The following is a 57,671-nucleotide window of genomic DNA, read 5'->3' as shown; positions in this document are numbered from 1 at the left end:
CAATCATTATCAAACAGACATCTGCTCTTTCTATAGCTGCAAGTGATCTGATCATACTGTATTTTTCGACACTCTCATCTATTCTACTTTTTTTACGAAGGCCTGCTGTATCGATTAGCAGATAATGACCCTGTTCACAAAACAGTTCAGAATCTATGGCATCTCTGGTCGTTCCTGGAATGTCAGAAACTATAGAACGGTCTTCGCCTAATAAACGATTAACAAGCGAAGACTTACCTGCATTTGGTTTGCCAATTACTGCTACTTTTATTAAATCACTGTCTTCATCTCCGTTTTCTTCATCTGGGAAAAATTCATAGGCGGCATCAAGCAGGTCGCCAAGACCCAGTCTGTGAACAGCTGAGATAGGGTAAATATCTCCAAGCCCAAGATTATAAAATTCATAAGCATCGGCTGGCATATCACCAACATGGTCTGCTTTGTTAACTGCAACCAGCACTGGTTTTGTTGATTTGCGCAGCATTTCGGCAATATCTGCATCATCCGCAGTCATGCCTGTTTTCAGATCAACAAGAAATATAATTATGTCAGCCATTTCTATAGCCAATTCAGCCTGTCTGCGCATTTCTCTTAATATCAAGTCGTCAGCCTTAGGTTCAATACCACCTGTATCTACCAGCGAAAACTTACGTCCCCGCCACTCACCTTCAGCATATATTCTATCCCTTGTAATACCTGGCATATCATCAACAATAGATACACGCTCACCTATAAGACCGTTAAAAAAAGTTGATTTCCCTACATTAGGTCTACCTACAACAGCAATAACAGGTTTACTCATATACATCAGCCTCCTTCCTGCAGTAATTTTCATCAAATGAAAATTCACATCTAAATATCTATAAAGCCATTTCTGACAATCCGTACAATAATCCTTCTGCCTGTTCTGGAACTGCAATCACACAGCATCCCAGTTCATTTGCCAAGGTCTCTAAACTGATATCATCAAGAAAAATATCTTCATCAGCTTTAAGCATACAATCAGGTATAATTGTTACAATATCATAATCAGGTTTTGCTTGCTCTTCAACAAATGATTTAAGCTGATTGATCAAATCCTGACCTGTTATCAATCCGGCAACAGTTACTGTATCCCCAAAAAAATCGTTAATAATGGTTTTTAGTTTTACATCAATACCTGTATAATCGGCCAATCTATTGACAAAAGGGTCGATTATCGAACTGGCAGCTGTACCTGTTGCAATCACAGCCATACGTTCGTTTTTTCTGATTTTAGAAAATCCAGGCTTATTACATTCTTTTTCAGCCGGTAATGCCATACGGTATTTATTTTCAGGAAGCTGCCTACCTGGTTCTGATAAATAAGCCTCCAAGGTATCAATAAACAATGCAGCCATGCCAACACCATTTTCCAGCTGAGGATATTCTTCATATTCCGAATTCGGCGGGAAAGGTATGCCGGCCTTCAGATAAAATTCATCACCGGCATAAATCTTACGACTACCGGTATCAGATAACATTTTTTGTTGCCATTGTCTTACAGTCTCAATAACAGCAAAAGCTTCCTGCTTAGAAAACGGTCTCATCGGATATAATTTATTTTCTTCCCGGTACCTTGTAATACCTACAGGTACCATAGCAATGCTTAAAACTGAATCGCCAAGAGAAGCAAGATCCTGCAGGCTTTTTTCCAAAACAATACCGTCATTTAATTCTGGACATAATACAATCTGGCAATTTAGTTTTATTCCCGCTGATGATAATTTTTTTAGTCTTTCCATCAGCTTGCCAGCATGGCGGTTATTCATCATTTTCTGCCTGATTAAAGGATCTGTTGCATGAACAGATATATTCATAGGAGAAAATCTATATGAAATAAGCCGTTCCAGTTCCAAATCACTGATATTAGTCAAAGTAACATAGTTACCATGCAAAAACGACATACGCATATCATCATCCTTGAAGTATAAAGACTTGCGCATACCTGAAGGCAACTGATCAATAAAACAAAAAACGCAGCGATTGTGGCACTTAGTACAATCAGTCAACAGTGGATTATCAAAAATCAGACCTAAATCTTCATCTTCATCTTTTTCAAGATCAAATTCTATTAAATCGCCATCTGCTTTTCTAAACAATAAAATCAGGTTTTCATTTAATTGTCTAACCTGATAATCAAAAATGTCCAGCACCGGCTGACCGTCTATACTCAACAAGCGGTCTCCAGGCTGGATTCCCAGCTCATATGCCAGACTGTCAGTCACAATCTGACTGATTATCTGTCCTTGGGGTTCAGACATATTGACTCCTCGAGAAAAAAAGCAGCGAGCATGATAGAATCATCCCCGCTGCGTCAACGATCCTTTGACATTTGACAAACTGTCAGATCCAACTTATGCTTCGGACGTCTTGACAATTTCTCTGCCTTTGTAATAACCACAGGTTTTACATACTTTGTGTCCAAGTTTCTTTGTATGACACTGCGGGCATTCTACCAGTCCTGGCACACTCAGTTTCCAGTTTGATCTGTGACGCGCTGTTCTGGCCTTGGACCATTTACGTTTAGGATTAGCCATTCCTCTACACCTCCATTATGTCCGCAGAACACCCTCGTCGTCCTGCAGCAGTTTACTTAATTTGCCAAACGGTGATGTATCATCTGCGTTATCACTAACACATCCGCAATCACCTTCATTTAAATTCCTGCCGCATTTCGGGCAAAACCCGGAACAATTCTCTTTACATAAAACCTGCAAAGGAATATTCAACAGCAGATTGTCTCTGATGGCCTGATCAATAATGATCGAATGGCCAGCATAGCCATAATATTCATCTGATTCCGGGTTCTCATCAATATTTGCAACCAGTCGATACTGTTCATCAACATCTACAATTATTTCACTCAAAGCAGGTTCCAGACAACGGTCACATGTACCACGTAAAACAGCCTTAAGCCTACCTTCAAGTTTGAATACTCCGTAATCAGTGCATTTCAGAGAGCCATCAAAAAAAACTTGTTCAAGATTTTGATTAATTGTATCCTGGACAATTAATTTAACACTCTCTGCATCCAACTTTACCGGCATTGATTCTCCCGGCATTCTGGACAGTGAAAGCACATCTATTTTCATATAATACCTCCACAGACGCGAACAATATTATCTATCAGAATGATCAATCTGTCAACTGTTCAACACCTTATTTTTTAGATTTCGTGCAAATGTCATAATATGATCAATCCTCTTTTGACTTTAGCTCTCTGATAAACATATTTAAACGTGTATTTACAGGTTCCTGCTGATTAAAATCAATGCTGTATCCAAGATGAACATAACCACCGCTTTGATCAATCTTATTGTCAACCAGACTTGTATAAATACCTACATCAAGATCTCCATAAGGAGTTTCCATTCTTGTTATGTGTCTAGCACCTGCACTAAAAGTAAGTTTCATCCCATGGCTACCATGACGAAGCAAAGTAACAATGCCATCATCTCCAACCCGCATGGTGGTTCTTGTTCCCTCCATGCCGGTTGCTTCACTTTCATCATAAACAATATACCAGGCACCTTCCTGATGAAACATAGTGCCTTCAGTCGTCAATTTTACTGAATCAGGGACTTCTTGTCCGCTCCATTGTTGTCCTTCTATTGTAATCAGAACATTTGGCTTCATATAAGCTGCTACCCCTCGATCTCTATCTTAATAATTTTCAATTTCCACATGACCTGCTGCCTTTATTCTTTTTTGCAAAAAATTGCTTCCGAGCTGTTGAAAATGGCTGCTGCTGTCACTGCTGAAATATTGATGCCAGCCCTCTGTTTTCTGCTTATTTAAAAGATTGTTCTGTTTCAAATGAACCTGCACTTGTTCAGCAACAGATTTACCGGCATTTATGAGATCAACCTGAGACCCCATCACAGAGCGAATTGCATTTGTCAAAAGTGGATAATGTGTACAGCCCAGAACAAGTGTATCTATTCTATCTTTTATCAATGGTTCCAGATATACACCGGCTATTGATTTAACAATGTCATTATCCCACCAGCCTTCTTCAGCAAGACCTACAAACAAAGGACAAGCCTGCTGACTAATATGAAGGGGTCTACCGCTGACTCTAGCCAGAGCCTGAGCATATACTCCACTTTGCACAGTACCTCTTGTACCAATCACACCTATACGATGATTCTTGGTACGGGTAATAGCAGCCTGGGCACCTGGAGTAATAACTTCTATAACCGGAACACCAGCAATTTTCTGAACTTCGTCATAAGCCTGGGCGCTAGCTGTATTACAGGCAATCACAATCATTTTCACACCCTGATCAAGTAGAAAACGTGTATTCTGTTTAGAATAATGCCTGACTGTATCTGCTGATTTACTACCATAAGGAGTTCTTCCACTATCCCCAAAATAAACTGTGTTTTCGTTTGGCAAAAGAGATATTATTTCTTTTAATACTGTAAGGCCGCCTAACCCCGAATCAAAAATGCCAATTGCTTTTTCAGAATTAGGATCAATTATTTCCTTTTCAGAATTTTCGTTTATCGTTAATTCTGTCATATCAACTCCCGGCGCTGTACTGCCTTAAATTCCTCGACAGCTAATTCACACAAGCGTGTTACCAATTCTTCTATTGTATAACCGGATTTAGCAAAAGCCTGAGGAAATATGCTGATTGGAGTAAATCCCGGCAATGTGTTTATCTCATTGATAAATATCTTTCCCTCGCCGGTCAGAAAAAAGTCCACTCTGGAAAGCCCGCTACAGCCAAGCGATTTATATGCATCAACTGCATAGTCTCGAATTCTTTGTTCCTGATCATCATTTAAAGGAGCTGGTAATAATATTTTTGCTCCTTCAGCACTAAAATATTTTGTTTCATAATCATAATAATCTATATCTTCTGCAGTAGCAACTTCGCCGATAACAGCAGTCTGAGGATCATCATTACCCATAATTGCAACTTCTATTTCTCTTGCCTTAACGAATTCCTCTATCAGCACAATATTATCATAATCAGCCACTTCAGCAAGTGCAGATGCAATTAAGTCAACGTTATCTACTCTTTTAGTTCCAACTGAAGATCCACCTTGATTAGGCTTTAAAAAACAGGGAAACCCTATTTGTTTTTTTATCCGTTCAATAACAGCATCAATATTATTTTCTATTTCACTGCGCCTGGCAATCATATATTTGCATTGTGGAATTTCAGCCTGTTCAAAAATCATTTTACTGTGACGTTTGTCCATGCCTGCTGCTGAAGCCAGAACATTACAACCCACATAAGGTATAGAACAAAGCTGCAGCAAACCCTGTAAAGAACCATCCTCACAATTTATGCCGTGAACGGCAGGATAAATACAGTCAGGCTTTTCCCCTACCAAATTTATCAACCATTTTTCTGGAGACAAAGGAATATCATTGTCTTTGCTTGCGCAGGCACTCAAATACTGTTTTCTGGCAAATTTTTCCCATGATCCATCAAGGATTGCTTCATCACTTCCAGAATATGGCAGCCATTCTCCTTTTTGTGTAATACCTAGAGTAATAATGCGCTTTCCTGCTTTTCTGAGACCGGATATTATATTAAATGCTGATCTTCTCGATATCAGATGCTCGGTAGAAACACCACCGAAAATTACCATCACAGTTTTTACTGACATTGTATTCACCTCTTATTGCAACATATATCCTAACAAGTTTATATCAAGCAAATTGAAGGGTCAAGATTTTTAATCATTGAACCCTTTTTTCTGAGTATTTTATTTTTTACAGGGATGGTTTATCCATTGTTCAACTTGTCAATCGATTTGTTATCTGTAATAATGGCGGCATTACTATTAACGAGCTGAGGTTTTTTATGCCCATAAAACAGGAATGGAAAGTTGCAGACAACTGCGATAATTACAAATTATCAGGAATAATAAGACTTCATAATCCTGCTCTCACAGGAGCAGTTATTTTCAAAGCATTAAAAAACAAAGATATCCGCATTAATAATATAAAATGCAAAGATGATCTGCGCTTGCAAAGTGGCGATAAAATCACCTGCTATTGGCCTGACAATATAAAAGATGATCTGAATATTTCTGATTACTCTGTCGAAGGAATAGAAGGAAAAAGTTTTTGTAAGAACAATCAGTATTTTGAATTAATATATGAAGATAATAATCTGCTGGTTTTATCAAAAAAAGCTGGTTTGCAAGTTCATAAAAATGAAAATGAAATTTCAGAAGAAATTACATTAATAGATCTTGTTCACTCAATATGGTCAGATCAAAATATAAAATTATGTCATCGTTTAGATAGAAATACAGCAGGTTTGATTTTACTGGCCAAAAACAACTCAAGTTATGAGCTTATAAGTGAACTAATAAAAAATCGTCTGATAAACAAAAAATACAGATGTCTTGTAAAAGGTATTCCGGAAAAGAAAACAGATGTACTAAAAGCCTGGCTGCAAAAAGATTCTCGTGAAAATCATGTGTACATAAATGACAAACCAGGCAAAAATGCTAAACAGATTATTACCGGCTACAAGGTTTTAAAATCATGGCCTAATGCCAAAAACAAGCAAAAATCATTTTCAGAACTGGAAATAGAACTGATAACAGGCAGAACGCATCAAATAAGAGCACATATGTCTTATATCGGACATCCATTGCTTGGTGATGGGAAATATGGAAAAAACAGTTATAATAAGTATTTTAAGGATATCAATGGCAATTTTTTGAAAAGACAGCAGCTGACTGCCTATAGTTTGTCATTGCCGTCATACGATATAATTGCAGCAAGTTCAGATAAGTTAAATTTAAGAAAAGACCTCCTGACAGAGGCTGCCGGAAGGTCTTTTGAAATAAACGTAGAATATGATCTTGATTTTTCTCAGATATAATGCCGGTCTAATAAGTTAGTATTAAACAATACAATCATAAGCCAGTTCAAACATCAGTATGCCTTGCCCCAAATAATTTCATGGCTGGCTTCTTTGCCGCAACAAACACATTGATCTGATATTTTTGTCTGCTCAAGAGGCATACATCTTGAAGTAGCTCCGAGTTCTTCCTTGACTTTGAGTTCACAGTCAAGTGATCCGCACCACATAGAGCGAACAAAACCAGGTTTTTCAGCAAGCAGCTTAGATAAAGTCTGCCAGTCCGTCGCAGAATAAATGCGGCTGTTCATGCTGTCAAGAGCACGTTGATACAAAGTATTATGAACTTCATCAAGCAAATTTTGAACATTCTCCAATAAATTATCAAGTGATAATACAATTTTTTCACCTGTGTCACGGCGCACCGCAACACATTGATTATTTTCCAGATCACGTGGACCAAGCTCAAGACGCAAAGGCACACCTTTCATCTCGTATTCACTGAATTTCCAGCCTGGCATTTTATCAGAATCATCAAGTTTTACTCTGAACTGAGAAGAAAGTAATGATTTGATTTCAGAGGCCTTTTCGCTTACACCTGGTTTATGAGCAGCAATAGGAACAATTACAACCTGTAAAGGTGCTATTCTAGGTGGGAGAACAAGCCCACTATCATCACCATGAACCATGATAATAGCACCGATAGAACGAGTTGAAAGCCCCCATGATGTCTGATGAACATATTGCAGCTGATTATTTTTATCACTGTACTGGATATCAAAGGCTTTAGCAAAACCATCGCCAAAATAATGAGACGTAGCTGACTGCAAAGCTTTGCCATCATGCATCATAGCCTCAACAGTATAAGTTTCCTCTGCACCTGCAAATTTCTCTTTATCAGTTTTCTGTCCTTTTACGACAGGAACAGCCAGATAATCGCGATAAAAATCAGCATATACATTCAACATTTTTATTGTCTCTTCAACAGCTTCCTGAGCAGTGGCATGAGCAGTATGTCCTTCCTGCCAGTAAAACTCTGTAGATCTTAAAAATGGGCGTGTTGTTTTTTCCCAGCGAACTACTGAAACCCACTGATTATAAAGCTTCGGCAAATCTCTCCATGATTGAATAACCTGTGCATAATGATCACAAAACAATGTTTCAGAAGTAGGTCTGATACAAAGGCGTTCCGCTAATTTTTCACTTCCGCCATGAGTAACCCAGGCCACCTCCGGAGCAAAACCTTCCACATGATCTTTTTCTTTCTGCAAAAGGCTCTCGGGAATAAACATAGGCATGGCAACATTCTCGTGATCAGTATCCTTAAACATCTGATCGAGATTTTTTTGAATATTTTCCCAGATAGCAAATCCATACGGTCGCAGAATCATACAGCCTTTGACAGCAGAATAATCTATCAATTCTGCTTTTAATACCACATCTGTATACCACTGGGTAAAATCCTGATCCATTGCCGTAATGGCTTTTACTACCTTCTCTTTACCTGCCATATTATAAAACTCCTAACTTGCTTGTCTCAAAATGATAATTAGATTTTAAATCCTACAACCTTTGCCGTTTCCTGTGCAATAGCCAACTCTTCATTAGTGGGCACAACCAAAACCTTTACATGTGATTCATCAGTAGATATTTCTGCTTCACGACCCTTTACGGCTGAGTTTTTATAAGGATCAATTTGAATTCCCATGTAATCAAGACCTTCACAGGCACCAAGTCTGATATCCGTTGTATTCTCTCCTATGCCGGCAGTAAAGATAACAGCATCAACACCGCCCATAGCAGCTGAGTAAGCACCAATAAATTTACGGCATTGGTATTTGAACATATCAAGAGCCAGGGAAGCTTTTTTATTGCCTTCACCAGCGGCTGCATAAAGATCTCTAAAATCACTGCTTACACCTGAAATTCCCATAACACCTGATTTTTTATTCATCAAATCATCAATGCCCTTAGCATCAAGATTTTCCTTATTCATCAGGAAAGTTACTATTGCCGGATCAATATCACCTGATCTTGTTCCCATGCATATACCTGCCAAGGGAGTCAGCCCCATAGAAGTATCTACACATTTACCATTCTTTACCGCAGCAATAGAAGAACCATTGCCCAGATGACAGGTAATAAGTTTTAATTTTTCTATTGGTTTTTGCAACATTTCGGCAGCACGCTTTGCAACATAACCATGAGAAGTACCGTGGAATCCATATTTTCTAACACCATGCTTTTCATACATTTCATAAGGCAGGGCATACATATAGGATTTTGCAGGCATGCTCTGATGGAAAGCAGTATCAAATACAGCTACCTGAGGCACACTAGGCATCGCTTCTTCACAGGCTTCAATACCTGTCATATTAGGCGGATTATGCAAAGGAGCCAGATCATAACATGCTTTAATAGCTTTTTTAACTTCAGGAGTGATCAGTGCGGAAGAAGAAAAATTCTCACCACCGTGAACTACCCGGTGTCCTACAGCATCTATTTCATCCATACTGGAGATAACTCCATTATCTTCTGAAGTCAAAACTTTCAGAACAGATTCAACGGCAACTTTATGGTCGGGCATATCAACATTTAAGGTAACCGGATCTTTGTCTATTCCTATATGTTTAATAAATGCATTTTGCAAACCGATGCGTTCAGCACCGCCTTTAGCAATAACCTGACCTGAACTAACTTTTAGAAGCTGATATTTCAAAGAAGAACTACCGGCATTTATAACCAATACATTCATTCCTTATACCCCCTGTGCCTGAACAGCAGTAATTGCAGCAACACCAACTATATCTTCAGCACTGCAGCCTCGAGATAAATCATTTACAGGACGTGCAATCCCTTGTGTAACCGGGCCATAAGCTTCTGCTTTTGCAAGTCTTTGAACTAACTTGTATCCTATATTGCCAGCATTCAAATCAGGGAAAATAAGTACATTTGCTTTACCTGCGACAGCACTGTCAGGAGCCTTGCTCTGACCTATTTCTGGAACAATTGCAGCATCAAGCTGGAGCTCACCGTCGAGATTAAGATCAGGAGCCTTTTCTTTTGCCAGTTTTGTTGCTTCTATGACTTTTTTTGTTAAATGGCTGTTTGCACTGCCATAGCTTGAATAAGAAAGCATAGCAACATTTGGTTCAAGACCTGTCAGATTATTGAAGCTTTTAGCAGATGAAAGAGCTATTTCTGATAATTGTGCTGCATCAGGATCTTCCATAAGACCACAGTCAGAAAACAGAAAAGTTCCGTTTGAACCATATTCACAATCAGGTACAACCATTATAAAGAAAGAAGAAACCAGTTTTGTACCGGGAGCGGTTTTTAATATCTGCAAAGCAGGGCGTAAAGTATTTGAAGTGCTGTTCACAGCACCGGCAACCATACCGTCTGCCTTATTTTGTTTTACCATCATTACACCAAAAAACAAAGGATCAAGCATCGTTTGTTTAGCTTTCTCGATAGTCATACCCTTTGCTTTTCTCATTTCATAAAAAGCCTCAGAAAATATCTCATAATATTCGCTGGAAGCAGGGTCTACAACAGTAGCACCTGAAACATCCCATTGTGGAGCAACTGCCTGAATTTTCTCCCTATCACCAATCAGAACCACATTAGCAATGCCTCTGTCAATAATTTTGGCACAGGCCTCAACCGTCCTCGGATCATAACTCTCGGGAAGGACAATAGTTTTTTTGTCATTGCGGGCTTTTTCGATGATTGAATCAATGAATCCCATTGTACAAAACCTCTCTTCATTAAATCTTTAAATGTAATCATTTATGAACGCAAATTTCCCGCTGTCTGTTGACTCGCGGGAAACCAGGTTCATTTTCAACGCCCATTAGTATATACAATATTATCAGGATATTCAACTGTTTTCACATGTTTTATCAAAACATATCCTCTTATAATGACGCCGCTGAGATAATAACATATATATAATGCTCCACACCATTATATTTTATCACTGTTAGAAAATTTAATCATCTAAAAGCCAGTAAACTCCAGATATTATCTGATGACCAAACTCTGATTATTCCCTGATCATCCTGACGGAAAACAGCATTAAGTGCATCTGATCTCTGATTTGTCGCAATATGCCAGCTGAGACGATTAATTGCACGGTTATACAAAGTTGTATCTTCAGTTATTCTGGCTATTCTGGCTATCATGGCATATCCCCTGATAACTTCTTCCGTAGATCCGGCATGGCCTTGTATAACATTGTAGCTTTCATAAACAGCAAAACCATTTAGCATTTTGTCAGTTATCCAACGCAAAGTTCTTGGATCCTGCTCCCCTACTCTGCATAGATTCAATAAAATCTGCAGACTTGCTTCCACATTAACTTCAGGTTGATCGCCAGCATAATTTAGATAAGTTTGATGGTCAGGCCAAACGGCAAGTGCATACAAAGGCATCTCCTCACTTATTAGGGATCCTTTTATAATCTCCAGCCAATAATCATAAACACTTTGCCATGAATCATCAATCTGTATCAGATTTCTAATTGCAGCAATATCTACACTTGCAAGCATTATAAGATCATATTCTGCTGTTTTCTCAGGAACCGGTGATACAACAGGTCTTGGGGTCGGTGTTGCAGCAGGATCAGGGGCAGGAGCGGCTGTAGGAATGGCAACTTTAAGATTTGCCGATGGGCCGCTTTTATTGTCAAATACAGAAAGCAAATATTCCGAAGTTATTATTATCTTACTCCAGAGTTCTGTCTGGGGATCCTTGCTATAAATTGAAAGTAATAAGTCCGCATAAGACAGACTTGCTTCCCAGGATATTTCTGATTTTGTTATTTCCTTTGCATCATTTACCTGTATATATTTAACAACTTTACCGGAATCTACAAATTTTTTCTCAAAATTATCAAGCCAGGTAACTATGTCTTTTAATCTATTTTGCTCAACAAGATACTTGGCATACAAAATCTGGTCAGAAGCAAGTAATATTTCTGATGATTTGGCTGGTTCGGATTCACTTCTGATCGGAAGCTGATACCACTCACTAATACCATAGTCAGTATTATTTAGATTTAAAAGTCTTTGCTCCAGTTTTGCAGCCGTATCACCTTCAAGCAACATTTGCTCAACATCTCCGGCAAATGAAGTTTCAAGGAATTCTACCGAACCTGGAATACTGATTTCTATTTCCGGCAAATCTGTTTTTTCAAAAAAATCGAAACGCCTGAGGATAAGTATCGCAGCAATTACGATTATAATAAGAGCCAGACCAGACAGGAGCAGAATTTTTATTTTCTGTTTCTTTTTTGCCATAATATCTACTTTCCATTCTTACGCACAAGTTATGCATACTTGTTTAGTTTACTTTGTTATTATCATAACTATTGTATTATACTTTAATAAATGTATTTTAACGCAAAACAGAAAGACAAACAAAATCCTGAATATGTTAATCATTGAATAAAAGAAAACAAAAGAGGATATTAAATGAAAACAATTGGTATTGTAGCTGAATATAACCCTTTCCACTCGGGACATCTTTGGCAGATAAAGGAAGCAAGAAAAAAACTGGGCGAAGATTGCGCTGTAATTGTTGTAATGAGCGGCTCTTTTACTCAAAGAGGAGAGCCTGGGATAATGGACAAATGGGATCGGGCAAAAGCAGCTTTAGCTTGCGGTGTTAATCTGATTATAGAACTTCCTTTTGTTTTTGCCGCCAACAGTGCTGGAAGGTTTGCTGATGGAAGCATAAAAACGCTTGTATCGACAGGTATTGTTCAGAATATAGTTTTTGGTAGTGAATGCGGTGATATTGATTTACTTAATCAAATTGCCGATATAATCGGCAATGAAACTTCGGAATATCAAATTGAAATAAAAAAAGCTCTTGATAAGGGTTATTCCTGGCCTGCGGCTCGCCAAGCGGCTGTGAGCAGTCTTGTGGGAGCCCAAAAAGCTGAAACTCTCAATCAATCAAATAATATTCTGGCTATAGAATACCTGCGAGTTTTAAATAGCTTAAAAAATCAGCGAAAACCTAAAGCCTTTACAATTGTAAGGCATGGGCAGGATTATAAAGACACACTATTGCCAAAGGAAGGTATTTTAGCCAGTGCAAGCTCAATTCGAAAAACAATTGGTGAAACTTTGGGCTTTACGTGTAGCAGTCCTCAAAGAAAACAACCTGATTTTGCTGATCTGATTGAAAAACTAAGTCTGCATATGCCAGCAGAATCGCTAGCTGTTATGATGGATTCATTTTCAGCCGGACGAGCCCCTTTGATGCTGGATGATTTAGCTCCTCAAATAATCACAATGCTTAGAACTATGCCTGAAAACCATCTATCTGCAATTGCTTTTATGCAAGAAGGACTTGACAGGCGTTTAGCAGAAGCAGCTAAACGACCTAACTATAAATATGGAGGAAGATCTGACTTAAACCTACTCTCGGAAATTCAAAACAAAGATATGTCTTTAGATCAAGGAAGATTATCCAATCTTCTGAAACAAGCAGATACAAAAAGATTCCCACGAACAAGGATACAAAGAGCTTTGCTTGCTGTACTGATGCAGACTTATCAAGATGATTCAATCTTTACAGATTCAGAGCCACAATATTTGAGAATTTTGGCATTCGACAAGAAAGGACGCCACCTGCTTAAACTAATGCGAAAATATGCCGATTTGCCTATAATAACCAGAGCTTCAGATTTTATTGAATTTGGAAAAGAAAGCAAAATTTATCAACAAGCAGCCAAAGATTTGCAGGCAAGTGATTTATGGGCATTGGCCGCAAACCAGCGTTGTGGAGTTGATTTTGACACCGAGGTTATAATGGGCTAAAATAGCACAGATTAATCAGAGAAAGGAAGCTGTATGCAAATGGAACAGAATGTATTTGATACATTAAAAGAGCGCGGATATCTAGCTCAGGTTACGCATGAAGAAGAAGTACGTGAATTACTTGGGAAACCAGGTGCTACTTTCTATATTGGTTTTGATCCAACAGCAGATAGTCTGCACGTGGGTCATTTTGTCCAAATGATGGTTATGGCACATATGCAGAAAGCAGGGCATAAACCTATAGCTTTATTTGGTGGCGGAACAGGAATGATAGGAGATCCTTCAGGACGCAGCGACCTTCGTCAGGTTTTGACTGTAGAAACTATAAGGCATAATGTAAATAGATTTAAGGAACAAATGCAAATACTTATAGATTTCGAAGAAGATGCTGCTATTATGGTCGACAACGCCGACTGGCTTTTAGGATTGAATTATATTGAATTCATAAGAGAAATAGGTTCACAGTTTTCGGTAAACAGAATGCTTACGGCAGAATGCTATAAGCAAAGACTGGAAAAAGGTCTTACATTTTTGGAGTTTAACTATATGCTTTTACAAGCATATGATTTCCTCATGCTCTACCGTAAGCATAACTGTCAGCTTCAGCTGGGCGGTGACGATCAGTGGTCAAATATACTTGCAGGGGTCGACCTGGTCAGGCGTAAAGATCAGGGAAGTTCATTCGGAATGACTTTTAAACTTTTAGCAACCAGTGCAGGTGCTAAAATGGGCAAAACTGCATCAGGGGCTATTTGGCTGGATGCTGAAAAAACATCGCCTTTTGATTTTTATCAATACTGGCGAAATATAGATGATGCAGATGTTATCAACTGTATGAAACTTCTAACCTTCATTCCAATGCCGGAAATAGAAAAATATGCTTTGCTCAAAGATGCAGAAATAAATGAAGCCAAAAAGGTTCTTGCCTTTGAAGTAACTAAAATAGTACACGGTAATGAAATTGCTGAAAAAGTGCAAAAACAAGCCCAGGATATTTTTGAGAATAGCGGCAAATCAGAAAATATGCCTTGTACCGAGATCAGTATTGAAGAATTGGGGAAAGGGCTGTCATTGCTTGATGTTTTGCTAAATGCCGGATTAATCCCATCAAAAGGGGAAGGCAGAAGACTAATTAAGCAAGGTGGCATTTATCTCAATGATAAGGTTATATCTGATTTTGGTTTTACTTTGAAAAGTGAAGATTTCATAAACGCTGAGGCAATAATCAGAAAAGGTAAAAAAGTACATCATAAGCTTAAGCTGTCATAATTATATTTAATAAATCAAAAGCAAACATAAAAAACAAAACTGTCTCTTCTGCTAATTTGCAAGATGAGACAGTTTTTTAATATCTGATATAAAAACAAAAAAACTTATCAGGCTTTGCCTGCATTATTAAAGGCTTTAGCTAAACGTGACTTCTGACGTGCAACGGCATTCTTGTGCAGATAGCCCTTGCCGGCAGCTTTGTCAAGTTTCACCTGAGTTTCACGCACCAAAGCAGAAGCATTGTCAGCTGATGCATCGATAGCGGCATAAGTTTTCTTGATGGTAGTACGCAGATTACTCTTGTACATTTTATTTACAGCAGTTTTACGCTGAGAAACTCTCACGCGCTTCATGGCAGATTTGATATTCGGCATTGTTTTCACCTCCTGCACAGACAAATCACGTCTTAATTTTTGCACTGATGTATTCTATCATGGAAACACATGCTACGCAAGGTCTTAATGATATTATTTTTGTTTATATACTTCAATAATCATGCTATTATAGACACAGAATTAAATTTAAAAGAAAATCGGAGGTAATTACTAAATGCCCTTACAAAAGAATAAAGTCGGTGGACGAGAAACTCCAGAGAAGAGTAAATCGTCTGCTTTAGGTGGAGCGTCCAAATCCACAGGCAAAACCGCAGGTGGAAATAGAAAGGATGGCTCTTTGGTTGTCAAATCCCCAAAAAAAGCAGGCAACAATCAAAAAACGGCTTCAGCTAGAGCACCTCGCAACAGGCAAGCTAGAAGACCTGCTTCCGGCGGTTTACTAAAGGTTGTTCCTCTGGGAGGAATGCGTGAAATCGGCAAGAACATGACAGTTATTGAATATGATAACGACATGATAATAGTCGATTGTGGAATAGGTTTTCCTGAAGAAGATATGCCGGGAATTGACATTGTAATTCCTGATTTTTCGTATGTTATAAAAAACAAGGACAAATTACGTGGCATTTTTTTGACACATGGTCATGAAGATCATATAGGTGCTCTTCCTTGGCTGTGCAAAGAAATAAACGTGCCTATTTTCGGTAATAAGCTTACAATTGAGCTTGTACGTTTGAAGCTTGAAGATAGAGGATCAGGCGCAAAAAACGTTAAATTAAATGCGATCAGCGATGGAGATCGTGTTGACGCAGGAGTTTTTAATGTTGAGTTCATTCACACAAATCACAGTATAGCTGATGCTAATGCACTGTCTATACGTACTCCTGCCGGCATAATTTTTCATTCCGGGGATTTCAAAATTGATTATACTCCCATCCACGGTGGCCCCATGGATTTGGCTCGGATTGCTCAGATCGGTTCAGAAGGAGTTCTTCTGATGATTGCCGATAGTACCAATGTTGAAAGAAATGGATTTACTACGTCAGAGCGCAAAGTAGGTGAAAGCTTTGCCGATCTTTTTGCCAAAGCAGAAGGAAGAATATTTGTTGCAACATTCTCTTCCAATGTTTTTCGTTTGCAGCAAATTTTGACAGCGGCGGAAATGTATGGGCGAAAAGTAGCGTTATTGGGAAGAAGCATGTTGAATGTTTTCAATGCAGCTAATTCTTTGGGCTATATTCAGATGGATCCTGACACTTTAATTGACGTAAATCATATAGACAGATATGATGCCGATCAATTACTTTTCATCACTACAGGCAGTCAGGGAGAACCTATGTCTGCACTTACAAGAATGGCATTTTCTGAGCACAGACGTATAGAGATAATTCCGGGAGATACAGTTATCTTGTCTTCAAGTGCTATTCCAGGAAACGAGAAACCAATTTATCGTGTAATCAATGAATTGTTTAAGCGGGGGGCTCATGTTATATACGAGTCATTAAGCGAAATACATGTTTCTGGTCATGCCTACAAAGAAGAATTAAAGCTTTTGCACCAATTGGTTAAGCCAAAATATTTTGTTCCTGGACACGGGGAATATCGTCATCTTTATCAGCATGCTGAATTGGCTAATTCAATGGGCTCAGCCTGGGAAAATATCTTTTTGCTTAATAATGGTGATATTTTTGAATACAAACAGGGCAAAGCCAGAATAGGTGGATTTACAACTGCAGCAGGTATCCTGATTGATGGTTCCGGTATGGGTGATGTTGATAGTCTTGTGTTAAGAGACAGGCTTCTGCTTGCAGATGATGGTATTGTATCGGTTTTCATTGCAGTTAACCAGAAAACAGGTGATATTGTCGGTCAGCCGGATCTTCAGGCTAAAGGGTTTATCTATGAAAGTGAAAAAGAAAAAATCCTTAATGAATGCCGAAAAAAAATAAATCAATTTGCTAACAGAGCAAATCAGACTAATAAACCACTGGCAGCGATGATACAAAGCGGAGCTCTGCGCGACCAGTTGCGAGATCTTCTTTTTGAAAGAACAAGGCGCCGCCCTATGATACTTGTTTCTGTAATTGAAATCTGATACCTAAATACCGATCGATCCTTATTAGTGAAATAAGAATTTACAAAAACTTAAATTAAAATCCCCTTGAAATAACTTTGAAGGTTACTGCAAGGGGATTAATTATATTTACCTAACTATAGTGAAGAATTACAGTATCAGCCAATTGCTGCCAAAGCAGCTTCAGCAGCCGATGCTGCATCAGGAGTGTAAATATCGGCACCAACGCTTTTGGCAAAGGCTTCATTAACAGGAGCACCGCCTACCATAATTGTGAAACGATCTCTTACTCCTGCTTTTTCAGCAGCTTCAACAACATTTTTCATCTCTCCCATTGTAGTTGTAAGCAAGGCTGAGCAGCAAATAATTTGAGCATCTTTTTCTACAGCAACTTCAATAAATTTCTCAGCAGGTACATCTGTACCTATATCGGTAACATCAAAACCTTTTCCTTCCAACATCATAGTTACAAGGTTTTTGCCAATATCATGAAGATCACCTTTAACAGTACCAATAACTACTCTACCGCTGGCCTCAACACCATCTGATGCCAATAAAGGCTTAAGTATTTGTGTTCCTGCTTTCATTGCTCTGGCGGCAATAAGAACATCAGGTACATAAACCTCATTATTTTTGAATTTAACACCGATAACATTCATGCCTGATAAAAGACCTTCGTTAAGAATACTTTCAGCAGAGATGCCAGCATCAACAGCTTCCTGCACCATGACTTTTACATCTTTTGCCTTTCCTCTTTGTAGTGATTCAGAGATTTTTTCCAGAATTTCCATGTTTTCCTCCTCTTAAATTTCAAAATAATTTTATTTTTGCTTAACAAAAATCTTTTTCAAGGCAAGTTTTTCAAAAATTAAAATTTTATCTTATACTGCCGGTATTTTTTTTACGCCCTCGGGATTCTCTAAATTTTCCTGGAGTCAATCCCGTCATTTTCTTAAATACTTTTGAGAAATAACTCTGACCCTCAAAACCAACAAGGGATGAGATATCTACCAGGGGCACTTGTTCATTTAGAAGCAATTTTTTAGCAGCTTCAATCCTTACCAGATTGACATAAGCATTAAAATTCTCCCCCATTTCCTCCTTGAAAACCCTACTGAAATAAGCTGTGCTAAGAAAAACATGAGCTGCTGTTTCTTCCAGAGTTACCTTTCGCATATAGTTCTTTTTTACATAATCTACAGCTCTATATATAACATCAGCATGTTTTACATTGGTCAAATTAAAGACTTGATCTGTAAACCTAGCCATAATTCCCGATAACCAATAAGCAATTTCATCTATATTTCTGAAAGTGTTTATTTTATTCAAATACGTATAATTCAAGCCAAAAATCTGTTGTATATCAGCTCCACCTCTTATTGATGCACGAGATAATAATACTACAAGCTCAATAACTCTTGCTTTCATTACCTCTATGCTGCCACTGCTGGAGAAAAAAATATGTCCCAAAATTTCATTGAGGACTTCTTGAGAACCAGCCTTGTCACCGGTTTCAATCAATTCAAGCAATTTTGCTTCCTTATCAATAGGGTAAGAAAGTTTTTCATCTTCAGCATATGCATAAGATTTCAAAAAACTGATCTGATCCCAAAGCTCAGCCTGTAAATCTCCTGATTCTTTTTTCTGTTCAAGTGTATCGAAGCTTCTGTCAGATAAAGAGTTTGCAGTCATAAACAGAATTTCACTCATACTGTTTACTTTGTCAGGAGAAATGACTGGCACACTGTCCATTTTGCTTTTTAATTTTGCTGCCAGATAATCAGGAATACCATGCTTGCCAACATATTCGTCAACCATAAATTCATCAGGGTCAACCATATGTACCGGTCCGCCTAGAAGAGCGCCAACCACAGTATCATTACAAATCAGCGGGGATGCCCAATGTGTCAAACCAAGTGGACAGAAATAAACATATTGTCCGCCAAAACGTTCTGACTGATAACAACCATACAAGTGTGAATTGGAACAAACATTTGATTTTTCATCCGTCTGACCATGTTTTCTGGCACCTGGCAATACATTGGAAGCAAGTTCACAAATATTTGCCTGGTCACCAACCAGAGAGAGATGTATTGTTTCACCCATTGCATTGATTACGCGACATACAACACCACAGGCTTTGCTGTAGTTATCTGATGCTGCAAAAATCTTTTCAAGGTTCAGATCACAAATTGGATCATTATCGAGGTCATACATCTTCTATCAACACCTGCCTTGATGTCATTTTATATAAATATTGAACTTTTTTATGCAACTATTTTGCCTTGATTTGTATTTTTTTGACATTAAACAAAATACAGCCACATCTTTATTGGCTAAAACACAAATTTGTATCTTTTCTGAAGTTTAATTTTAATGTCCTCTTCTTACTTCAATAACATCTTTTACTGCTTTTATTCTACCAAGAAGACGATCGTACTGTTGCTGATTGCTAACTTCGACCGACATTAATAAAGTTGCCGTTACGTCTTTCATCGCAGTCATCTGCCCGGAAAGAATAGAAACCTTTTCTTCTGCTATTGCATTTGAGATATCTCCAAGCAAGTGCCTCCGGTCTCTAGCCAGAATTTTGAGTTCTACCTGATAACTGGTAGAATTGTCTTCCTGCGACCATGCTACATCTATTAATCTTGATGCTTTTTCAGCATCAGCCCCAGACCCGGCAGCAGCTTCCAGCAAATGCCTTATATTGGTGCAGTCTGTTCTATGAACTGCTACGCCTTTACCTCTCGTGACATATCCTATTATCGGATCTCCCGGTACAGGACTGCAGCAGCGGGACATTTTTACAAGGCAATTTTCAATGCCTTTAACAATTATGCCCTGATCATATCGATTATTTTTTTTGTTTTTGCCTGATCTAGGCAAAGTTTGTCCTTCTTCAGCAGCTTCGGCAGCGGCTGTAACAGGACTATATATGACCTGGCCGCTTGGTGATATTCTATAACCCAGCTTCAATCTTTCTTCTTCAGGAAGATTACGTATATATTCATCTCTAAGTCTGGGCACAATTTTGCCGGCTGAAAGACCACCATAACCAACAGCAGCTAAAATATCATCAAGAGTATTAAAAGTATATTTCTTGAAAACTGGTTCAAGCAACTCTTGTTTCAAAAGTTGTGATGGCTGAAAACCTGTTTTGCGGATTTCTCTTTCGACAATTTCCTTGCCTCGAATTACATTTTCCTCACGCATCTCTTTTTTGAACCACTGAGTTATTTTAGTTCTGGCGGAGGCGCTTTTTACTATTTTCAACCAGTCTCTGCTTGGACCATGTACTTTTTCAGATGTAAGTATTTCTATTATATCTCCATTTTTTAATTCATAAGTTAGTGGAACAATTCTGCCATTAACTTTGGCTCCATACATTCTATTGCCGATACCGCTATGAATATTATAGGCAAAATCAATTGGTACTGATCCGGCTGGAAGTGACCGAACATCACCTTTAGGAGTAAACACAAAAACCTCATCGGCAACTAAACCTGATTTTAGTGACTCCATAAACTCACCGGCATCGCGCATATCCTTCTGCCACTCAAGAAGCTGACGTAACCAGTTCAGTTTACCTTCAAACGGCTCATTTCTGGAATTGGCAGAACTATTCTCTTTATAACGCCAATGCGCAGCAATCCCGTATTCTGCAGTTCTATGCATGGCAAAAGTACGTATCTGAACCTCAAATGGTATACCTTTGGGTCCAATAACAGTAGTATGGAGCGACTGGTACATATTGGGTTTTGGCATAGCAATATAATCTTTAAAACGCCCCGGCATAGGTTTATATAGTTCATGAACCAGACCTAATACAGCATAACAATCAGAAACAGTATCGACCACTATACGCGTGGCGAAAAGATCATAAATCTGATCAAGACTTTTATCTTGTGTTTTCATTTTATGATATATACTGTAAAAATGTTTTGGACGGCCTTCTATTTCTGCTTTTATTCCAATCTCAGCAATTTTATTTTTTAACTGGAATATAATATCCTCCAGATAATGTTCTCTTTCAGATCTTTTTTGTGATATGGAGCCGACAAGCTCATAATATACTTCTCTGTCTATATAGCGTAGACATAAATCTTCAAGCTCCCACTTTACTTTATAAATACCAAGACGATGTGCAAGAGGAGCATATATATCAAGAGTTTCTCTTGCCTTTTCAAGTTGTTTTTCCGGCGTCATATGCTTTATGGTACGCATATTATGAAGGCGATCTGCCAGTTTTATAAGAACAACTCTTATATCACGAGCCATTGCCAAAAACATTTTTCTGAAATTTTCTGCCTGTATTTCTTCTTTTGAAGAATATGGTATACGGCTCAACTTAGTCACGCCGTCCACAAGCATAGCAACGTTTTCACCGAACTTTTCAGATATTTCATCTACCGTAATGCCGGTATCTTCTACTGTATCATGCAATAAAGCAGCAACCAAAGTGTCGCAATCAACTTCTAGCTCAATTAATATTTCTGCAGTTGCCAGAGGATGAATTATATATGGTTCTCCTGTAGCACGTCTTTGTGTTTCATGAGCTTTTTTGGAAAATAAAAAAGCATCTCGTATGCGTTCTGCATCATCTGAACCAGAATAATCGGTGTACGTATCAATAATTCTCTGCAAAACAGGTTCTGCTTCTTCCAGTATATGCTGATCAACAATATCACTATGTGTAACAGGACCTTCTCCATCCAGACTTGCTGTCTTACCTTCATTAACAGAAGCATCTGCAGATAATTCCAGATTGTCTGAATCTATATATTTTTCTTCCCTGTTCATTGTGCTTCCCCCTCTGCCTGCAATCGTCTGAAGGCAGGTGCGTGTTCAAGTTTTACCTTTGCAGATACTTCACGCAAAGCAAGTCTGCATCTTCCTTTTTCAAGCCAATCTATTTTTATCAATTTACTTTCCTCGAAAACCGATAACACTCTGATTAGTTTAAACGTATTTAAGCCGATCCTGTAACTGCATGATATTCTTTTTGCCAGAATTTTTAAATCTATTTCCAAAGCATTTTGTTTAAATCTTGATTTTATATATTGATAAACAGTTTTATAATCAGATTTTTCAGGCAAAAATGCTGAAAGAGGCTGATTAAATTTATTGGCCAAATCTTTTAATTCCCAGTTATTTCTATATAAAGAATCTACAATCCAAGGCCGATCAATAAAATCACAACCAATATCACTTTGTTTTATATCCCGTATCATAAGCTGCACATTTTTTCTGTTTTGCCATTCATTAATCTCCAGAGAATATAAAAGATCCACCTTATCGCCTAAATCAAAAAGTTCATCGGCATCACTCATACCAAAAGCAATAGCATCGATTTTTTTACCATTAGGACTTAAAACCGACATTTTAACATGTCTGCCATTTCCTACCAGATTCCATTGAGCAATTGTGAATCCTTCAGATATAAAAAGTGGCTGTCTGTTTAATTCGCCAAAAGGTTCCAGCAAGGAAATAGACTCTGCATTATCAATATTTAAATCCTGTTCAGATAATAACATATCTACTTCAATTGAAGGACGAGAAGGTGTACTGCTTGCAGTTGTTCTAGCGAATTCATTGATTGCTCGAGTGAAATTTCCCAGCTGTTGATATTTTATTTCCAGGCCGGCTGCTTTTTTATGTCCCCCAAAGGTTAAAATATATTCTTTTGCAGCTTCAAGAGCAGCCAGAATATCAAATTCACCATAAGTACGGCATGATCCTCGCAAATTATCACTATTGTCACCTGCAAGCATTATTACAGGCCGATAATAAAGATCAACAAGTCTCGAGCAAACTATTCCTATAACTCCAGGATGCCAGTTTTTGCACGCTAAAACAAGAACAGCAGTCTGGGGCAGATCCGCTGTACTTTCAATTTCAGCTATTGCCTGCTCCATAATTTCCTGCTCGAGTTGCTGTCTTTGACTGTTAAGATCATTTAGTTTTTTCGCTTTTAGTTTTGCTTGCTCCTGATCATCAGTTAAAAGAAGGCTTAATGCAGGTTCTATGTCCCCCATTCTGCCGGCAGCATTTAATCTTGGTGCAATGGTAAAACCAAGAGTGCCCGAATTTATCATATTTTTTTTCTGACACAATTCCATTAATGCACAAAGACCAGAAGGTATTTCCGGCAAGCCTTTATTTATTTGAGCAATACCTGCATTAACAAGTATTCTGTTTTCATCAATCAAAGGAACAACATCAGCTACTGTACCTAGGGCGGCAAGAGATAAGTCAGTAGACCATCTGATTTTTCCATTCATAAAAAAATCCAGTGCCTGCACCAGTTTTAAGGTAACACCCACACCTGCAAGGCCTTTAAACGGATAACTACAATTCGGTATCTTAGGATTCAGCAGAGCCAGAGCAGGTGGAAGCTCTGATCTGCACTCATGATGATCAGTCACAATTACGTCTATACCCTCATCGTTTAATTGTTTTATTTCATCTATGCTTGCTATACCACAATCTACTGTTATGACAAGTCCCGGATTTAATTCAATAATTTTATCTACACTGCCCTGAGACAAGCCATATCCATCCAGAAGTCGGTCAGGAACTACCCAATCACATTTCATTCCAGCTCTTTTAAGTGCGCGAATCAATAAAGCAGTTGAAGTCAGACCATCAACATCATAATCGCCATGAATCATGATCAACTCACCTGCCTCACCGTGTTCAATTATAGCCCGGCATGCTTTTTCCATATCTGCAAAAAGCAAAGGATCATGTAAGTCAGATAAGCTGGCATTGTAGAAGGAAGCTCTTTGTTCAGCAGTCAAATAGCCTCTTCTGATCAATATTTGATCAGAAAGCGACAAATCATTATTCTGTTCGGATATATATTCAGATAAATGATCGTACTCTTTTACTATCCAGTCTTTTTGCAAATACATATAAACTCCCCCTTCCTTCTTTTTTCTCTTATATAAATTATACCCATTATGTCAATGAACAAAAAGACTCGATTGCCGCTTAAGCGACATCGAGCCCTTTTCAAAAATCTGTTCAATTAGTAAGCATTAAACAAGCAGTTTTTTCACTATTTGATTAACCAACTTGCCATCAGCCTTTCCCTTGACTTCAGGCATAAGTACTTTCATAACTTTACCCATGTCACGAGCCGATTGAGCATCAGCCTTTTTAATTGCAGCCTCAACCAGTTCTGTTATTTCCTGCTCGGAAAGCTGTTTGGGAAGATAATTTTCAAGAATAGCCATTTCTGCTTTATTCTTGTCGAGAATATCTTCACGTCCACTATGTTCCAGCTCAGTTAAATTCTCAGCTCTTTTCTTATACTCTTTTGCTATAATGTCCAGAACACCTGTATCATCAAGTTCAATCTTCTGATCTTTCTCAATTTGCAAAACACCGGCTCTGACTATCTGCAAAAGCTCCTTGCGTAACATATCTTTATCACGCATGGCTTTCTTTAAGTCCTCGAACAGAGCATCTTTAACTTTCATGGATTAGCGTTTCCTCTTTCTTGCAGCTTCAGATTTCTTTTTGCGCTTTACGCTGGGCTTCTCATAATGTTCACGTTTACGAACCTCAGCAAGAACGCCGGACCGGGCACAAGAACGCTTAAAGCGTCTCAGAGCGCTGTCAAGGGTTTCATTTTCTTTTACTCTGACTTCTGACATCTATTTCACTCCCCTCACGGCGGTTTTCGCTTAGTCTGCCGAATACAATATCGTACTGCGACATCAAGGGATATTATACAGGCAAAAGCCTTTAGTAGTCAACTGCAAATCAAAACTGTTTTTACGGTAGTTGCTTACAGATGCAGTTTTTCCTGAATTTGCCTGTAGATATTTACGCTATAATAACTTCTCACCAAGATCACGTCCGCCCAAAAGATGAAAATGCAAATGGTCAATAGTCTGTCCGCCTTCTTTGCCACAATTATTAATTAATCTGAAGCCCTTTTGATCAACACCTGCTATTCTGGCTATTTCAGGGATAACATCAAGCACAGCTTTCAATATTTCAGCAGAATCGACATGTTCAGCTAATGACAATATGTCTGATGTGTGATTTTTGGGTACAATCAATAGATGTACAGGTGCAGCAGGATTTATATCGTGAAAAACAACAATCTTCTCATTTTCCAGAACTTTTTTTGAAGGAATTTCTCCCTTAATAATTTTACAGAAAATACAGTCAGTCATTTTTTCCCCTCCCTGTTATACATAATATTAAATACAAAAAAACTCAAATGCCATTCTTACAAAAGTTTTGCTTTCTGATGCTATCAGCAATTAACCTATCTTCTCAGATACAATTTTCTTTACAGCTTCCAATGCTTCTTCTATTTTAGATGCATCCCTGCCACCAGCTTGAGCCATATCCGGTCTGCCGCCGCCGCCACCGCCGGTAATTTTGGCAGCTTCTTTTATAATATTGCCTGCATGCAGACCTTTCTTTACTGCATCTTGAGTTGCCATAGCAACCCAGGCAACCTTTCCATCTGTTTCTGAAGCAAGAACAACCATGCCTGATCCAATTTTATCACGTATACTATCTGCAGCATTACGAAGCTGCTCTATATCGGCAATCTGCATTTTGGCCGCCACAAGTTTTGTACCATTAAAATTCAGTGCCTGGTCTATCAGATTTCCCGCAGCCTGAACAGCCTGTTTTGAGTGCTCTGCTTCAAGCTCTTTTTCCAGTTGACGTGTTTTTTCCAGGATATTTTCAATTTTTCTGGTAATATCAGCAGGTGAACATTTTAGAACTGCCGAGGTATCACTTACAAGTTCATTTTCCTGACGGCATAATCTGTACGCCTCGGGTCCGGTTACACCTTCTATTCTACGGACTCCGGCAGCAACACCACCTTCAGAAACAATTCTGAATTGACAAGCTTCGGTAGATTGATTTAAATGGGTTCCACCACAAAGCTCTCGACTATAAGAACCTACAGAAACAACACGCACAGAATCACCGTATTTTTCATCGAATAAAGCTAGAGCTCCGCTTTCCTTTGCCTCTTTAATTGACATTAGATTAGTTTTTACAGGCATATTTTGCAAAATAACCTCATTAACGCGATTTTCCACATATGTAATATCTTCAGCAGTCATAGCCTGATAATGATTAAAATCAAAACGTAAGCGCTGTGGCGAAACAGATGATCCTGCCTGAGTGACATGATCGCCAAGACGCTCTTTTAATGCTTTGTGTAAAATATGTGTTGTAGTATGGTTTCTGGCTGTATTTAGTCTTAACTGCTGATCAACTTCTAAAACAACTTTTTCCCCATGATGAACTATTCCACTTTCAACAACTGCCGTATGTATCCAGATATTTTCCGCAGTCTTAGTGGTATCTTCAACAGTCATTACGCCATTATCTGTTCTTATGATACCTGTATCGCCAACCTGACCACCTGAATTAGCATAAAATGGTGAGCGGTCAGTAATAACTCTAACAGCCTGTCCTGACTCTACCTGTTCTGCAAGCTCAAGTGTATCGTTTTCATTTTTACACACAAGAAGAGCTATTATCTGTGCTTCATCAGATGTCTTTTCATAACCTGTAAAAACTGTAGGTTTTGTCCTGTCAATGCTTTCTGGCAGAGTCTGCCCTCCCCAGGCAGATCCACCCTTATCCTTTAGAGCTTTTCTTGCCATAGTTTTTTGTTTATTCATTTCAGCATGAAAGCCTTCTTCATCAATTTTGAGACCTTGTTCAGCCGCGATTTCTCTGGTCAGATCCAAAGGGAAACCGTATGTATCATGAAGACGGAAAACATCCTCTCCTGAAAGTAAATTTTTGCCGGCACTTTTAGACTTATTAATATAATCCTCAAGCAGACTCATCCCCTGTTGTATTGTTTCGGCAAATCTTGTCTCCTCGGTTTCTATAATTTTTCTTATATAATCCTGTTTTTCTATCAATTCAGGATAGGCTGAACCTGACTCTTTAATCACAAGAGAACTTAAATTATGCAAAAATGGTTTCACAAGCCCCATCATACGTCCAAATCTTGCAGCTCTACGCAAGAGACGCCTTAATACATAACCTCTTCCCTCATTGGAGGGCAGTATCCCGTCACTTATCATCATTGTCGTACTGCGGATATGATCTGTTATAACTCTAATAGCAGTATCATCTTCTGCATTTTTACCATATTCACGCCCAGTCAAGCGACAAACTTCATCGAGAATTGATCTTATTGAGTCAACCTCAAATAGATTGTCAACGTTTTGCATAATACAGGCAAAACGCTCTAAACCTCCACCTGTATCAATATTTTTCTTTTCAAGCGGAGAATAGCTTCCATCATCTTCTTTATTAAACTGAGTGAAGACAAGATTCCAGAATTCAACATAGCGGTCGCAGTCACAACCAACCTGACATTCAGGTTCACCACATCCTTTATCCTCACCACGATCAAAAAATATTTCAGAGCAAGGACCGCATGGACCTGTACCGTGCTCCCAGAAATTATCCTCTTTTCCCATACGGAAAATTTTTGTCTCCGGCAAACCAACATCTTTATGCCATATGTCCCAAGCCTCGTCATCATCTTGATATACGGTTACATAAAGTCTATCTTCCGGCATCTGAAGAATCTCGGTACAAAATTCCCATGCCCAAGGTATAATTTCCTTTTTAAAGTAATCTCCAAAAGAGAAATTTCCAAGCATTTCAAAATATGTGCCATGTCGAGAAGTTTTACCTACGCGTTCAATATCTGGAGTTCTAATGCATTTTTGACAGGTTGTCACTCTAAGTGACGGAGGCGTTTCAGCACCTGTAAAATATGGTTTTAACGGAGTCATGCCAGCATTAATCAGTAAAATCGAAGGATCATTACGTGGTACCAGTGAAAAACTGGGTAATCTTAAGTGATCCTTGGATTCAAAAAAAGACAGATATTTTTCTCTTATTTCGTTTAAGCTCATTGCTTTCATTGTATTACCAACTCTCTTTTTGTTTTTTACGCTATCAATCGGATTTTACACCAAAATATCAGCTCAAACAAGGTGCAGCCGCTTTCTGTTTATGATAAAATAATCAAATCATTTATAAAAGAGGATCTAAAGATGAACAATAAAGATTTTTCATTGAGTGAGGCTTGCCAAAAATTAGGACTGCAAATACCTGAATTATATCTCCCTTCCGAGCAGACAGATATTTCTGTCTGGCCTGTCATTGCATGTGATCAGTATACTTCCCAACCGGAATACTGGCAGGAAACGGAAAGAATCACTGCAGGAAAGGCCTCATCATTATCTCTTATTTTGCCGGAAATTTATCTGGAAAATCCTGGAAACATATCCATAGATAGGCGAATAAATAAAATCAACAGCAATATGAAAGAGTACATCAATTCTGGAATACTTGAACTTCAGGAGAAGGGGTGTATTTTAATAGATAGAAGTACACCGCTTCATCCCAGCCGTAAGGGTCTTATTATATCGGTTGATCTCGAACAATATGATTACAAACCTGGCAACAAAGAACTTATTCGTGCCACCGAAGGAACGGTTTTAGAAAGAATCCCCCCAAGACAGGCAATCAGAAGGGACGCGCTGCTTGAGCTTCCTCATGTACAGCTTTTGATAGATGATCCTGATTTTTCTGTAATAGAACCACTCTGTTCTGATATTGCTTCTTCTGAGCCGCTTTATGATCTTGATCTCATGCAGGGAGGCGGACATTTGAAAGGCTGGTTTATTCCTGAAAATCACGCTTCATTAAAAAAGGCAATTTTAGCTATGCTGAATTTAAAAACACTTGAGCAAGATAATCTGCTTTTTGCTGTGGGAGATGGCAATCATTCTCTGGCAACTGCTCAGGCTCATTGGCATGAAATCAGGAATAATGTTTCACCAGATCATCCAGCTCGCTACGCTTTGGTTGAAATAATTAATATTCACGATAAGGGACTGGATTTCGAGCCAATACACCGGGCAGTATTTGATACTGAAGCATCTGAATTTGTAAAAATGGCTCAACAATGGGCAAATAATTTAAAACAGGATCTAGAAAAATCCAAGGCTAGTGAAACGGACAAATCATCTTATTCCATTCATGAACTGCCTTTATATACAGCTAATGATGATATAATTATTGATTTGCCAATTGCGGAAAACACCCTGGTAACAGCAATTGTTCAGAACATGCTGGATGATTTGCTTGCTGAATTAAAAAAGAAAGGGCAGAATGCCCGCATAGACTATATCCATGGAGTTGATTCAGTTAGAGAATTGGCTGATAAAGGAGCGATAGGATTTATTTTGCCACCTTTTGCAAAAGATGCTTTTTTTGCTACTATCTCAAAAGATGGGATTTTGCCAAGAAAAACTTTCTCTATGGGAGAAGCTTTTGAAAAAAGGTATTATTTCGAATGCAGAAGCATAAAATAAGGGCATAAAATGGAATCATCAGAGTTCAATTGCAAGCAGACAAAAGTATGCATAATAGGATCAGGCATCACAGGTTTATCTGCAGCCTGGGATTTGGTGCGTCAAGGAAAACAGGTTCTGGTTTTGGAGTCAACATTGCAGCCGGGAGGCATGCTTTCATCTTTTAATATTGGCAGAGATAAAATAGAGCATATATATCATCATCTATTTACTTCCGATGCCTGTGCATTGTCTTTAATCTCTGATTTAGGATTATCTGAATATATGAGATGGTACAGTGTCAAAGATGCTTTATTTGCCGGAGGTAGACTTTATCCTTTCTCCAGTCCTATAGATCTTTTAAAATTCAGCGAATTGCCGCTTTTTCAGAGAATTAAAACTGGTCTTACCGTTTTAAAAGCCGCCAGAATAAAGGATTGGCAGGAGCTTGAGAATATGACAGCCGCAGAGTGGTTGATAAAAAACTGTGGCGAAAAATCTTATGAGAGACTCTGGTCACCCTTGCTACGTGCCAAATTCGATACAGATGCAAAAGAAGTTTCAGCAGTTTGGATCTGGAATAAATTCAAATTACGTGGCAGCTCAAGAACCAGTCATGGGCAAACCGGCAAACTAGGATACATGCAAGGCAGCTTTGCAAGATTGACAGAAGCTTTAACCGCTGATATTGAGGCAGGATGCGGAAAAATATTATATGGATATACAGCGATGGGCATAGACAGACAAAAGGCTGAAACAGGTAAAAACAAATATAAAATATCCTGTATTCTGGAAGATTGTTCAGCAATAGATTTTGAAGCAGATGCAGTAATATCGACTATATCGACGAGGCAATTTGCAAATTTATCAATAGGTCTTAATCTTCCGGAAGATTATAGAGAAAAATTAAGGTCTGTTAGATACAAAGCTAATATATGTATGGTTTTAAGATTGAAAAACGCTCTTTCGCCATATTATTGGAATACAATTTGCGATGATCTGCCATTTGTGGTTTCTGTTGAACATACCAATATGACAGGAACTGCCGGTTATGATGGGCATATTGTATATTTGTCAAGATACCTTGATATTGCAGATGCAGTCTGGACAAAATCTGACGGAAATATATTTCAGAGTTTTGTAGCAGCTCTTTGCAGAATACATCCTGATTTTTCTACTGAAGATATTATTGATTGGCGCATAAAAAGAAGCAGGTACGCTCAGCCGGTGATTCAAAGAAATTACAGTAACAACAGACCAGAAATGAATACACCAGAACCAGGAGTAAAACTTGCAGGAATGGCTCAAATATATCCTGAAGATCGTGGTATAAATTATGCTATCCGACTTGGTTTTGAAGCAGCCCATTCGGTAGAAGAATATCTCAAAATAACGGAAGTGATATGATGCTGCGCAGATTTGCTATTGCCTTGCCCTTGATTATAATACCCGCTGCCTTTTTCTTTTTAGGCAATGATGCGGTTTATTTTATTAAGTGGTGGCTGTTACTGTTATTTATTGGTCTCATCTGGTGGCCGGTTGCAGCAAGACTATTTCCTGCCGGAGACAAAGGCTGGTTTGCCTCCAAAGGCCTTGGCTTTGCCTTATCTTCGCTAATCACTTTTTTACTACATCATTTTACGTTCATTCCCTTTAGCAGAATCTGGCTGATTATTATATTGTTTTTATCGGCAGTAATAATATGGACAAGTGGCAAATGGGCATACAAGGAAAATATTTTTCATTTTCTCAAAGAAGAAGATGAAAAGTATAATTTATATCTCATTGTTGGAATACTGGAAACAGCATTTGCTTTTTGTCTGCTATTGTGGACTTTCGCAAGAGGTCTCAAACCTGATCTTGACAGTTTAGAAAAATTTATGAACATAGGCTTTATGAATAGCTTATGGCGTTCTGATACCCTGCCGGCTGCTGATATGTGGCTTAGCGGAGCAGGTATAAACTATTATTATTTCGGCCATTATGCATATACGTGGCTATCCAAAATAGTTAATATACAACCTGTAATTGCCTATCAGCTAGCTATGGCTACTACTTTTGCCCTAACTGCTGCGCTATCTTTCAGTATAGGATTTCATTTGATGGTGTTTGTAAAAGATGAATCTTCATTCGTCTTTAAAAATCGGAAGCATAGACAGGTCAAATCAAAAACAGACAGTCTGAATAATAGCAAATCAGGATTTATAAGCAAATTATCCGTATGGCTTTCCGGCTTTCTAAGTATGCTTTTGATTGTTTTTGGGGGAAATCAGCATTCTTTTTTATTTGATGCCGATAGTCCAGGCAATGTCATTCTCAAAAGCTTATCAAAAATAGGTATAATGCCTGGTGATATCACACAAAACTTCTGGTTTGCAAACTCAACCAGATATATAGGATATAACCCTGATACTACGGACAAAACAATTCATGAATTTCCTTATTATTCTTTTTTGGTAGCTGATCTTCATGCTCATGTTATTAATTTGACTTTTGTATTGCTCCTGATAGGAATATTAATATGGACAATAAAAAAACTAACTTCAGAAGCAGAATATAATAAAAACGATATTTTCTCAGACAATTTAAAACAGAACGAAATAGTAACAGAAAAAGCCACTGCTAATTCGCTAAAAAAAGAAACAGATTTTATTAACGAAGCAAACAATCTCGGTATAGCAAAAAAAATTCAAGCAGGCAAGTCTAAATCAAGAAGAATAAAATTATCTTTAGATCAGATCATAAAAATTATTAAGCAACCTGAATTTCTGTTGATAGGTGTTATGCTTGCTATTTTTATGATGGGAAATTTTTGGGATTTTATAATTTATTTTGCTTTGTCTTGTCTTGTTTTTTGGTTGGCAGGCTGCAGAACATGTCGCAAAATACTTACTTTACGAGGTCTGCTAATCTTTTTTGTTCAATGCATTTTGATAGTACTGCCTTTTTTGAAAGCCGATAATCCTTTGATTGCACTTTTTCTGTATTTTCTCGCCTTTTTAATAGGATTTTTTATAGGACAGTTATCCCAGGACGGCCTTGTTTATGCTGGATCAAGAATGAGCTGGTTGTTCTTTCTGGCACATTTTATAAGTCTGCCATTTAATATTCGCTTTGAGCCAATAGCCAAGACAATTGCATTAGTTGAACAAAGGACACCATTTGTTCAGCTATGGGTACTATGGGGTGCACATGTTATGGGCGGACTGGTTCTGATATTTTTTCTTTTAATAAAAAATAGAAAACCTTATCTTCGCAGAGTTTTTCCTCCGCTTGACAATCAAAAAGATCTAGCCGTTGAAAGTCATAATGATGGCTTAAACAATAAAACTCTTTTTATTAATAAAATTGCTTTCCCCGATCAACTTGTACTGGCATTTTATCTCATGGGATTAATTTTGATATTATTACCGGAGTTAGTATATGTTGTTGACATATATAGTGGTGATTTCAAGCGTGCCAATACTATGTTTAAATTTACATATCAGGCTTTTATCTTGTTGTCTCTGGTATGGGCTTATACATCAGTGCGCATACTAAAAAGTTATAAAAACAAATTTTGTATGAGAATTTTTTCGATATTTCTTGTGTTTATGATGATTATACCTCTGTGGTACCCCTTTGCAGCTACTGAACAGTGGTTAGGTAATTTCAGGCGTGAAAACTATCAGGGGCTGGATCCTCTGATTAATCTTGCTATGAAAGATTCTCCTCAGATAGAAGGTAATCAGCCTGGCGAACTGGCGGCCGATGTAGCTGCAATTAAATGGTTAAACAATAATATTAAAGGGCAGCCTGTTGTACTTGAAGCATATGGTGATAGCTATACTGATTACAACCGTATATCAGCATTTACCGGCTTACCTACAATTATAGGCTGGCAAACGCATGAATGGCTCTGGCGCACCAGCAACACTAATCCTGATGCATTTGCAAGTATTGTCGTACCTAGACAAAATGCTGTCAGGGACATATATACCACTTCTGATCAAAATTTAAGACTTTCACTTATCGAAGAATATAATGTGGAATATATAGTTATAGGTCAATTGGAAAGAGAGAAATTCAGCGTTGAATCAGAAGACGGCAGAAAAATCTCCCAGATCCGGGAAGACCGAATCGGGGAGATTGGTGAAATCGTATTTGAGCAAGGTCATTTCAGAATATATTACATTTCGGACAAAACCTGATCAATACAGTTCAGTAAATCCTCTATCTGTTCATATGTGGTATCTGCCATATGAGCTATACGGAAAGTTTTATCCTTGATTTTACCATAGCCATTAGAAATCATATAATTATGCTCGGCAAGCTTTTTGTTAAGTAATGAGACATCAATTCCTCGTGTATTATCAATACAAGTAACAGTCTGAGAGAGATAGTTCTCATTTGAATAAAGTGCAAAATTATCTCTTGCCCATTTTTGGACACGGGCAGCCATTTTCTGATGACGTTCAAAGCGATTGTCAAGACCTTCTGCTAATATTCTATCAAGCTGGAAATCAAGAGCATACATCAGTGAAAGTGCAGGGGTTGAAGGATACTGCTGCGGCTTTTCTTTTACAAACTTGTATAATTCAACAAAATCAAAATACAAACCTCTATTAGGAACTTTTTCGGCAGCTTTAATTGCTTTTTCTGATACACTGCAGACAGAAAGTCCAGGTGGTAGGCCAATACATTTTTGGGTTGACGCAATCAGAACATCAATGCCAAGTTTATCAGTTTCAATCTTATGCCCTGCAAGAGAACTTACAGAGTCAACACAGAAAATAACCTCAGGATATTTGCCGATAACAGCAGACAAAGCCTCAAGATCATTTGCTACACCTGTGGCAGTTTCGTTATGAGTAATAGTAACAAGATCGTACTCTCCTGTTGACAGAGCTTCCTCCACTTGCTGAGGCAAAGTAGGTTGTCCTAGTTCTGATTTAAATATATCGGCAGCAACACCATTGCTTACAGCCATTTTATACCAACGATCTCCAAAAGCACCTATCGAGAATACTGCTGCTTTACGTCCGGTACAAGACCTGATAGCTCCTTCCATTAATCCGCTTCCGGAAGATGTCGAGAGAATAATCTCATTTTTTGTGTACATAAGCTGACGCATTTTTTCTGCAATTGAACCTTGCAGAGCAGAAGCATCTTTAGTACGGTGTCCAATCATTGGTTTTGTCATCTGTTCCAGAACCTCAGGATTGACATCAACAGGTCCGGGAATAAACAATCTCTTGTGCATGCAGCATTTCTCCTTTTTTCTATTCAAATTATATCTAACAATATTTACTGGCAGTATAAATCTTATTCAGGTATTTTGGCAAGTGTATCTCGTCTTAATTATCACTGTAGTATTGAAAAGCAATATAGCAAACACATCTACTTTTCTATCAATCAACAGAAGGTATTTTTATCTCCTGACCTAGCTGTATACTGTCTGAAGTCAAGTTATTATATTCTTTAATCAGCTCAACCATTTCATTTATATTAGAGCTGTAATACTGACTTGCAATTTTAAATAAAGTATCACCATCTGCTACAGTATGAACTCTCTCGTCTCCGGCAGAGGCTGTTGTCTCAGACGTCGTTTCGGCTGTCGTCTCCTGAGTTGTTTCGGCTGTTGTTTCGGCTGTTGTCTCCTGTGTAGTTTCGGTTGTTGTTTCTACTGTCGTTTCCTGTGTGGTTTCAGCTGTTGTTTCTGTAGTTTCAGAAGGATCGGTAGTTTCAGCCGGTGCTGTAGTAGTCGTAACAATTGGAGTGGTAGTTGTATTATCTACATCATCGCCTCTGCCAAATATCATATTATAAATAGCAAAAAGACAAGCAATGCAAATAGCTGCTAAAATAAGGTAAAAGGCAATTTTTTTATTTTTACTACTGGTTTGCATCTGCTCATCATCATAATAATCGTCATCATGCATATCATACTCATCATCTGGCGAAGGATAAGCGGCATTGCCATAAGCAGGCATATCAGACTCGTAATTATCTGCAGTAATATCTGCCGGAGTTGCTTCCAGATCATCATTAGGCTGATATAAAGACTCAGAATCATATGAACCAGAATCACTATCGGCATCTTCAGACTGAGAATATCCTCCCCTTGGTGAAGATGGTACCTTGGCAGCAGCTGCTGCGCCGGCGCCTGCTAATCCCCTTCCAAAAGGCATACGGCCGCCTTGTTTTTCCATCGCATTTATAGCTTCAACAAAACCTATCATAAACTGAAGAGGCACTCCCGGCAGTTTCGCGGCAGCAGCGGTAATAATCAATCCGGCCGCATCTGCCTGATCTTCAGCTTCATATAATAAGCGCAGCACTTCACGTTGTCCGAGAGCTTCCATCAATTCTTTGTTGCAGACAATCAGACAATCATCTTCCTGAAGCTGAGCTATATTAGAATATCTGACCGTACCGGCAACCCCTGCACAATAAACATCATGACCGGGAACGCTTTTCCCGTTCAGATCTATTGCCTCCAGAGGAAAATCATCTGAAGTTAATGGGTAAAGAACATCTCCCCTGTATAAATATGCACAGCCACCACCCATAGTAATTGCTGCAATTTCTGAATCTTTAACAATAACTCCTGCAAAATATGGTTGTCTGACACCTTCGTGCTGCAAAGTCATGCGTCCGGCTATGTCCACTGCACACTCCGCAAGCTCATTAATCTCTGCGTCAATATTTCTACCATGCTGTTTGACGTCAAGCAAAATTCTATCGAGAGATTTTCGAAGTCTTGTAGTAGTTACTTCATCGGCATGCTGACTGCCAAGATGGGCAAAGACTGAATAGAAAAATCCACGATCCTCTCTATCTAATGTTATATCAGCAGCTCTATGTTCACGACGTCCTGTTAATCTTCCGTCAAGGTAAAAAGTATCACTAGCTCCTGAAGAAGGGTAGAACCTTGCATTCACAGTAGTTGCAATACGAGAAGTGGCAGTACGAATAGGTTTAGCCATAATGATCCTCCTGTTGTGCCTAAATTAAAATCTTATTCTTAATCTACTATTAAGACATATTTTTATGTATAAAATTCAATCTTTTGTCCAGATTGAAAATAGATTTCATACCCAAGCTATTATATCACACTGAAACGTCGTTCAATATGACAGATTCCTTTCATTTACGGTTTCATTAAAAGTCCAGTTTCTAATCATATTTACTGCTTCATCTTCTGTCGGTATATTATTATTCAAAATACAAAACGACAGCAATCTTTCCAATAAAATACCTATGTTGCTTTTATCTTTAAGTTGAGCAAAGATTATATGGTCACCTCTGATCGGTAATTGTTCCAAACTGGAAATGCTTTCCATAGGAAAACTATGCCAGGTGCGTATCATTTTTAAATCATCGTCAATCGATTTACGCAATAAATCATCCGCAGCAAGAGATCTTAAAACACTCCAGCTTAGACCTACCAGAGGCAGAATCAATTCATATTTTAACTTACTGACACGCCCTGTATTTCTAATAATTATTCTCAGAATTTTTTCCTGCTGAAATCTGTCAAAAGTGTTTTTCTTGCCGTAAGCAGTTCTACACGATTTTTCAAAAAGCAGTTTCATACCAATCATTATAAGAATCGCATGAGACTGTCTGGCCATAGTCTGAGAAAGCCTTGTACGGCGAACAAGCTGTACAGGCAATTCTGTAAGCTTATATACACTCAGACTTAATGCAATTTTGTACCAGTCCTCGATCAAAAAAGAATCGGGCAGATCATTTGATTGTGTATCTGATGGTTGTGCATTTATTTTTGCCATCAAAGATGCACAGTATAAAACCGGCCAGATCTGTCCTTTATTCCAAAAAGGCTGAATGAAACAGGATAGAGATTTACATAAAGCTTTATCATCTATAGACATATCTAAAGTCTTTTTTACAACTTCTGCCATCAAATGTGTACCGGAAAAGTAATTAACAGCATGTGCATACGGAGCGCGTATAAGCCGCATAAGTTCTGCCAGCACCCTTTCAGAGCTTAATTTTGAAATTGCTGAATAGTTCTCTTTAATGGCGATTAGCAAATTTTGCTCAGGTTTGAGATCATAAGTAAGTGCAAATCTGACAGCCCTCAGTTGCCTAAGAGCATCTTCCATTATTCTTTCCTTTGGAGATCCAACACATCTCAAAATCTGATGCTGTAGATCTCCTATACCATTAAAAGGATCCCGCAACCCTTTTTTAGGGTGCCATGCCATACTGTTTATTGTAAAATCTCTTCTTGCTAAATCAGGTAGCAGCTCACTCTCATATTTTATATGATCCGGACGTCTCCCGTCACTATATGGGCCTTCTGATCTGAAAGTTGTTACTTCTATATGAAGATCAGACATAATTACCGTCACTGTACCATGTCTAATTCCCGTGTCTAAGCAGTGATCAAACAAATCGTGAATTTGATCTGGGTTAGCATTTGTTGCTACATCATAATCGCTTGGTTTTATACCGAGTACCATATCACGTACACAGCCACCTACAAGCCAGGCTTCATAATCATGACTATTAAGCCTGAAAATTAATTCTGTAACAGATCGCGGAATAATATCCATCCAGTTTATATTTTTCAAAATATACCTCTATTATTCAAAGCACAATTTGTACATAATCTTATGATATAATACCCTGTCGTAATTATTGTATCCTTGTTTGACAAGTGTATCCAGCAATTTATAAAAATAAAATGATTATTGTAATTAAGAGGAAGAAGAATATATGTCAGTTTTCATAGAAAAAACTTCAGTGGAAAATACAGATAGAACCCCAAAAATCACAGGTAGATTAATCGCAAAAAAAATAAGCTTGTTAGTATGTATAATGGCTATTGTTCTTTTGATTATGAAGAATAATATAATAGCCGAAGCAAAAGAAAGTGATAATGCCGTAGCTGTACGTCTCGCAGCAGGTTTTTCTCATAGTGCTATGATAGACTATGATGGCAGCCTTTATTTTTGGGGTGATAATAGTTATGGTCAGCTTGGATTTGCTGAAGAAGACTATTTTGATTCCCCGGAATTATTAGAACTTCCCGGAAAAGCTGTAGAAATAAGCCTGGGAGCCTGGCATTCACTTGTACTTACGGAAGCAGGAGAGGTTTATAGTTTTGGCCGAAATACTTTTGGTCAACTGGGAGATGGCTCCTATGAAAACAAATCGGAAGCAGTAAAAATTGAGGGTTTGCCTAAAATAAAAGCTGTTGCAGCCGGCAGTTATCATTCACTTGCTCTGGGTGAAGACGGTAGCGTCTGGGGCTGGGGAAACAATACCAGTTATCAGCTTGCTCAGTCACCTTCAGAAGAGCTTGAAGACTCAGGCCAGGTAGTAGCAAGAAGGGTAGCAAGCCCTAAAATGATAGCAGATGAAAGTTCTGAAGCTATCGCAATAGCAGCTGGTGGACATTTTTCATTATATCTTGATACAGAAGGTCAGGTTTTTTCCTGGGGTGACAACAGCAAAGGCCAAGCAGGCAATGGCACTACTGAAATAAATCAGATGCCGTCTCTGGTAAGTGATATAGAAAATATTACGTCGATATATGCAGGATATGAATTTGCTTTAGCAGTAGCTGATTATGGCAATTATCAAAATCTTTATACTTGGGGAGATCATTCCCTAGGACAATTGGGAGTGTCTGATACAAGCGGCAGCGGAACAATGCGGTTAAGACCGGCTCGTATAGATTTAACGGGAGACAATGCCCATACTAATGATAGATTATCGAATATTGCCGTGGGATTTGCCCATGTTCTTGCTTCTGTTCCTGAGCAGATTGAAATTATAGATCAAGAAACAACAGAAGTTGCTCTTGTTGAAACAGGCAAAGAAAGATTATTGGTTTGGGGTAATAATTCTTATGGTCAGCTAGGATTAGAAAACGGGCAAATTTTTTATAAACCGGAAGAAGTAAATTTCAGATTACTGGATCATACTGAGAATTTATTTTCCCCATTTGATGCCCTTGCTGCAGGAGGCAATCATAGCCTGGTTATGAGCAGCACCGGTCAGCTGGGAGCAGCAGGAAGAGGGGATAAAGGACAACTGGGAACTGTTTCCATTATTGATAGAAACAGGTTTTCATATGTTGAAACTTCAGACCATATATTACCTGCTTGGTCTGAAAACCAGACCTTAACCACAGACTTTGCAGAAAATAATATTTTAATTATAAGATGGCCTGCTGCACAGGACAACATTGCGGTTTCCGGTTATATAATAGAAATAAAAGATAGTAAAGGTAAAATTCAGATATTGCAGGCAGACACTTCTCTCGAACGAAAAGTTAACAATATGGATCCTGAAGAAGCATATGCAATTACAGTTTATGCTTATGATTCAACTACAACTGAAGCTGCACCAGAAACTCTGAGTCAGCTTCACGGATATTATGCACCTGAAAATTTTGATCTACAATCTTGGGATCAATTTTTTTCGGAACCTTTGTCAGGAACAGTATCCAAAAGTCTGCTGCCCAACAATTGGAAACCGGATATTTCAGGCTACCAGCTAAAAGTTACAGCACCCTGGGAATCTCTTCAAGTGAATCAGCCTGTGCCGCAAGAGGAGAAAACTGAAATCCCGGTTGCGAAAATTATTTTAACCGTTTTGGCCGGCACACTAATCATAGGTTTGACAGTCTGGGTCGGTATAAATTATCACAAACAAAGACGACTTATTTATCCTATCCCACCTGTACCGGAAAAATATAAAATAGCATTAATCACTAAATGCAAACAAATCAGCGACTTTGTAAAGGAAACGGCCAAAAACCTCTGGAACAAGACAATAGGATTTCAAACCAGGCTAAAAAAAATATTTTCCAAACTCAAATTTCACAAATGATCCTCTATGAGATGAAAGCTTGATGACAAGTAAAAACTTGCAATCAACATAGATTCCATTGCCACGAGATCTCTGCCTAATAATCTTATTTGTTCGGCAGAAGCCGCCTTAGCAGCCGGAGAATCTTTGGATTTATTATTCAGCTTAGCTTTGTTAGAAACACTCTGGTAAGCACAGATAAACTCCTGGCTGCAAATATCCTTGCCCTTTACCAGTTGAATTACTTGTCTCATAAAAAGCTTTGTACGGTCAAGGGCAATGGCGTATGGCAAAATATCAATAAGATTTTTACAGTCTGGCATAAGAATCTCAGTAAGGTTATCTATATCATAAAAACTACTGAGATATCTTTTTATAGCATTACCACGCGAATATTCATAATTGCCCTTTGGGGATAAATGCCGCAGTGACAATCCATATATGAAAAAAATCACTGCCGGAACCAATAAGAGCAAGCCTATAAATGACATCAAAACAATTGATGTCACTACTCCTAGAATCAGATACAATGCCGACAAAGATATACCAATTACTTTTCCATATCGACTTTTTTGTTCATCGAACAATCCATATAAAGGCAGTTCTTCGTCAATAAGCTGTTTGAACTGATCATAGTATTCTCTAAATTCGTCAGAAGTCTTTCTATCCCTTGCATATTCTTTAATCTGAACCGTAGATAAAGTATGCTGCTTTGAACTTACACGATCAAAAAACCATTGAAGTAAAAATATTTCATATGCTTTAAACCCTGAATAATCATTTCTTTCAGGATATTTCCATGTAAAAACAAGACCTTCAAGTTCAAGTTCATTTCTTCTAACTAAATCTATAAGCGTACACATAATAAGTATGCCTGGCTTACTATTGCGCATCAACAAACTCATCACGGCCGGAGGATAATCAATCTTCTCAGGCAGTAAATATTTTTCTTTGAATCCAGACATACCTTCTCTATCAAAAATAAAATATATGAGAAGTAAAAATATAATCGCTAATATCAAAAAAAAGAAAATCAAGGCTCTCACGGAGTTCAATAATGAACGCCGCATTTCTACATCATCAATTTTACCTTCAATTGACTCAATTAACTCATCACGTAGCGGCAAATCATTAGAAACTGCGACTTGAGAAAAATGTTCGCTTGGCATTAATATAGAAACTTCCAAATCTTGACCAGACTCAATATCACTCCACTCCAATTGCCATTGATCTACTTTCAAAGCATCTTTCTGAGATTGTAAATTGCTTATTACATCAAATCTGCTATCCTCATTTGGCTGATATGGAAACACATATTTTATATTTAATTTTGAAATTTCAATATTATCAGGTAAACCAACAAGTCTTTGCTTGATAAAAGCAGTATCTTCGGATCGGCGCACCAACTCAGTAAGGTTATAGTTAATTACTACCCTTCTGGTAGTGTCTTTTTCAAAAAAAGCATGCAACCTTAAACGTGAGGCATCTTCCTGATCAGTCTGTGTATATGTCATAGGAGTAGCAATTGCAGCATCAGAATCAGCAAGAAGCATATTTTGCATCATTAGAAAATCATCTTCGTTTTGATTGAATTCTAAAACAGGTTCAGGATTTTTATCTGAAATCAAAACCTGTATTTCCCCTAATCTGGCAGTTCTATCAAGATTAACAAAAAAATCTATGGAACTTTTATCTTCATTGAAATCGTAGAACAAGTTTTCTGTAACAGTAGCAGAGCCATCATAATTAACTGAAACAATAATTTCATAGCTGTCCACATTGTAGTCAGGCTGACCTATGGCATATATGTTCACAGTTGAAAATGTGAATACAATAACAATTAATGTTATAGCCGCTATCATTCTAATAATGTTTTTGCGGTGACGCATAACGTCCTCCTAAACTAATTGAAAGCTCCGATAAGCATTACTGTCTGATATTATATCACATCAAATTGACAAAAAATTTTCATTATCATGACCGGTAAAAGTCTTAGATGTAACAAAAAAATTTTAAAAATCTTTTTTTGTATTGCGCACAAACTGTATGGGTATTAAAATCAGATAGTTAGAAGTCACTATTGCTACAAGCCTCCACTAGATTGTGCAATAAATAATAAATCAAAAAGACAAATAGGGAGACATTATTTTGCAAAAATCAAATAAATTTAACAGCGAGAAAAATAAGCATAACTTAAGCAAATTAAAAGGGCTTGCTAATATAATTGATATCCATGCTCATATTTTCCCAGATCAGATAGCAGAAAAAGCAATTAAATCTATTGGAGATTTTTACAATATAGAAATGAGCGGAAGTGGTAAAGCCGATAATCTTATTGCTGCAATTGATAAGGCATCAATAAGCAAAGCAGTAGTTTTTTCAACAGCAACTTCCCTAAATCAGGTTGAAAGTATAAATTCTTTTTTATCGATTCAGCAATCTGCCAATTCTAGAATGATCGCATTTGGTACACTCCACCCGCTTCAGTCTGCGATTGAAATTAACAATACTCTTGCCAAAATAGAGTCTCTGGGACTTAAGGGAATAAAACTACATCCCGATTTTCAGAAAATGGCTGCTGATTCTGACTTTGTCATGGAAGTATGCAGCCAGGTTGGAGAAAAATATCCTGTGCTATTGCATGCAGGAGATCATAGGTATGATCTCTCTCACCCGTCCAGAATCAGAAATCTAGCCGAGAAAAGACCTGAATGCCGAATAATAGCCGCTCATTTTGGTGGATGGAGCCAGTGGAAAGAGGCTGTAGAACAATTGTCAGGCCTTGATCATGTATATGTTGATACCAGCAGCACTTTTCCCTTCATGGAAGATCAAAGCATACTTGGTCTTATTGATAAATTTGGCAGCAATAGGGTTCTTTTTGGATCTGATTTCCCGATGTGGCATCCTTATGATGAGTTGATAAGACTTTCATCATTAGATATATCACAGACTGATCTTGAGGCAATTGTTTGTTATAATGCGGCTTCTCTTTTGGATATTTCTCTACGTTCCAGCTCAACATAATCTATTTTTCCAACCTTTGTTTTGGGGAGATCACTGCAAAACTCTATTTCCTTAGGAACCGCATATTTTATCAAATGCTTCTCTGCCGTCAGAAGTATTTCTTTTTTTAGCAAATCAAAATCTTCTTGTTCTGCATTTTCATTTTCCGGTACGGCAAAAACCTTAACAACCTGCATTTTGTAAGGATGAGGTATACCTATTGCGCAAACCATTCGGATTCCAGGAACCTGTGAAATCACATCTTCTACTTGTGACGGGAAAACAGGAATGCCGGAAACCTTTAATATTCTTTTCAGTCTTTGTCGAAAATGGAAATAACCATCTTCATCCATATATCCATAATCACCTGTATGCACCCATTTAAGACCGTCTGAATGAGTATGTACAGCTTCCTGTGTAGCCTGAGGATCCTTTAGATAACCTATCATCGTTGTCGGTGCATGCACACAGAATTCACCTTCTTTACCGACTTCAACTTCTTTGTCTGTTCCAGGTTCAAAAACGCCCATCAAAACATCTGCCAACGGCAGACCTACTGTTCCGGCTCTTGATTTTTGCTCAGGATTAACTGCACAAACAGTCACCGTTTCTGTTAGACCATAACCCTCTCTTAGACTGACTTTACCGCCTCTTTCTGCTACAAAAATATCAAAACGTTTTTTCAACTCCGGCGGCAAAGTATCACCACCACAAAATACTGCTTTTAGACATGAAAGATCTGCTTTTTTTAATCCGGAATTATTAAGGATCCCTTCAAACAAAGTAGGTACAGCAGCAATAAAAGAAGGTTTGTTTTTTATAATAACTTTTGCCAAAACCTCAGGGGAAAACTGTGGCACAAGAATAGATGTCATACCGTTTACAAGCATAGTATGCATACCCATACATAAGCCAAATCCATGAAACAAAGGCAAAATAGCAACCATTGACAAACCTTTGGGATCAAATGCCTCATTCATATCAAAGCCTACTATTTGAGGCCCCTGATAGGCAAGAATATTAAAGTTATCCGAAGATAGCATTATAGTTTTTGGATCTCCGGTTGTTCCTCCACTATGAAGGTACACAGCACATTCATGCGGAGATTTTAATCTCTTGTATGGAACGGTCATTAAACCACTGTTTATAAAGTTTTTCCATAGAATTATGCTGTCCAGTTCAGGTACAGCAGGAATCTTTTTGCCTTTAGTTATATAGAAACCAATTTTTGTAACAGGTTTCAGATAATCCATAATTGAACAAACGATAGTTTTCTTAACATCAGATTTTTTGAGCATATCAAGATGTTTTGGCAGCATAGCATCAAGAATTATCAGCCATTGACTGTCAGTAGTTTTTAGATAATGAGACATTTCTTCAGCTGGTGATAGAGGATGCACCATGTTGCATATTCCCCCAAGCCTATTAACAGCATAGAAAAAAATAACAGCATGTGGTGTATTAGGCAAGCAAATAGTAGCGGTATCACCTGTTGTAAAACCTATTTCAGTTAATGATGCAGCAGCCTTCTCTATATCTGCTGATAACTGACTGTAAGACATTTTACTACCTAAGAAATCCAAGGCTATATAATCAGGATACAGATGTGCTGTATCATTTACCATCTCAAATAAAGTTGCCTGCGGGTAATTAAGAGTGTCTTTGAACCAGGGATCATAATTCTTTTTCCAGGACTTATTCATATTGCAAAACCTCCTGCATGGGTATCAGAATACCACAAGCAGGAGGTTTTTTTCTACATAAGCTTTTTGTTAAATTTTTTAGAATTAATTTTTACAACTCAGACATAATGATTTATTTTTGTCCATAGTACGCATTTTTACCATGTTTACGAAGATAGTGCTTGTCCAAAAGATGCTGATCAAGCGGTTTAAGGTCAGGTGTCAGCTGACGGCTATTTAAGGCCATCATTGAACATTCATCAAGAACAACTGCATTATGAACTGCATCAGCCGCATCCTTTCCCCATGTAAACGGACCATGACCTGCAACCAGAACTCCTGGCACAGCAACAGGATCAATATTTCTTTCTTTAAAAGTTTCAACTATCACTTTACCTGTATTAAGTTCGTAATCATTGGCAATCTCTTCTTCGCTCAAATGTCTTGTGCAAGGTACGGATCCATAAAAATAGTCAGCATGTGTCGTACCATATGCCGGCAGATCCTGGCATGCCTGTGCCCATATCGTAGCCCATCTGGAATGTGTGTGAACTATACCGCCCAGCTTAGGAAACTGTCTGTAGAGTTCAAGATGTGTCGCTGTATCACTACTTGGTCTGTAAGTGCCTTCAATAACATTTCCATCAAGATCGAGTACAACCAGATGCCTTGCTTCAAGTTTTTCATAAGGCACACCACTTGGCTTTATAACAACTCGATTGCGTTCACGATCAATAGCACTAACATTACCCCAGGTAAAGACAACAAGATTATGACGGGGCAAGTCAAGGTTAGCCTGTAAAGTCTGCTCAATTAATTTATCCATAGTTTTTTCCTTTCACAATCAAAAATTTCTTACATAATCAGGCAAAAGGATTTTCACTTGGGTAGAGCATTCCTTTCGGCTGATTAAATGCTATATCTTCTATATTCAGATATTTTACTATTGAGTAGAGAGTTTTGCCAGCTTTTGCCAAAACAACACCTGCATGATGTGGATAGTTTTTCTCAACCAGAACATGGCGGTAAAATCTGCCAAACTCAGGAACTGCAAATACACCTATGGCACCAAAAGAGCGAGGATCAATATCTAAAATTTCACCCTCAGCTATATAACTTCTCATTTTGCCATCAGCTGTTGACTGTAATCTAAACAAAGTGGTTGCCCCCGGATTGATTGAACCTTCAAGTGTTCCACGTGTAATATCAGGTTCTGTATCAGGTTCAAGGCTCCTTTTCATAATAAGCTGGTATTTCATAGCTGCTGTTCCCGGTTTAAGCATGCATGAAGCAGTATTTCCACAATGGAAATTCATTACCAGATCTGTAAGCTGGTAACCTTTTACTATTTCAGGATTAGAATCAAACATATCCTGAGGTACACTGTTGTTAATATCAAGCAAAGTGGGGACTTCAAGTGTAGCACAAGCAAGAATAAATTCTGACAAGGCACCATAGATATCCGTTTCACAAGAAACCGGAATACCTCTCGCAGCAAGACGACTATTAACATAACAGGGAACAAACTTGAACTCTGTCTGGAAAGCCGGCCAACATTTATTAGCAAATACTACGCTATCTGCAGCACCTTTGTTCTCCTGATACCAGTCAATCAGAGTAAGTTCATATTGAGCCAGTCTTTCAAGTATGCCAGGGTAATCATTGCCTGCACCAAGCTCAGAAGCCATATCCGCAACTACATCAGCAATTCTAGGGTCACCTTCATGCTTCTGGTATGCTACCAGGAGATCCAGTTCTGAATTTTCCTGAATAGTCACACCTAAATCATATAGACCTTTAATTGGAGCATTACAGGCAAGAAAATCATATGGTCTGGGACCAAAACTGATTACTTTTAATCCTTTGATACCAATAATAGCACGTGCAACAGGTTCAAATTCCTCGATCATATTACAAATTGCTTCAGGATTGCCAACAGGATATTCAGGAATATAAGCTTTCAGGTTTCTTAAAGCCAAATTATATGAAGCATTAAGCAAACCACAAAGAGCATCTCCACGACCATTCATAAGGTTATCCTGAGTTTCCTCAGCTGCTGCGCAGTACATAGCAGGACCATCAAATTCTTTTGCAAGTAAAGTTTCTGGACCTTCAGGACCAAAATTGCCTAGATAAACGATTAAAGCATTGGCACCCTGCTCCTTTATTTCAGAGAGTGCCTTTCTGGCATCAAGCTCATTCTCAACAATAGTTTCGGAATAAACCAGATTTTTATTCTGCTCTGTAAGTAATTTGACAATCTGATCACGTCGTGATCTGGACAACTCTACAGGGAAACAATCTCGACTAACCGCTATCAATCCCAGTTTAACCTCCGGGATATTGCTGATCAATACATCTTTGTTCATTTTAATATTACCTCCAATTTATTATGATAACCGGTTTAACCGGCAGACCAACATTTCAAAGCGTGCTAAGCCCGTATACCAGCTCAGCAGGCATTTCTAAAATTTCTGCCTTACTTCCACCAATCAAAGAGAGAAGCTGCTCCACGGCTTCTCTGCCTAGATCAGAACAAGGATGCTTAATAGTTGTAAGATAAGGTTTTACTTGCTCATCATCTTCCAAATTATTAGAAATTACTTCACCAGAATTTGATAACATATTTAATCTCTCCACAGCATCAAATCCCGTTATGGCAAAGTCTTCCGGTATTTTTAAACCTTTTTCAAAAGCACATTTCATAACAATTTCTGCAGTCATGTCGTTATAACAACAAATTGCTGTTATCTTGTTAGCTATAACTTTGTTAAGATAATCATTAATTTTTTTAATAAAACAGGTGTTTAATTCAGAAGACTTAAACCAAATTACCTGATCATCATTAAAAACCATACTTTTATCTGCTATTTCCTGCCGATAGCCTTTATAACGCCTGATGCCTTGTGTCATATCTGAACAGAATACTCCACCTATTGATCTATGACCTTTTTCGATCAAATGTCTTGTAAGCATAGCCATGCCTTCTACATCCTCTGTCAGAACCATCCCTGCATTTTCCATTGGCAAAGAGCTGTTAATCAGCACAACCGGCAGATTACTTTGCTTTACCCTTTGCAGCAGTTGATCATCAGCTCCTCGATCAGCAGTAAGAGCAGGTTCCCAGATTAAACCGTCCAGTTTCTGAGACAAAAGATAATCTATGCTGCTTTTTTCCTGCAGCAGGTCATTTCTGCTTCCTGTCAAAACCAGGGAAATATTATTCTCACCTAAACTCTCATCTATTCCTTTTATTATGTCTGGGAAAATATATGTATCAAGATGTGTCATACATACTCCGATTCGGCGGGCATTGCTATTTACAAAAGTTCCACTTCCCTGCTTTCTGATTAGTACACCCTTGGCTACCAGTTCTGTAAGAGCATGTCTTGCAGTCTGACGGCTGATGCCAAAATCGAAAGCCAGTTTATTCTCAGAAGGAGCCTTGTCTCCCGGCACAAGCTCTCCCCTTTTTATCAGATCAAGTATATGATTTTGTATAGACTGATATTTAGGGGACTGCAAAACAAGCACCTTCTCTCTAAAATACATTTACAAGTTGTACATACAACTGAGTTGTATCTGTATTATAAAGGTAGTACCATTTGGTTTTCAAGCAAAATTTTTGATAAGTATTTATACATTATGCACAATTATATTGTTATAATTATTGAATAAACTTCTTAGCCAAAAAAGCAAATCACTATTTTATGATATCTTGATGTAGTGATTTTCTGACTATATAAAGAATTATACGAGGAATGATAACATGGCAAAAACAAAAACATCTTATTTTTGCACTGAATGCGGACATGAAACAAGTGGCTGGCTCGGAAAATGCCCTGGCTGCGGTGCATGGAATACAATGCGAGAAGAGCTCAAAACCGAGAAAAACAGCAAAAATAACTCTCGAGGCAGCTGGATATCTGATGGTAGTGAAAATAATGAAACCATAGAAAAAAGACTTAAATCCGTTGAGGATATAGATACTATAGATACCCTGCGCGTACCAACAGGCTTGTCGGAACTTGACAGGGTTCTTGGAGGAGGTCTGGTCAAAGGTTCACTCGTTCTTATAGGAGGAGATCCAGGCACAGGTAAATCTACTCTTTTGCTGCAAACGGCAGGTCTTTCTCCAAAAAACTCTAAAACTTTGTATATTTCAGGTGAAGAATCCTTACAACAAATCAGAATGAGATCTGATAGATTAGGTGCAGGTAATCCAGGAATAAGATTACTTGCTGCAACTGAATTTTCTTCAATAGCAGAAGCAATCAGCAAACTTAAACCGGATTTAACGATAATTGACTCTATCCAAACAATGTATGCGGATACTGTCAGTGCGGCGCCAGGAAGTGTTAGTCAGGTCAGGGAGGTTACTGCCGGGCTGCTAAGAATTGCCAAACAGCTTCAGACTACGATAGTCCTTGTAGGGCATGTTACCAAAGATGGGTCAATTGCCGGACCAAGGGTTTTAGAACATATGGTAGATACCGTTTTATATTTTGAAGGGGAAAACCTGCAAAACTACAGAATGCTGCGAGCCGTAAAAAACAGATTTGGTGCTACTGATGAGCTGGGTGTGTTTGAGATGACAGAAAAAGGGCTGTTAAGTGTTGAAAATGCTTCAATGGCAATGCTTGCGGGAAGGCCAATCAAGGTTGCCGGATCTGTTATAACCGCCTGTCTGGAAGGAACAAGACCACTTCTTATGGAAATTCAGGCTCTTGTTAATGAAACGAGTAATAATTTCCCGCTTAGAATGGCTCAGGGGTATGATAGAAACCGCCTTAATATGCTTCTGGCAGTTGCCGAAAAATATTTGAAAATCGGGTTTCAAAATTTTGATGCTTATATTAATGTAATTGGTGGTTTGAAAATCAGTGAAACAGCTGCAGATCTTGCTATGTTAAGTGCAGTTTTATCAAGTGTAAATGATAAAGCTGTACCAGATCGAATTCTTATATGCGGCGAAATAGGATTAACAGGTGAAATACGATCAATTACTCAGGCAGACAAAAGGACTATGGAAGCCAGCAGGATGGGCTTTTCTGGTATAATTTTGCCTTCGGGAAATAAACGGCAACTTGAAAACACATCACTGCCTGACGATTTCAAGATTTATTATGTAGACAATTTAAAAGAAGCATTTGATATTATTTTTGCTTAATGAATACGAAGGATGGTTTAAGATGAATTTTTTACCTGAGCAAGAAATATATGTACTAATTCCAGCAGCAGGCACAGGCAGCAGGATGGGAAGCAGAAAAAATAAGCAATTTCTGAAAATAAAAGGAGTGCCTACCATAATTCGAACAGCATTAATATTTGATCAAATGGAAAAAATTAATGGCTTTAGAGTAATTGTTTCCAGAGAAGATCTGAATTCAATGGAAGAACTTTTTGATAAATATAATTTCAAAAAATTTATTGGTTTTTCAACAGGCGGTGAAACAAGACAACACTCTGTATTAAATGGGCTCAAAGATCTTTCCGTATTTCAAAAGCCTTCAAAGGAAGCTTTAGTCTTAATACATGACGGAGCACGTTGTCTTGTAAATACCGAAATAATTAATCGCTGCTTAGCAGCTATAATTAAGTTTAAAGGAACCTGTGGAGCTGCGGTTCCTGTTAAAGATACTATCAAATCAGCAAAAGATTTCATGGTTGATACTACTTTAGACAGGAGTTGTTTATGGGCTATGCAGACACCTCAAGGGGGAGTATATTCAGAACTTTTTTCTGCCTATTTAGAAATTACTGAAAAAAATCAACTTGTGACCGATGATCTTGCAGTTATGGAAGCAGCAGGCTACAAAACCTGGTTATCGTATGGTGATTATAAAAACATCAAAATAACGACTCCTGAAGATCTTATACTAGCAGAAGCTTTTATAGCATATTCAAAAGAGTCTTTTTAGTTCACAATGTCATGAGTCGTCTTTTTTTACTGTAATGATACAAAAGGCTTGCATTCCTTTGCCTAGTCCAAAATCAGTCAATCCTTCACCTGAGGTTGCGGTCAGACCGACAGAAGAAACATCAAGATCTGTTAGATCTGCCACCGACTGACGTATTTGAGGAATCCAATTTTTTAACTTTGGTTTTTTGGCTTCAATACTGATAGATATATGCACAAGCTGCCACTGTCCAAGATCATGCAAAGCAAGTTTGAGATATTCTCTGCTGTCGGTTATTCCATCTTCAAGACATAGCTTATCAGCTTCACCACCAAGTATATTATTACCGGTTATGCCTGAAACAGCATTAGTCAATGCATGAAGTATGACATCGGCATCACTATTGCCTGACATAGGAACTTCTCCTGGCAGCTCAACGCCGCCAAGAGTAAGTTTTCTATTAGCACAATCAAGAGAATCAGTTTCGCAAAAACGATGACTATCCTGACCAATCGAACTGATATAAATATATGACAATTGCTTAACCTTCCTGCTCTTTACCTTGTCTTATTTCAACTCTTCTTATTTTACCACTTATAGTTTTAGGCAGTTCAGTAACAAAATCAAGAATCCTAGGATACTTATAAGGAGCCGTATGCGTTTTTACATATTCCTGTAATTCTTTGCGCAAATCTTCACTTGACTCATATCCTTTTGCCAGAACAACAGTTGCTTTTACCACCTGTCCTCTGACCGGATCCGGTGCTCCTGTTATTGCACACTCCATAACAGCCGGATGTTCCATCAAAACACTCTCAACCTCAAATGGTCCTATTCTGTAGCCAGAACTCTTTATTATGTCATCAGTTCTGCCTACAAACCATAAATAGCCATCTTCATCCTGCCAAGCAAGATCTCCTGTATGATAAAAACCGTCATACCATACCTTATTGGTAAGATCCTGATCCTTATGATATCCACTGAACATACCAGGCATATTTTCACCCTTGCCTGAACCTGTATAAACACAAATTTCTCCTGACTGACCAGCTTTTACGGGTTGACCTGCATCGTCAAGCAATTGAATATGATAAACAGGAGAAGGTTTACCCATAGAACCCGGTTTGGTTTTCATCCAATAATTAGTAACAACTGCCAAAGTCATTTCTGTCTGTCCATATCCCTCTTTCAATTCTAATCCTGTAGCCTTGAGGAATTGCTCATAAACTTCAGGATTAAGAGCTTCTCCAGCTATTGTGCAATGCTGAAGGCTTGACAGATCATATTTAGATAAATCTTCCTTTATTAGAAAACGATAAATCGTTGGCGGCGCACAAAAAGTTGTTATTCTATCTTTCTGAATTTTTCCCAAAAGTACAGAAGGAACAAAACGTTCCATATCAAAGACATAAATTCCAGCTTCCATCAGCCATTGTCCATAAAGTTTACCCCAAACAGACTTCGCCCAGCCAGTTTCTGACACTGTCAGATGTAAGCCATCTGGATCTACTTTATGCCAATACTTGGCAGTAGGTATATGTCCAATAGGATACGTAAAGTCATGAGTAACCATTTTAGGCATACCTGTTGTACCGGAAGTAAAATATAATAACATCATATCATTGTTTGAAGGTGCTTTATCCCCTGTTGGAGGAACAAATCCAGGGGAATTTTCTAAACCTTTTTCAAAAGAAGACCAACCTTCGCGCTCTGATTTTACCATTATTTTTGTAAGCTTACGGCCGGATTCTACTTCTGCCTGGTCCACAAGCTCACTGATATCACCGTCAGATGTACAAACAATAGCACTAACATCTGCCGCATCAAATCTATATACCAGATCTTTAACTTGAAGCTGGTTTGTAGCCGGAATAGCTACAGCACCTATTTTGTGTAAAGCAAGAATAGCAAACCAGAACTGATAATGCCTTTTTAATATAAGAACAACTTTGTCACCCTTATTTATGCCCTGCTGCTGAAAAAACGATGCACAAGCATCACTTTTTTCTTTCATATCCAAAAAAGAAAAGGTATGCTCTTCTCCTTCTTCATTGCACCAGAACATTGCTCTTCTATCTGGTTCTATAGCAGCAATTCTATCAATAACATCATAAGCAAAATTAAATTTTTCAGGAACTTTTAGACTATATTCCTGTATTATTCCCTGAGAATCAGTTTTTTCAACAATATACTCTTTATTTATATTCAACATTTAGCCTATACTCCTTATTAGTATTGATTAGCACATCCACCCATAACAACAGCCAAAAATTTACAGGGATTACCTCCTATTGCCACCATGCCATGTGGTTTATCGGCATCATAGTAAATGGAATCTCCTGCATGCAGAATTTCTTCATGTTCACCAATTTTTATTCTAAGACTGCCGGAAATAATGAAATCCATTTCCTGCCCGGAATGACTGCTCATAGAAAGCTCACAAGTTTCTGCATTTGTTTCATAAGGAGCTGTAACAATAAACGGCTCCGCCAACCTATCCTTGAAGGTATAAGCTAAATTCAGATATTTAAATCCTTTTCTACGTTCTATAGGTAGTCCTTCACCACTTCTTACTAAAGCATATCCACTAAGATGAGGTGACTCCCCAGTTAGCAGATCTGTAAGATCAATACCAAAGCGGTTAGCAGCTTTATAAAGGAAAGTAAAACTAAAATCTTTTTTACCAGCCTCCATCTCAATGTACTCATGCTCACTTAAATCAGTTGCTGCAGCCATATCTGACACAGACAGATTCAGCACATCACGCATTCCTTTGAGTCTTTCACCTATTTCGCGAATAAAATCTTCCATGAAAAAGCCTCCCTCAGAATTTCTGTTTTCTATATAACAAAAAAACAGAATCAACTCTTTTTATGTACGACACTTGTATTTATTACACCATTATAACTGTAACAAAAGGCTAAATAAAATGGCAAGCTTTTTTATTCGCCTGCCATTAAAGAGATATATATTTACGCTTTTTTTGAACGAAAACAATCTGTATCAGAAAAAGGATTACATAATTTAGCGTATGTCTAATCTACATAAGAAGAAATCAATTCATATAGCTCCGAACTTCCCTGATCAGAAAAACCTATCAAAGATCTCTTCATGACAGCATTCTCAACTATAGTAAATTGAGGCAGCTGGTCAACACCAAAATCCTCAGACAATTTTTTCTCCGCATTGGCATCTATCCATAGTATTTGCAATTTGCCATGGTATTCAATTGCCAATTCCTCCAGCAACGGGATAATGAGAGTATTTAATTCTGATTGCGGATTATAAAAAACAACAAGTAAAGGATTATCTGCTTTGGCTATAAGTCTGGAAAAATTTAAAAGCTCTCTGTATATTATGCCATCAAATTCATCCTCTAATTGTTCATAGCTTATAACAGCTGCTGTTGCGGAGTAATTCTCTGCTCCAATGGCTTCATCTTTTTTATTACAGGAAGTCATAGAAGATAATAGAAGTAAGCCTAAGGCCAATGTTAAAGATACGGTTTTTATTATTTTCTCCTTTTTCACTTTTCTCACTTTTCCCTAATTATCTTTTCAATCATTTCTACGGTATTTGTAAGATACTCATTTTCAAAATCTTCTAATTTACCTGAGTCAATACTTTCGGTAAGTTTAGGATCAATAGGCACTTTGTCAAATAAAGGCACATTCATTTCGTCTGCCGCAGCCTGAGTTTTGCCTGCACCAAAAATTTCAATTTTATCCTCACAATCAGGACATTTAACGTAACTCATATTTTCGACAAAACCTGTTATTTTAACGCCCATCATCAAAGCCATATTTCTTGCCTTTTTTACAACCATAGAAACAAGATCCTGAGGTGTTGAAACTATCAGCAGTCCATCAAGAGGTATGGACTGAAATACAGTCAATGGGACATCCCCTGTGCCGGGAGGCATATCAATTAAAAGTACATCAAGACCATCCCAGATAACGTCGGTCCAGAACTGCTTAACAACTCCTGAAATAACAGGACCGCGCCATAAAACAGGAGCTTCCGGATTTTCCAACAGCAAATTAACAGAAACAATCTGTATTCCTTTATGTGTCTGTGCAGGGAAAATGCCATCCTCCTGCCCCTTTAAAGTTCCTTTCATTCCAAAAGCAACCGGAATTGATGGGCCTGTTATATCAGCATCCAAAATACCAACAGTATAGCCTTTTGCAGCAAGATTTCTCGCCAGCAGTGAAGTTACCATTGATTTTCCAACTCCACCTTTTCCACTACATACACCTACTACTGATTTAATATCTGCTAAAGTATGCGGCTCTTCCTTAACGGGAAAATTATTATTTACCTGTTCATTATCCGAACAGCTACCTCCATCTTTAGCAGAAGCACAACCCTGTTTACTAGCACAAGAATCACATGAAGCCAATTGACTCACACCTTTCTAAAATAATATAAACATAACAATTGGGATTATATCACTTCTGCGACTGTAAAATCCAATAACCAGAAGACCTGTTAATAACTTTACAGTTACCAAATAATGATTCTAATTTAATTTTTGCTGACGGTGCACCCTGCTTTTTTTGTATTACGACGTATAATTTGCCATTATTATTCAAAGATCGAAAGGATTCTTCAAAAAATCTAAAAACTGTATTTTTGCCAGCCCTAATTGGTGGATTAGTCAAAATCAAATCAAAACTGCCTTCGATTTCCGCAAGACCGTCAGACTTTTTTATATCAACAAACTGAGTATGATTCAATTTTGCATTTCTTCTGGCTAAAGAAAGTGCTCTCTGATTTACATCGCACATAACAACGTCCAAGGATGGAGAAATTCTTTTCATTACAATTCCAGCCACTCCATATCCACAGCCTAAATCCAGCAATCTGCCTTTTACTTTTCCCTCCTGCTCAATAACAGTTTCAAGCATAAGATTGGTTCCATAATCAATTTGTTTTTGAGAAAATACACCACTATCGGTTTCAAATTCAAAATCCAAACCTGAAAATCTAGCTTTTACTATTCTAAATTTATGCTCAACATCAGGGTTTTGATCATAATAATGTGACATATTTCCCTCCTGGACAGTTTGCATTTATACATACTTTGTATTAATAGCATTGGATTTATTATTTTATGTGTCTGTTTAAAATATTGGTGCGCGCAAGACCGATCATCAAAGGAAATCCTATAAGATATACTACGACAGCTTCACATAACAATATAGATAAGATACTAAGAATAACAGTTCCTAAAGTAATAGCGGCTGAAGAATCGTCAAGCAAAAGAAACGGCAAATATGTGCCAACAACAAGAGCATTAATGGCAACCGCAGGTGTAATTGTAATAATTTTTTTAATAAAATTCAAATTAGAAATAGAATTTTCGCTATACTTATTCAAATTTGCTGCTTGTTGCCTAAAATAAACAGAAATCTTCCACGTCATTACTGCAGAAATAAGGGTTGCCATACTACCACCAAAAATATCTACAGGACCCAAATTATTTGGATTAAGCAGATTAGCCAGCAGACAGCCAATAGTAAGCCCAGGAATCGCTGCAGGTGTTAAAGCAGCAATCACAGTCATTGCTTCTGCCAATCTGAATTGGACTATGCCGAAGCTAAATTGAGCAAAAGGCAGTGTCAATACGACGTAAGCAGCAGCGATTACAGCTGCAAGTGTAAGATAGTGTGTTCTTTTTTTCATTTGAAAACCTCCCAAAAATTTTATGCCTTCTAATAAGGCATACATCATAAGGTGAAAAACAGTCACCCGGAGTAAAAGAGCAAGTTGAGAAATCAGCCGCTCCTATTACAAAAAAGCACCTTAGCAAAAACTAAGGTGCTGATCTGGCTCCTCAAGTTGGACTCGAACCAACGACCCTGCGGTTAACAGCCGCATGCTCTACCAACTGAGCTATTGAGGAATATGAATCCGGCAGAGACCTATCTTCCCGAGCCGTCTCCAGCCAAGTATTGTCGGCACACAAGAGCTTAACTTCTGTGTTCGGGATGGGAACAGGTGTGACCTCTTGGTAATATCCACCGGAAGTGGTAGAGGGAATAAATACACCCTCAAGACTGCACAAGGGAAAGAGAATAAGAAAAAGATAAAACAAAGAATCCGAGCAAAAATATAAATCGGAACAAAATCTGGTATCAGGAACAAACTAGTTTGAACCTAAAAAACTTGTGGTCAAGTCCTCGACCTGTTAGTACCGGTCCGCTACATACATTACTGCACTTACACTTCCGGCCTATCAACCAGGTAGTCTACCTGGGGTCTTACCATTACTGTGGGAAATCTCATCTTGAGGTGGGCTTCACACTTAGATGCTTTCAGCGTTTATCCCTTCCAAACGTAGCTACCCAGCTATGCCACTGGCGTGACAACTGGTACACCATAGGTTTGTCCATCCCGGTCCTCTCGTACTAGGGACAGCTCCTCTCAAATTTCCTACGCCCGCGATAGATAGGGACCGAACTGTCTCACGACGTTCTGAACCCAGCTCGCGTACCACTTTA

Annotated in this window: 46 protein-coding genes, 1 tRNA gene and 2 rRNA genes (1 of these 49 running past the window's edge); 11 read left to right on the top strand and 38 right to left on the bottom strand. The window is 38.1% G+C overall.

What is annotated here, in order from left to right:
* From der to AC0KSB_RS15520, 7 genes are all read right to left on the bottom strand, one after another.
* On the bottom strand, positions 1-802 hold the 5' portion of the coding sequence (der, locus tag AC0KSB_RS15550; protein WP_472310803.1) for a ribosome biogenesis GTPase Der. It extends 524 nt beyond the left edge of the window; only the first 802 of its 1,326 coding nucleotides appear in the window; its start codon is at positions 800-802; its stop codon lies beyond the left edge, outside the window.
* Positions 803-860: 58 nt separating this feature from the next.
* Positions 861-2,282 carry a DUF512 domain-containing protein gene (locus AC0KSB_RS15545; RefSeq protein ID WP_472310801.1) on the bottom strand — a complete coding sequence of 474 codons (1,422 nt, stop codon included), beginning with the start codon at positions 2,280-2,282 and terminating at the stop codon, positions 861-863.
* A gap of 93 nt (positions 2,283-2,375) precedes the next feature.
* Positions 2,376-2,558 carry a 50S ribosomal protein L32 gene (gene rpmF / locus AC0KSB_RS15540; protein WP_472310799.1) on the bottom strand — a complete coding sequence of 61 codons (183 nt, stop codon included), beginning with the start codon at positions 2,556-2,558 and terminating at the stop codon, positions 2,376-2,378.
* A 15-nt stretch (positions 2,559-2,573) separates the two neighbouring features.
* Positions 2,574-3,113, bottom strand: coding sequence for a YceD family protein (locus AC0KSB_RS15535; RefSeq protein WP_472310797.1), 540 nt, complete (start codon positions 3,111-3,113; stop codon positions 2,574-2,576).
* 103 nt (positions 3,114-3,216) lie between these two features.
* The gene (locus AC0KSB_RS15530; RefSeq protein WP_472310795.1) at positions 3,217-3,657 is read right to left on the bottom strand and encodes a YwiB family protein; all 441 of its coding nucleotides are present in this window, start codon (positions 3,655-3,657) and stop codon (positions 3,217-3,219) included.
* Positions 3,658-3,684: 27 nt separating this feature from the next.
* Complete coding sequence (gene murI / locus AC0KSB_RS15525) at positions 3,685-4,545, bottom strand: glutamate racemase (protein WP_472310793.1); 861 nt, start codon at positions 4,543-4,545, stop codon at positions 3,685-3,687.
* Positions 4,542-5,648: a D-alanine--D-alanine ligase family protein gene (locus tag AC0KSB_RS15520; RefSeq protein ID WP_472310791.1), complete on the bottom strand. Its 1,107-nt coding sequence runs from the start codon at positions 5,646-5,648 to the stop codon at positions 4,542-4,544. The genes murI and AC0KSB_RS15520 overlap by 4 nt, the downstream gene beginning before the upstream one ends.
* Before the next feature lie 197 nt (positions 5,649-5,845).
* On the opposite strand from AC0KSB_RS15520, the gene AC0KSB_RS15515 reads away from it, so the two are divergent.
* Positions 5,846-6,880 (top strand): RluA family pseudouridine synthase, encoded by a 1,035-nt coding sequence (locus AC0KSB_RS15515; protein ID WP_472310789.1) that lies wholly within the window; start codon positions 5,846-5,848, stop codon positions 6,878-6,880.
* Between the two features lie 53 nt (positions 6,881-6,933).
* Here AC0KSB_RS15515 and proS read toward each other — a convergent pair whose 3' ends face one another.
* From proS to AC0KSB_RS15495, 4 genes are all read right to left on the bottom strand, one after another.
* The gene (proS, locus tag AC0KSB_RS15510; protein ID WP_472310787.1) at positions 6,934-8,370 is read right to left on the bottom strand and encodes a proline--tRNA ligase; all 1,437 of its coding nucleotides are present in this window, start codon (positions 8,368-8,370) and stop codon (positions 6,934-6,936) included.
* Between the two features lie 38 nt (positions 8,371-8,408).
* Positions 8,409-9,614: an acetate kinase gene (locus AC0KSB_RS15505; protein ID WP_472310785.1), complete on the bottom strand. Its 1,206-nt coding sequence runs from the start codon at positions 9,612-9,614 to the stop codon at positions 8,409-8,411.
* Between the two features lie 3 nt (positions 9,615-9,617).
* Complete coding sequence (gene pta / locus AC0KSB_RS15500) at positions 9,618-10,610, bottom strand: phosphate acetyltransferase (protein WP_472310783.1); 993 nt, start codon at positions 10,608-10,610, stop codon at positions 9,618-9,620.
* Between the two features lie 247 nt (positions 10,611-10,857).
* Complete coding sequence (locus tag AC0KSB_RS15495) at positions 10,858-12,162, bottom strand: hypothetical protein (RefSeq protein WP_472310781.1); 1,305 nt, start codon at positions 12,160-12,162, stop codon at positions 10,858-10,860.
* Positions 12,163-12,336: 174 nt separating this feature from the next.
* On the opposite strand from AC0KSB_RS15495, the gene AC0KSB_RS15490 reads away from it, so the two are divergent.
* Together AC0KSB_RS15490 and tyrS are read left to right on the top strand one after the other, a co-directional pair.
* On the top strand, positions 12,337-13,692 hold the full coding sequence (locus AC0KSB_RS15490; protein WP_472310779.1) for a tRNA(Met) cytidine acetate ligase: 1,356 nt from the start codon (positions 12,337-12,339) through the stop codon (positions 13,690-13,692).
* Positions 13,693-13,731: 39 nt separating this feature from the next.
* On the top strand, positions 13,732-14,961 hold the full coding sequence (gene tyrS / locus AC0KSB_RS15485) for a tyrosine--tRNA ligase (protein ID WP_472310777.1): 1,230 nt from the start codon (positions 13,732-13,734) through the stop codon (positions 14,959-14,961).
* Between the two features lie 107 nt (positions 14,962-15,068).
* Here the strand turns inward: tyrS and rpsT are convergent, their stop codons facing one another.
* A complete protein-coding gene (rpsT, locus tag AC0KSB_RS15480) occupies positions 15,069-15,335 on the bottom strand; it encodes a 30S ribosomal protein S20 (protein WP_472310775.1) in 267 nt (88 codons plus the stop codon).
* 175 nt (positions 15,336-15,510) lie between these two features.
* Between rpsT and AC0KSB_RS15475 the strand changes: the two genes are divergently transcribed.
* Complete coding sequence (locus AC0KSB_RS15475) at positions 15,511-17,388, top strand: ribonuclease J (RefSeq protein WP_472310773.1); 1,878 nt, start codon at positions 15,511-15,513, stop codon at positions 17,386-17,388.
* Between the two features lie 137 nt (positions 17,389-17,525).
* On the opposite strand, the gene AC0KSB_RS15470 is transcribed toward AC0KSB_RS15475, so the two are convergent.
* From AC0KSB_RS15470 to alaS, 8 genes are all read right to left on the bottom strand, one after another.
* Positions 17,526-18,158, bottom strand: coding sequence for a cobalamin B12-binding domain-containing protein (locus AC0KSB_RS15470; protein ID WP_472310771.1), 633 nt, complete (start codon positions 18,156-18,158; stop codon positions 17,526-17,528).
* 85 nt (positions 18,159-18,243) lie between these two features.
* The gene (locus tag AC0KSB_RS15465; RefSeq protein WP_472310769.1) at positions 18,244-19,584 is read right to left on the bottom strand and encodes a helix-turn-helix domain-containing protein; all 1,341 of its coding nucleotides are present in this window, start codon (positions 19,582-19,584) and stop codon (positions 18,244-18,246) included.
* 156 nt (positions 19,585-19,740) lie between these two features.
* Positions 19,741-22,170 (bottom strand): RelA/SpoT family protein, encoded by a 2,430-nt coding sequence (locus tag AC0KSB_RS15460; protein WP_472310767.1) that lies wholly within the window; start codon positions 22,168-22,170, stop codon positions 19,741-19,743.
* Complete coding sequence (recJ, locus tag AC0KSB_RS15455) at positions 22,167-24,284, bottom strand: single-stranded-DNA-specific exonuclease RecJ (protein ID WP_472310765.1); 2,118 nt, start codon at positions 24,282-24,284, stop codon at positions 22,167-22,169. Before recJ ends, AC0KSB_RS15460 begins: the two co-directional genes overlap by 4 nt.
* 126 nt (positions 24,285-24,410) lie before the next feature.
* Positions 24,411-24,854: a GatB/YqeY domain-containing protein gene (locus AC0KSB_RS15450; RefSeq protein ID WP_472310763.1), complete on the bottom strand. Its 444-nt coding sequence runs from the start codon at positions 24,852-24,854 to the stop codon at positions 24,411-24,413.
* A gap of 3 nt (positions 24,855-24,857) precedes the next feature.
* Positions 24,858-25,031: a 30S ribosomal protein S21 gene (gene rpsU / locus AC0KSB_RS15445; RefSeq protein WP_472310761.1), complete on the bottom strand. Its 174-nt coding sequence runs from the start codon at positions 25,029-25,031 to the stop codon at positions 24,858-24,860.
* A 177-nt stretch (positions 25,032-25,208) separates the two neighbouring features.
* Complete coding sequence (locus AC0KSB_RS15440) at positions 25,209-25,559, bottom strand: histidine triad nucleotide-binding protein (protein ID WP_472310759.1); 351 nt, start codon at positions 25,557-25,559, stop codon at positions 25,209-25,211.
* A gap of 90 nt (positions 25,560-25,649) precedes the next feature.
* Complete coding sequence (alaS, locus tag AC0KSB_RS15435; RefSeq protein ID WP_472310757.1) at positions 25,650-28,310, bottom strand: alanine--tRNA ligase; 2,661 nt, start codon at positions 28,308-28,310, stop codon at positions 25,650-25,652.
* Between the two features lie 132 nt (positions 28,311-28,442).
* On the opposite strand from alaS, the gene AC0KSB_RS15430 reads away from it, so the two are divergent.
* From AC0KSB_RS15430 to AC0KSB_RS15420, 3 genes are read left to right on the top strand one after another with little or no spacing between them, the layout of a single operon-like run.
* Positions 28,443-29,768, top strand: a complete 1,326-nt coding sequence (locus AC0KSB_RS15430) for a DUF1015 domain-containing protein (protein ID WP_472310755.1) — start codon at positions 28,443-28,445, stop codon at positions 29,766-29,768.
* 9 nt (positions 29,769-29,777) lie between these two features.
* Complete coding sequence (locus tag AC0KSB_RS15425) at positions 29,778-31,154, top strand: NAD(P)/FAD-dependent oxidoreductase (RefSeq protein WP_472310753.1); 1,377 nt, start codon at positions 29,778-29,780, stop codon at positions 31,152-31,154.
* Positions 31,151-33,937: a DUF2298 domain-containing protein gene (locus AC0KSB_RS15420; protein WP_472310751.1), complete on the top strand. Its 2,787-nt coding sequence runs from the start codon at positions 31,151-31,153 to the stop codon at positions 33,935-33,937. Before AC0KSB_RS15425 ends, AC0KSB_RS15420 begins: the two co-directional genes overlap by 4 nt.
* Here the strand turns inward: AC0KSB_RS15420 and AC0KSB_RS15415 are convergent.
* The 3 genes from AC0KSB_RS15415 to AC0KSB_RS15405 all read right to left on the bottom strand — a co-directional run bounded on the left by AC0KSB_RS15415 (position 33,916) and on the right by AC0KSB_RS15405 (position 38,329).
* Entirely contained in the window at positions 33,916-34,989 is a 1,074-nt protein-coding gene (locus AC0KSB_RS15415; protein WP_472310749.1) for a pyridoxal-phosphate-dependent aminotransferase family protein, read from the bottom strand. The two genes, AC0KSB_RS15420 and AC0KSB_RS15415, sit on opposite strands and share 22 nt — an antisense overlap.
* 148 nt (positions 34,990-35,137) lie before the next feature.
* A complete protein-coding gene (locus AC0KSB_RS15410) occupies positions 35,138-36,715 on the bottom strand; it encodes a LysM peptidoglycan-binding domain-containing protein (RefSeq protein ID WP_472310747.1) in 1,578 nt (525 codons plus the stop codon).
* Positions 36,716-36,856: 141 nt separating this feature from the next.
* The gene (locus AC0KSB_RS15405) at positions 36,857-38,329 is read right to left on the bottom strand and encodes a CCA tRNA nucleotidyltransferase (RefSeq protein ID WP_472310745.1); all 1,473 of its coding nucleotides are present in this window, start codon (positions 38,327-38,329) and stop codon (positions 36,857-36,859) included.
* 145 nt (positions 38,330-38,474) lie between these two features.
* On the opposite strand from AC0KSB_RS15405, the gene AC0KSB_RS15400 reads away from it, so the two are divergent.
* Entirely contained in the window at positions 38,475-40,598 is a 2,124-nt protein-coding gene (locus tag AC0KSB_RS15400) for an RCC1 domain-containing protein (protein ID WP_472310743.1), read from the top strand.
* Here the strand turns inward: AC0KSB_RS15400 and AC0KSB_RS15395 are convergent.
* Entirely contained in the window at positions 40,589-42,466 is a 1,878-nt protein-coding gene (locus tag AC0KSB_RS15395) for a DUF2207 family protein (protein ID WP_472310741.1), read from the bottom strand. The genes AC0KSB_RS15400 and AC0KSB_RS15395 overlap by 10 nt on opposite strands.
* A 259-nt stretch (positions 42,467-42,725) precedes the next feature.
* Between AC0KSB_RS15395 and AC0KSB_RS15390 the strand changes: the two genes are divergently transcribed.
* Positions 42,726-43,604, top strand: coding sequence for an amidohydrolase family protein (locus tag AC0KSB_RS15390; RefSeq protein ID WP_472310739.1), 879 nt, complete (start codon positions 42,726-42,728; stop codon positions 43,602-43,604).
* Here AC0KSB_RS15390 and AC0KSB_RS15385 read toward each other — a convergent pair.
* The 4 genes from AC0KSB_RS15385 to AC0KSB_RS15370 all read right to left on the bottom strand — a co-directional run bounded on the left by AC0KSB_RS15385 (position 43,553) and on the right by AC0KSB_RS15370 (position 48,790).
* A complete protein-coding gene (locus AC0KSB_RS15385) occupies positions 43,553-45,286 on the bottom strand; it encodes a class I adenylate-forming enzyme family protein (protein WP_472310737.1) in 1,734 nt (577 codons plus the stop codon). The genes AC0KSB_RS15390 and AC0KSB_RS15385 overlap by 52 nt on opposite strands.
* A gap of 112 nt (positions 45,287-45,398) precedes the next feature.
* Positions 45,399-46,091: an L-ribulose-5-phosphate 4-epimerase gene (locus AC0KSB_RS15380; protein ID WP_472310735.1), complete on the bottom strand. Its 693-nt coding sequence runs from the start codon at positions 46,089-46,091 to the stop codon at positions 45,399-45,401.
* A gap of 37 nt (positions 46,092-46,128) precedes the next feature.
* Positions 46,129-47,616, bottom strand: a complete 1,488-nt coding sequence (locus tag AC0KSB_RS15375; RefSeq protein WP_472310920.1) for an L-fucose/L-arabinose isomerase family protein — start codon at positions 47,614-47,616, stop codon at positions 46,129-46,131.
* Between the two features lie 73 nt (positions 47,617-47,689).
* Positions 47,690-48,790: a substrate-binding domain-containing protein gene (locus AC0KSB_RS15370; protein WP_472310733.1), complete on the bottom strand. Its 1,101-nt coding sequence runs from the start codon at positions 48,788-48,790 to the stop codon at positions 47,690-47,692.
* A gap of 244 nt (positions 48,791-49,034) precedes the next feature.
* Between AC0KSB_RS15370 and radA the strand changes: the two genes are divergently transcribed.
* Positions 49,035-50,435 (top strand): DNA repair protein RadA, encoded by a 1,401-nt coding sequence (gene radA / locus AC0KSB_RS15365; RefSeq protein WP_472310731.1) that lies wholly within the window; start codon positions 49,035-49,037, stop codon positions 50,433-50,435.
* Positions 50,436-50,457: 22 nt separating this feature from the next.
* Complete coding sequence (gene ispD, locus AC0KSB_RS15360; RefSeq protein ID WP_472310729.1) at positions 50,458-51,186, top strand: 2-C-methyl-D-erythritol 4-phosphate cytidylyltransferase; 729 nt, start codon at positions 50,458-50,460, stop codon at positions 51,184-51,186.
* A 9-nt stretch (positions 51,187-51,195) separates the two neighbouring features.
* Here ispD and ispF read toward each other — a convergent pair whose 3' ends face one another.
* From ispF to AC0KSB_RS15310, 10 genes are all read right to left on the bottom strand, one after another.
* Entirely contained in the window at positions 51,196-51,702 is a 507-nt protein-coding gene (ispF, locus tag AC0KSB_RS15355) for a 2-C-methyl-D-erythritol 2,4-cyclodiphosphate synthase (protein ID WP_472310727.1), read from the bottom strand.
* Between the two features lie 4 nt (positions 51,703-51,706).
* Positions 51,707-53,377, bottom strand: a complete 1,671-nt coding sequence (locus tag AC0KSB_RS15350) for an AMP-binding protein (protein ID WP_472310725.1) — start codon at positions 53,375-53,377, stop codon at positions 51,707-51,709.
* Between the two features lie 17 nt (positions 53,378-53,394).
* The gene (locus AC0KSB_RS15345; RefSeq protein WP_472310723.1) at positions 53,395-53,976 is read right to left on the bottom strand and encodes a helix-turn-helix domain-containing protein; all 582 of its coding nucleotides are present in this window, start codon (positions 53,974-53,976) and stop codon (positions 53,395-53,397) included.
* A gap of 224 nt (positions 53,977-54,200) precedes the next feature.
* Positions 54,201-54,695, bottom strand: a complete 495-nt coding sequence (locus AC0KSB_RS15340) for a thioredoxin family protein (protein ID WP_472310721.1) — start codon at positions 54,693-54,695, stop codon at positions 54,201-54,203.
* A gap of 5 nt (positions 54,696-54,700) precedes the next feature.
* A complete protein-coding gene (locus AC0KSB_RS15335) occupies positions 54,701-55,576 on the bottom strand; it encodes a P-loop NTPase (RefSeq protein ID WP_472310719.1) in 876 nt (291 codons plus the stop codon).
* A 40-nt stretch (positions 55,577-55,616) separates the two neighbouring features.
* Complete coding sequence (locus AC0KSB_RS15330) at positions 55,617-56,216, bottom strand: class I SAM-dependent methyltransferase (protein ID WP_472310717.1); 600 nt, start codon at positions 56,214-56,216, stop codon at positions 55,617-55,619.
* A 58-nt stretch (positions 56,217-56,274) separates the two neighbouring features.
* A complete protein-coding gene (locus AC0KSB_RS15325; protein ID WP_472310715.1) occupies positions 56,275-56,853 on the bottom strand; it encodes a QueT transporter family protein in 579 nt (192 codons plus the stop codon).
* A gap of 144 nt (positions 56,854-56,997) precedes the next feature.
* Positions 56,998-57,073 (bottom strand) — tRNA-Asn (locus tag AC0KSB_RS15320).
* Positions 57,074-57,079: 6 nt separating this feature from the next.
* Positions 57,080-57,196, bottom strand: a 5S ribosomal RNA gene (gene rrf / locus AC0KSB_RS15315).
* 142 nt (positions 57,197-57,338) lie between these two features.
* Positions 57,339-57,671, bottom strand: a 23S ribosomal RNA gene (locus tag AC0KSB_RS15310); the annotation flags it as partial.

This window comes from Ercella succinigenes, from assembly GCF_900002895.1.
This window is presented reverse-complemented; position numbering and strand designations above follow the sequence as displayed.

Coding starts and splice junctions, on each gene's coding strand:
- AC0KSB_RS15545 (WP_472310801.1), bottom strand. CDS start 2,282: ATGTCTGAACCCCAAGGACAGATAATCAGTCAGATTGTGACTGACAGT.
- rpmF (WP_472310799.1), bottom strand. CDS start 2,558: ATGGCTAATCCTAAACGTAAATGGTCCAAGGCCAGAACAGCGCGTCAC.
- AC0KSB_RS15535 (WP_472310797.1), bottom strand. CDS start 3,113: ATGAAAATAGATGTGCTTTCACTGTCCAGAATGCCGGGAGAATCAATG.
- AC0KSB_RS15530 (WP_472310795.1), bottom strand. CDS start 3,657: ATGAAGCCAAATGTTCTGATTACAATAGAAGGACAACAATGGAGCGGA.
- murI (WP_472310793.1), bottom strand. CDS start 4,545: ATGACAGAATTAACGATAAACGAAAATTCTGAAAAGGAAATAATTGAT.
- AC0KSB_RS15520 (WP_472310791.1), bottom strand. CDS start 5,648: ATGTCAGTAAAAACTGTGATGGTAATTTTCGGTGGTGTTTCTACCGAG.
- AC0KSB_RS15515 (WP_472310789.1), top strand. CDS start 5,846: ATGCCCATAAAACAGGAATGGAAAGTTGCAGACAACTGCGATAATTAC.
- proS (WP_472310787.1), bottom strand. CDS start 8,370: ATGGCAGGTAAAGAGAAGGTAGTAAAAGCCATTACGGCAATGGATCAG.
- AC0KSB_RS15505 (WP_472310785.1), bottom strand. CDS start 9,614: ATGAATGTATTGGTTATAAATGCCGGTAGTTCTTCTTTGAAATATCAG.
- pta (WP_472310783.1), bottom strand. CDS start 10,610: ATGGGATTCATTGATTCAATCATCGAAAAAGCCCGCAATGACAAAAAA.
- AC0KSB_RS15495 (WP_472310781.1), bottom strand. CDS start 12,162: ATGGCAAAAAAGAAACAGAAAATAAAAATTCTGCTCCTGTCTGGTCTG.
- AC0KSB_RS15490 (WP_472310779.1), top strand. CDS start 12,337: ATGAAAACAATTGGTATTGTAGCTGAATATAACCCTTTCCACTCGGGA.
- tyrS (WP_472310777.1), top strand. CDS start 13,732: ATGGAACAGAATGTATTTGATACATTAAAAGAGCGCGGATATCTAGCT.
- rpsT (WP_472310775.1), bottom strand. CDS start 15,335: ATGCCGAATATCAAATCTGCCATGAAGCGCGTGAGAGTTTCTCAGCGT.
- AC0KSB_RS15475 (WP_472310773.1), top strand. CDS start 15,511: ATGCCCTTACAAAAGAATAAAGTCGGTGGACGAGAAACTCCAGAGAAG.
- AC0KSB_RS15470 (WP_472310771.1), bottom strand. CDS start 18,158: ATGGAAATTCTGGAAAAAATCTCTGAATCACTACAAAGAGGAAAGGCA.
- AC0KSB_RS15465 (WP_472310769.1), bottom strand. CDS start 19,584: ATGTATGACCTCGATAATGATCCAATTTGTGATCTGAACCTTGAAAAG.
- AC0KSB_RS15460 (WP_472310767.1), bottom strand. CDS start 22,170: ATGAACAGGGAAGAAAAATATATAGATTCAGACAATCTGGAATTATCT.
- recJ (WP_472310765.1), bottom strand. CDS start 24,284: ATGTATTTGCAAAAAGACTGGATAGTAAAAGAGTACGATCATTTATCT.
- AC0KSB_RS15450 (WP_472310763.1), bottom strand. CDS start 24,854: ATGAAAGTTAAAGATGCTCTGTTCGAGGACTTAAAGAAAGCCATGCGT.
- rpsU (WP_472310761.1), bottom strand. CDS start 25,031: ATGTCAGAAGTCAGAGTAAAAGAAAATGAAACCCTTGACAGCGCTCTG.
- AC0KSB_RS15440 (WP_472310759.1), bottom strand. CDS start 25,559: ATGACTGACTGTATTTTCTGTAAAATTATTAAGGGAGAAATTCCTTCA.
- alaS (WP_472310757.1), bottom strand. CDS start 28,310: ATGAAAGCAATGAGCTTAAACGAAATAAGAGAAAAATATCTGTCTTTT.
- AC0KSB_RS15430 (WP_472310755.1), top strand. CDS start 28,443: ATGAACAATAAAGATTTTTCATTGAGTGAGGCTTGCCAAAAATTAGGA.
- AC0KSB_RS15425 (WP_472310753.1), top strand. CDS start 29,778: ATGGAATCATCAGAGTTCAATTGCAAGCAGACAAAAGTATGCATAATA.
- AC0KSB_RS15420 (WP_472310751.1), top strand. CDS start 31,151: ATGATGCTGCGCAGATTTGCTATTGCCTTGCCCTTGATTATAATACCC.
- AC0KSB_RS15415 (WP_472310749.1), bottom strand. CDS start 34,989: ATGCACAAGAGATTGTTTATTCCCGGACCTGTTGATGTCAATCCTGAG.
- AC0KSB_RS15410 (WP_472310747.1), bottom strand. CDS start 36,715: ATGGCTAAACCTATTCGTACTGCCACTTCTCGTATTGCAACTACTGTG.
- AC0KSB_RS15400 (WP_472310743.1), top strand. CDS start 38,475: ATGTCAGTTTTCATAGAAAAAACTTCAGTGGAAAATACAGATAGAACC.
- AC0KSB_RS15395 (WP_472310741.1), bottom strand. CDS start 42,466: ATGCGTCACCGCAAAAACATTATTAGAATGATAGCGGCTATAACATTA.
- AC0KSB_RS15385 (WP_472310737.1), bottom strand. CDS start 45,286: ATGAATAAGTCCTGGAAAAAGAATTATGATCCCTGGTTCAAAGACACT.
- AC0KSB_RS15380 (WP_472310735.1), bottom strand. CDS start 46,091: ATGGATAAATTAATTGAGCAGACTTTACAGGCTAACCTTGACTTGCCC.
- radA (WP_472310731.1), top strand. CDS start 49,035: ATGGCAAAAACAAAAACATCTTATTTTTGCACTGAATGCGGACATGAA.
- ispD (WP_472310729.1), top strand. CDS start 50,458: ATGAATTTTTTACCTGAGCAAGAAATATATGTACTAATTCCAGCAGCA.
- AC0KSB_RS15350 (WP_472310725.1), bottom strand. CDS start 53,377: ATGTTGAATATAAATAAAGAGTATATTGTTGAAAAAACTGATTCTCAG.
- AC0KSB_RS15345 (WP_472310723.1), bottom strand. CDS start 53,976: ATGGAAGATTTTATTCGCGAAATAGGTGAAAGACTCAAAGGAATGCGT.
- AC0KSB_RS15330 (WP_472310717.1), bottom strand. CDS start 56,216: ATGTCACATTATTATGATCAAAACCCTGATGTTGAGCATAAATTTAGA.
- AC0KSB_RS15325 (WP_472310715.1), bottom strand. CDS start 56,853: ATGAAAAAAAGAACACACTATCTTACACTTGCAGCTGTAATCGCTGCT.